The organism is Dyadobacter sp. SG02, assembly GCF_900109045.1.
GTDB lineage: Bacteria > Bacteroidota > Bacteroidia > Cytophagales > Spirosomataceae > Dyadobacter.
Map to the genome: position 1 here is coordinate 1 of NZ_FNYL01000024.1, position 43,939 is coordinate 43,939.

Here is a 43,939-nt window from a genome sequence, read left to right on the forward strand (position 1 = left end):
CGGGCTATCTTCCTGCCCGTGTATATTTTCATGCAATACGCGTATAACAACACTTTCAGCAGCATCCGTGGATGGTAGGCGCTGGTGCCACCACCTTCGTAAAGGTTGACCAGCTCGCTGATGTCCATTCGTTCGACAACCTGGTTGACAACCCGGACCAAATGTGCCTGTGGGATCAGCTCTTCCAGTGAAGGGGGCAACAATAGCAATTGCCCGGGGTCATATTCCTTAAAAACAACAGATTTTTTTATCTTGCCCATGTATTTCTAATGTCGTAATTAAAAATACAAAAAAGCCCTCGCTCTACATAGTAGAAAAAGGGCTTTTTGCTTTTGGGTCAGCCCCAACGGCATTGGGCCATACCGACTTTTCTCCATCCCTTCCTCCCCTAACACCGCACAAAAAAACAAATGGCGGGGAATACCCGCCATTGATCCAAAATACCTCAACTATTTACTAATTCACTATGAGATTTGAAATAACCGATCAGTAACCGGGGTTCTGTTTGAGCATTCCGTTGCTTTTGCGGATCTCTGTATTCGGAATAGGGAAAAGGTAGTAGTGATCTCCTTTCCAGGGTTTCCGTACTTCCGCTTCCGGAATGACGCCATAGGTGTAGCTGAGTTTCCCCAACGCATCGCCGGGTTTGGCGGCCGTCCAGTCCATAGTCACTTTCGTGAGCCCGCGGATGGGTATATCCACATTTCCGGGAGCGGCTTTCCAGCGCATGAGATCGAAGAAGCGCGAATCTTCCAAATGCAGCTCGATAGCCCTTTCGTTGCGGTAATCCCGCAGGAGCGCCGCGCCGGTACTTTTGATATCCGGCATATTCACCGAGCCGCGCTTTCTGACCTTATTGATGTACTCTCTCGCTACCGCTTCGTTACCCAAAGCCATCTGTATTTCGGCATAGTTCAGGTAAAACTCCGTGAGCCTCATAAATACCACCACCTGGTTATAGTCGTTATCGAAGCTCGCGCGCGGGCCTGCGAAGTCGGTGGCCTTTTTAAAGGTGTAACCCGTTTGTACCCGCCAGTGGAAAGGCGTAAGGCCTTTTACCCAATAAGTTTTGGAATCCCGGCCGAAATCGAACAGGTTCTGGCCGTTTTTGGGGTCCACCTTGTTGGGGTTAATGTAAGGCGGCGCATTATCCGGATTCGGGTTCGCATCCTCCCAATATTCGTAAAGGCGCTGGGTGCTTTTCGAACCGTCGATAATGTTCAACGGGCCTGCTCCCGGGTAGATCACCGCATCATAAAACCGTGGGTCCCGGTTTTTCTCCGGCTTCTGCGGATCGTATCCCGAAGCGGCATTCACCGTCACGCCATCCGCCTGGTAGGGGTATTCCCCGTTCGTCATCTGGAACATGTTCACAAAATTCTGCGTGGGCGCGATGCGGTACTGGGCATCGAAGCCGCTGGGCCAGTAGTCGTAGTTGTAACCCCAACCGGGTATCCTCGTGGCGGGCGTGAACGACTTTCCGAAAATCGTTTCGTCGGTTTTCAAGGGTTTTCTGAACAGCTCGGCATATTGCGGGTGTAATGTAAACCCTAGATCGAGTACCGCTTTTGTCGCTGTTTCGGCGGCTTTCCATTTAGCCTGGTCATTGGATGGGTTATTAAGCGGACTTGCGAGGTAGAGCAGTACCCTGGCCTTGAACGCCAGTGCAGCGGATTTGCTGATCTTGCCTGTATTCACCGGTACGCCATCCAGGAAGCCAGAGGCCTTATCCAACTCGCCCAACACAAACTGTGCGCATTCGTCGAAGGTGTTCCGAGGCACATCGAAGCTCTCCGAATTGAGTTGAAAACTATTGGTAATGATAGGTACACCGCCAAATGTTCGCATCAGCTCGAAGTACATCCAGGCGCGCAGGAAATGCACCTCGCCTTTCATTGGATCCAGTTTGTCGGCAGCAATGGTCGAACTCTCGATGTTTTCGAAAAACACATTGGCCTTTCTGATAAAACCATACTCATAATCCCAGAGCGGCGTCGCTGCCGGCAACCCGTTTACGATCGCAGCGAGGTCGTTTACGTTGTCGGCGGTCATGTTTCCCTCGATATAGTTGCGAATACCTACCGAACGCTCGTGGGTTTCGGGCTGGTTCACGGCAATATCGGTCAATGCATCGTAGCCGCCGGTACCGGGTGCCCAGGGGGGCTTGATACCATTGTAAACATTATATACATAGTTCTGAAGAAAAACCGCATCGTTGAACACCGCCTCATCCGATATCGCATCCAGCGGCTTCTTGTCCAGCACGTTACATGAAGTAGCTGCACCCATGATGCCTATCACCGACATCGTGAACGCCCGCTTCAACACGTGATTTTTTATGACTGAATATTTCATAGGTTAGCTGATTAGAAAGTAAGGTTGAGTCCGACGCTCAGGGTCTTCATGTTGGGATACGCTCCGCCGTTTCCGCTCAGGAACTCGGGATCGCCGTTACCAAACTTTTTAAGCGAATTGAATATCATGAATGCATTGTCGCCGGACACGTAAACGCGTAAAGCGGTGATCCGGGCTTTGGAAACCAGAGCTTTGGGAAGCGTGTAGCCCAGCTGCATGTTTTTCATACGCATCCAGTTGGCGGTGTGATAGTAGAAATCACTGTCCGAGTTGGCCAGGCCGGTCGGGGCGATCATCGGAAGTTCCGAATTTACATTTTCGAGCGAATAGCTGTTCAACGCCACGTAGCGCAGCCCGTTACCTCCCGCGCCGGAGTTGAAGCCCGTATTAAGGCGCAGCTTGGCACCACTTTGTCCCTGGAACAACACGGTCAGGTCGAAATCCTTGTAGTTCAGGCCTACGCTCAGACCAAACTGACTTTTGGGAAAAATCGTAGTAACATCCAGCCCGGTAACAGGGTCTCTGGCTGTGTTATTGGTAGTATTGAACATATACCGGTCGTTGCTATCGATGATGCCATCGCTGTTCAAATCTGCGAAAATGAGCCCCCCGAGCGTCGCTCCCGGATACTTCACGCTGTTGTCGAGATCCTGCTGGGTTCTGTAAATGCCGAGGGATTTGTACACCAGCCTGGACCCAAATGGCTGCCCTTCCAGCTTCTGGTAAGGCTCGGCCTGGGGCGTTTCGTCGAAGTAAACGATTTCGTTTTTGTTGTAAGAGATATTTCCGTTCACCCGCAATGTCAGGTCTGAAAAGTTGTGGCGGTAACCTGCCTGGAACTCGATCCCCTGACTATTCATTTTACCAATGTTTTCATCCGGAAGAATCAACCCCGTGTAGCTTGGGATGGACGCTTGTCTCCTGCCAAGGATATTAGAAGTTTTGGTTCTGAAAAGATCCACCTCCACAGTGAGGCGGTTGTTTAAAAATGCTGTTTCAATCCCCAAATCGGTCTTCTCGCTCACTTCCCAGGTAATGTTAGGATTGGGCGTCGATTTAACGGCAATGCCACGGGCATCTACCCCATTCACCACCCAGCCTGCGTCGTATCCGTAGGCTGCGATGTATTGGAAAGGATCTACCCTGTCGTTACCCAGACGTCCCCAGGAAGCCCGTAGTTTTAAATTGCTGATGACATTCTTCGGAATAAACGCCTCATTGCTGATCACCCAGCCAGCCGAAACCTGGGGGAAAAATCCAAAACGGGTTTCTTTCGGGAAAATCGGCGAACCATCATACCGCGCACTGAAACCGAACAGGTATTTTTCTCTAAAATCGTAGCTGACACGCCCGAAGAAGTTCTGACGGGCCGATTCGGTTGCACGACCGTCGGTGTTCCAGTTCAACCGGTTGGTACTTCCCGCGAAAAGCTGGTCGATGAGCGGCGAATCGTAGCCGAGGCGTTGCGCCCAGAAGTTGTTATCGTCATAGCTCATCTGCTCGTAAGCTACAAAAGCGGACACTTTATGGTCTTTCGCAAAAGCTCTTGTGTAGGAAAGCTTCACGTTTCCGGTAGTCCGTAAACTTTGTTTGAAATCCTCTCTCAAACCAATGTCCTCCACCGACCTGGATTGCTTCTGCACGATCGATCCATCCGGAGCGCGTTCGTAATAGGGCCACACGTAGTTGAACTGCTTCGTGTAATCGACCGTTTTCACGATGGAAAGGAAGCCGTCCAGCGCTAATCCGTCTATAAAGGGAATGGAGTATTTCGCCCGGAGCGTTCCGTTGGCAACATCCGATTTATATTTCCTGTAACCGGGGCTGAGCACGCGCGCAGCCGGGTTCAGGTGCGACCATCCTTCGCCCGGATACCGGTAATCGCCGCCAATATACGCTTCCTGCAACGGGCTGGTACTTGCCAGCGAACCGACTTCGCCACCGGCCCCGCCCTGGGGTGTCTGCGTCGATTTTTCACGGATCGAAAGGTCGAGACCTACCTCGAAATCCTTCGTAACCGTTACATCGATATTGCTCCTTACATTATATTGTCTCAGTTTCGACTTGTTATCGCCCCGGAGAATGCCGCCTTGCGACGCCGTTCCCAGCGACACAAAATACCTTACCCGCTCGCTACCACCTCTCATTGTCAGCGAGTAACGGGTTTGGCGCACCGGCGGGCCTATCAGGGCATTCCACCAGTTTTCAGGCCTCCGCTGTCCTGAGCGAAACGCTTCTACCAATGCATCCGGGAAATCCGGGGGCGTTCCTTCGAGCGCCCGCCTGTCGTTGAGCACCTTCATATATTCAAATGCATCGGCTGACTTCACTTTCATCGTCGGCGATTGCCACGATTGCGTGGTAGAGAAATCGAATGCGGGTTTGCCGGTGGTACCTCTTTTGGTGGTTACCAGGATAACCCCGCCCGCCGACTGCGCACCGTAAATAGCCGCAGAAGCGTCTTTCAATACGGAAATGGATTCGATATCATTGGGGTCCAGGCGGTTAAGCCCGTCGGGGTCTGCATTGGCTACGCCGTCGATTACGATCAGCGCCGAGGTATTTCGGTACGTATTGGCGCCCCTTACGAGGATCTGCGCATCGTCAAAACCCGGTGCGGCGCTTCTTTGTGTCACGTACACGCCCGCCATACGTCCCGCGAGCGAGTTGGACAGCGATACCGCGTTCGATTTCTTGATCTCCGCGCCGGTTGTCTGCACGACCGCATTGGTCAGTTCCGACCTTTTCTGCGTGCCGTAACCGACCACCACCACATCATTCAGTTCCTGTGGCGACACGTCCAGTTTCACCTGCACCGTCGACTGTGAGCCGACCGTTACTTCCTTACTCGTGTAGCCGATGTATGAAAAAACCAGCACGCTGCTTCCGTTCTTCACGCGAATGGAGTAATTGCCATCCTGATCGGACACCACGCCGTTGTTGGTCCCCTTTTCGAGAACATTCACACCAGGAATGCCCGCATTGTTTTCATCGGTAACCTTTCCGGAAACAGCCTGTTCGGCACGGTTAATGTGTTTGACATGCTTTACTATGCCCGACGTGACAAGGCCCGGCGTGACGACGCCCGGCGTGACGACGCCCGGAGCACGGCTGAGCGGGCCTGCATTCGCCCACGTTACGGGAGCGAAAAACCCCATCAACACAATCCCCAATGCGGCACACGAAGCACCGTGCCCACTTTCAATCAGTAGTTTTGGTTTCATAGGTTAAGGAATAGATTTGAATATGAAAATCCTTGCCTGCCAGCCGGAAGGCCAGCCGGGTTCTGTTCGTAATACGCCGGGGTTTGCTGATGAATTAGTAACGGTAATAAGTAAACGTTAATCTCGCCTACACCAGTCGATGCCGCAAAAAAGCCGCTATTGCTCAACTCGTGTAAGCCATTCGGGCTTCTGACAGGCATTTTTTAAAATAAAAAGCACACAGTAACCCTCGGAGCAATGCTCGCGTTAGTCAGCAATGGTATTCAGTAATCGCACTTTTAATATGTACAAACATATTAACATATAACCGAACATACAAATATTCATGGAAATAATAATTCATGGATTTTGTATGAATTTTATTAGTAAACGCTGTTTTACAAAAAATTGCCCGAGAAGCCGTATACGCGGAAGAAGGGCGAATGTAATTACAAAGGTCCGGACGTTTGCCCGGGCCTGAGTTTGAATGATTATGTCTGAAATTTTACTCCCTTACGCTTTCGACGGTGTACACGAAGCTGTCGGCCCGATAGTAGCCGATATTGTACTCGATGGGCCGTTCGCCCTGGTCGAATACGAAACGTTTTCTGAAAAGAATGGGACTTCCCGGTTCCACTTCGAGCTTTGCGGCAGTGAATTTGTCGGCAGCGATGGCGCTGACCTCCTCCTTCGACAGGGTAGCGATCACCATATGGTCCTTTTCGAGAATGTCGTACAAAGGCCGTTTGAAATCTTCCTCGCCCGTGAGTCCTACGCGGGGATGGAAATAGGAAATAAAGTAAACGAACGGCCCCTCGGCCTTGCCCCTGAGCCGTTCCAGTTTCAGTACTTTTTTGTCGGTACCGATGTCAAAAAAGTTGGCGATTTTCTCGTCGGGGGTAACCCAGGTCACGTGCAGCTCGAAATTCTTCACAATGATGCCCCGCGCATTCATCTCCTGCGTAAAACTTAGCCAGTTTTTTGATTTTGAGCTAATTACAGGCTCCGTCACCTTCGTCCCGACCCCCTTTTTCCGGATCAACAATCCTTCATACACCAGCTTGTTGAGCGCCTGGCGCAAGGTCGACCGGGAGATGGCCAGCCGCTTCGCCAGTTCAACTTCGTTCGGCAGAAACTTCCCGTCCAGGTGTTCCGGGGAGCTGATCATGTTGCGCAATAAGTTCTCCGCCTGGATGTGCAAAGGAACCGGACTCTTGTGATCGATACTAAATTTCATATTGACGGATTGCAGATAGACAAAAGCAAAAATAGCAAATTTGCCCACGCACCGAAATAATATGCGAGACTAAGCTTATTTCCTCACATAGGCTTTGAGCGTGGCGCATTTTTGGCCCACGCTTTTTCCGAATGGGGTTATCGTGTACGCAGGCACATCCGCAGGCACGATGAAAGTCTCCGCATAATGGATCACATAGGGTTCAAAAAGCCCGTCAGGACTCTCCACAACCACCTCCTCACCCTCCACGAGATTAACCACGTTCAGATTGCCATGGGTACGATGCGTCACTTTTCCATCGAACCAATGCCTTCTGGTTTCGATGAACTGTGTATTAAACAAGCCGGTCGATTCTTCCAGCGAATGTCCGTTCATGGAAATCTGTTCGACATTGTTGAAGAGGTTTTCCTTCACCCAATCCTCGTCCCGGGCCCAGTCGATCACATTTTTGCCGTGTTCGATATTGATAGGCCGCGGTTTTCCGTCGAGTCCCAGCCTTCCCCAATCCCACAATTTGAAGGTAAAAATGTAAGGAGTGGCCGAAATTTCGAGTACTACCGCATTCTTTCCCGAGCAATGGATCGTACCGGCGGGTATCAAAATATGGTCGTGCTTCCTGACAGGCAGTTTATTCACATATTTATCCGCATCGAAATCTTCCAGTCCGCTTTGCGCTTTTTCCAGGTCGGCGATCATTTCGGCCGCGTTCACGTGCCTGCGCGTACCCAGGTATACGCAAGCGTCCTGACCGGCTTCCAGGAAGTAATAGCTTTCGTCCTGGGTGTAATCCATGCCGAAATGTTCCTTGATATATTGCCGCGTGGGATGCACCTGCAAGCTGAGGTTACCGCCGTCCATGGTGTCCAGGAAGTCGAAACGGATCGGAAATTCGGCGCCGAACGAACGGTAGATGTGCTCGCCAAGCAGCTGCTGCGGCCGGGTAAGCACGAGATTGATCGATGGTAACTCGAAAATGCATTCGCCAAACTTGAAAAGCAGGCTGTTTTCCTCCGGCACGCAGTCGAAGCCCCAGGCGTAGTTTACTTCTTCCCGGTCCAGGTCGGCCACTTCTTTCAGCCACTGCCCTCCCCACGGCCCCGGATCGAAAAACGGCACGACCCGGAAAGGTCTTTTCACGGCTTTGTCCAGGCCTTTATGATAAGCCTCGGTGCCCACCATTTTGGGTTCGTCCGGCAGGCTGGCATCCATAAAATAGTCGATTTTATCGAAAAAACGGAGCTTATGCCGGTCGAGCACACGCCAGTCGAGAAAGTAGCCCTGCTTGTATTTCAATGCGAAATTATCATCGGCATTATCCATCCCAAAATTACCGACAATGCCGCGCTTCATTCTTTTCTGGATTTCCCACCGGGCCAGATCGGCGTATATCAGTAAATCGGGCTCGGCAAAAAGGGCAGCGCCCTCTCCATAAATAATGACTATTCCCGAACTGATATTACGGACGCGCTCACGAACCTGAGCCAGCTTACCGGAATCAAAGAAATCAGCTATTTCCAGGTCATTCATTTTCCCAAAAACCTGATCGTCCGTCACGTACGGATACACCATCGCGCTGACCTTCTCCACGCTTTCGAGCACATCCCCGGTATGGATCACCGTGGCGGAACCCATATGGCTAAGTATCGCCTCGCGCACGGGCTCCGCCTCTACGCCATGGTACATATCTATGCAGATCACGCATTTCGACTTGTTTGTCGCCTCGACAAAGTGCGTTATCTCCTCAAAAATCCCATCCCAACCCACAAAGCACATGTCGGATGATTTGCTTACTTCTATGAATGGAAACTTATCGTAATTCGAAGACATTGTTATTTGGATTTGGAGCTTTGGCTGAATCTGACCCGTACAAAACGCGGACGGTAAAGGTTGGGTTGCCTGGGCAAAACTTCCAGAAATTTGAAAGTATTGACATTATATGAAATGAGTAATTCGCCCGGTGCCGATAATGCGGGATGGGCTTTGGCATTATAGGTAAACAAATCCGGGTCCTTGATATCGGTGGACGTCTTGTACAAAACAATTCTCGGCCCGAACGGCCCGTACGGCGTCGGCCCTACCTGCATGCAGATTTCGGGAAAAATACTGCTCAACTGGTAAACCAATGCATATTTACCCGGCGCCAGCATGCTCACACTTAATTCGTTCGAAACCGAATCGCTCAAAGCCGCAACCGTCGCTACATTCTTCGACCAGCCATTTCCGCCCCAGAACTCCCATTGATCGAATACGGTGAGCTTAGCCGGTTTCACTCTTGCCGCAACCAGTTTTTTAGTAGGCCCTTTTGTGCCATAAATGTAAACAAAACCATCCGGTGACACTTCTCCTGCGGCTTTGCTATTGTTGTATACGCCCGCACCGAAAGAAATCGTCTCTCCGCCCGCATTGTAGTCACTGAAAGGCAGCTCGAACTGCCGTTGCTTAGCGTAGGGAAACTGGCTGCCGGCCGGAATACGGATCACCGAATTGCCCGACTCCTTGAACGGGAATGCCGAGTTATCGTGTGTGTTGGTGATTTTGTAGGCGAAAATAAAAAGATCTTTGCCGGCATCGGGGTTCACAAAACCGTCGCCGAGCCAGAAATAGATATCCTTGTCGGGCTTGTCGGCATTCGGGATGAATACCGACCGCTGTGCTTCACGGGTCCCTGCAATCCTGAATGCGGCTTTGTTTGCATCGGGAATTTTTCCTTTCAACAATGCCACGGAATTGTTTACCATTGTGAAGCCGGATTTCAGCGTGTCACCATCAATTTCACCAAGTACCGTATCGCTGAAAAGGAACAGAACACTATCCTGCTTTTCGCCATCGCGGCCAGAAAACGGGATGGCGAAAATACCGTCGCCCCCCAGCCAGCCCGATTTCCGCAGGAACAGCTCCGACCACTCCGGTGCCGGCGACGCCGTGAATTCGTTTACATTAATATCACGGCCCGTACGAGCCTGCCCGAGCGCCCGCCCAATGCATGAAAAAACGAAAATCCCTAAAATCAGAATGGTGTTCTTCATCCCGCTGTTCAATTTTTATATAAATATAGTTCATATGTATATATGTATGTACATTATTTAATTAAGTAGCCTCTTTTCCTTCAATTTCTCCTCTCTCAACACATCCCGCCTGGCAAAGGCATTATCGGAATATTACAAAATCTCTTGGAGTATTTACCGTCTGGACATACGTTTCCAACACGCTACCCTCACAAAAGTGCAGAACTCGGGAAGTAAATGAAAGTTACCTTTTAAAAGCGGCTTTTGCGTTTGTGATCACTTTGGCACAATATTTCTAGCCATATTTGCCAAAACAACCTTGATGTTATGAAAAGGATTTTTGAATTGATTGTGGGCGCCTTGTTTACATTTCTATCATTTTCGTTGTCTGTTTCCGGACAAAATACCGGTCTGAAAATCACCACCACATCGTCCGGAGAATACCAAAAGAATCCCAAAACCTCCCTATATCCGGCATTCGTCGATAACATCATTTACCAGTCATGGACGGAGGCCGGTCCCTCGCCTTTCTTCCAACTGACTGCCGAGGGCGGCACGCCGCCTTACACCTGGGCGCTTGCCGGCGGCCAGTTACCCAAAGGACTTCAAATGGATAAAAGCGGAAAAATCCGCGGAATGGCCAGCAAGGAGGGCAACTATTCGTTCACTGCCCGGGTAACCGACGCAAAAGGCGCCTCCACCACCAAGCCACTCGTTTTCGAAGCCGCCCCATTTCGTTCCAAATGGTTTGCGGACGCTAAATTCGGTTTCTTTATCCAGTGGGGAGTATTCACCCAACCTTCACTCAAAGGCAAGGATGGCATCGCGCAGTTTGAAAAAAGGATTACCAAGTTCAATGCCGACGAATGGGCGCAAACTGTGGTAAACCTGGGAGGCAAGGTACTGACCGTCACGATCAATGCAGGCGACGGTGTGCGGTTATGGCCCTCGGTAACCCCGAGCAAGCTCGAATTGAAAACCAAACGGAACCTCGTGAAGGAGCTAATCGATGCATGCCACAAGAAGGGGATCAAGTTTATAGCCTATTTCGCTCCCGACAAGGCATGGAACAAGGATGTGGTCGATACCGGCCTGGACGGCACGTACGGTACACTCAACCTGGGACTAATCAAAGAACTTGTGCTGATGGGCGTCGACGGCTTGTGGATCGATATGACCGCAGCGACAGAACTTTACTCGTTCGATTACAACTGGTTTCCCTGGAATAAGATGCTCCCGATCATGCGGGCGAATAATCCCAAACTTATTTTTGCCAACAATACGGGCGTGTACAATGGCGGCACCGTACTCCAATATCCGAATACCGACGTGATCATCTACGAGGGTGGCACGTCGGCGCACGAAGCAGCGCTGGAAGTGGCGAAACCGACGCCCGTCAAAAAGAAACTGGCCATCGAGGTCGACAACCTGCTGGATAACACATGGTCGTGGCGGGAAGACCCCAAACTAAGGTCTCCAAAGCCGCTGGATATGATGATCAAAAACATCAAAAAAAACTGGGAAGTGGGCGCAACCTATATTATGGCCTACCCGGTACCGGCCAACGGCGATATTTTTCCGGACATTTATGCGGATGAACTGAAACAGATCGCCGCTTTCGTCAAGAAAAACCAGGGATGGAGCGAAACGCCGCGCGCTTCCCTTTCCGATACGGTCGATTACGATAAGGCACAGAAGCTGACACTAACGGCGTCACCACGTTCAAAAATATATTATACCGTTGACGGGAATCGGCCTACAACTGCGTCCAAACCCTACAAGGCACCTATTTCAATCACCAGGACGAGTCGCGTTCAGGCAATATCGGTTGAGCCCGGGAAACCTGCCAGCAAAGTCTTTGACCAGACATTTACCGTTTTACCCGGTTCCGGTTTGAACAATGCCGGTACGACGGCTGCCGCTGCCCGTTCAGCCGCGCCGGTAGCCCGGCTGGCCGCCACGGAATCTGCCGGGAAAACGGAACCCAAAGGCTTTTACCGCGGAATGCGAATCACGGTAGGCCCCTCGCCGATCCGCCTCACGGAAGTCGGGCGAAAGTATCTGGAAGGGAACAATGGCAGGCATTCGATCATCGTCACGCGCTATACCGACGACCGCCCCATTTTGACTGCCTCCCTGAACGCCAAGGCATTACCCGTTGCGGATGACGGCTACCAATACGCTCCTGTTCCACCACTTACGCTGGAAGCCGGGAAATCGTACATGATCAGCATTCGCGAAAACGAGCATGATAAATTTGTACCGGACGATTTAAAAAATGCCCCCGCCAACGAAGACTATCGGATCATTGAATACAACATACTGAGCCCGCAAGGCACGAAGCGCCCTATTGTCGACGACAAAGTCGGCCAGTTGCTTAGTTTGAAATACGAAAAGGCGGATAACAAGAACGCCAAGGTCAATCTCGCGCTGGGAAAACCGGCATTCCTGCGGGCCAATAACGATGCTGTACTGGGCCCGTCCAGCCAGATTTATTTCGCGGAAAACGGCGTTGACGGCGACCCTGCCACGATGGCGGTGGCCGGCGGCCAATACCCCTGGACGCTGTTGGTAGACCTTACGAAAGTCGAAAGCGGGATCAGGGAGGTGAAAGTAACGTTTTCACAAACCGCTTACTCAACCGAATTCCTCATAATGGCATCCCCGGACAACAAGACCTGGACGACCCTGTTGCATAAAAAGGACAATTCGGATCGTAATATCGACCTGAAATTTAATCCGGTCGACGCGCGCTATTTCAAAATCAGGTCGCTGAAACCGGAAAAACAAGGCGAGCCGGGCGGTGCGATGGGAATAATGGAATTTGAATTATACCGATAAAACCTTAGCGTTCCGGCGCGAACGTACACTGTTCGTTACCGGACAATAATTCTGTTCATACAATTATTCAAATTATTGATTTTTAATTGATTAGCATTTTGGCAGGCTATTTGAGTTAAAAATTCCTGATTTATCAGGAAGAACAACAAGATGCTAAAAAACTATCTCAAAATCGCATTCAGGAACCTGCTCCGAAACAAGGCTTTTTCGGCGATCAATATCCTGGGACTATCCGTAGGCATGGCAAGTGCGCTGCTGATCCTTTTCTGGATGCATAATGAAATCAGCTACGACCGCTTCCATCAACACAAGGATTACATTTATGAAGCCTGGAACCGCGGTAAATTCGACGGCAAGCTGCAATGCTGGAATTCCACGCCGCAGGTACTCGGCCCGACCCTGAAAGCGGAATATCCCGAGGTAAGCGAAATCTCGCGCAACTACTCCCGATGGTTCGTGACGCGTGTGGGCGACACAAAAATTTCCAGCGAGGCCATTATCACCGATCCCGGTTTCCTGAGCATGTTCGACTTCCCGCTTTTGCAGGGAAATGCACAAACCGCGCTCAATTCCGTCAGTTCAATCGTGGTTACCCAGAAAATGGCCATCAAAATGTTCGGTACCGAGGATGTGCTGGGCAAGGTGATTTCGATAGACAAGGATAACTTCACGATCACCGGCGTGATGCAAAACCTTCCGCCCAACACCGAATTTAGGTTTGAATACATTCTTCCGATCGAATACCTGAAAAAAATCGGCTCGGCAGACGATGGCTGGGCATTCAACACCGTACGGACATATGTACAGCTGAAACCGGGCACCAATCCGGAAACTTTTGCTGGAAAAATCAGGGATATCACGATCCGCCATTCCAATAAAACCGAGGAGCACGAAGTATTCCTCCATCCTATTACCCAATGGCATTTGTATTCCAATTTCGAAAATGGCAAGGTCGTAGGCGGGCGGATCGCCATCGTGCGGCTGTTCGGTGTGATCGCGGCATTTATCCTGCTGATCGCCTGCATCAATTTCATGAACCTCAGTACCGCACGCAGCGAAAAACGCGCGAAGGAAGTAGGCATCCGCAAAACGGCCGGCGCGAACAAAGGATTGCTGGTCGGCCAGTTTATCGGGGAATCGATCCTGATCGCGATGATCGCGGGAACCATTGCACTGCTGGCTGTTTACCTCGTGCTGCCCGCATTCAATACGCTGATTAACAAGGAGCTCGAAGTACCGGTAACCAACCCGACGTTCTGGGCCGCAGCGCTTGCCTTTATCCTGTTTACCGGCATCGTTGCCGGGAGCTATCCTGCATTTTACCTGTCGTCGTTCAAACCGATCAGTGTGCTAAAAGGTGCATTTAAAAGGACGCAATCGACATTTAGTCCGCGGAAAGTACTGGTGGTGGTGCAGTTCAGCTTCGCCATCGTGCTGATCATTTCGACGCTGATCGTGGTGGAGCAAATCCGCCATGCACAGAACCGCGACCCAGGCTATGACCGCGGAAAGGTTGTTTATCACTGGATCACCGGTGATTTGGGCAAGCACTATGCGCAGATCAAACGTGAGTTGTTAAGCACAGGCATCGCCACGTCCGTTACCAAAACCGCTTCGCCGCTCAGCAGCGTCTCCTCCGACACCTGGTCCATCGAATGGCCGGGCAAAAACATGGCCGAGAAAATCGATTTCGACTTGTTTACGGAAGATGAAGGGCTTGTCAAAACTGCCGGCCTGCAACTCATTCAGGGCCGCGACATGGACCTTACCCAATTTCCTTCCGACTCTTCGGCAGTATTGCTCAATGAAACTGCCGCTAAAATCATCGGGTTCAAGGACCCTATCGGGCAGACCATCAAAGCCAATGGCACTCCATATCATATTGTGGGCATTGTGAAAGACTTCGTGATGCGTTCGCCTTACGACCGCCAGTCCCCGCTCGTCATCCAGGGAGCACAGAGCTACTTTAATGTGATCCATATGAAACTCAATGCGGAAAAACCGTCGGCCGACCTTATGCCTGCCGTCGAAGCCATTTTCCGCCGCTACAATCCGGAATATCCCTTCGAGTACCATTTTGTGGATGAGGATTATGCCCTGAAATTTGAAGACACCCGTCGCGTAGCCAAACTGACAGGCATTTTCGCAGGTCTGACCATCTTCATATCATGCCTGGGACTGTTCGGTCTCGCCGCCTACATGGCCGAAAACCGGGTAAAGGAGATCGGTGTGCGCAAAGTACTGGGTGCATCAGTGATGAGCATTGCCGCTTTACTTTCGGGGGAATTCATGGCGCTTGTGGTCATTTCCATTGTAATAGCGGTACCCATTGCCTGGTATGTCATGAACCTATGGCTCAATGATTTCGAATACCGGGTAGGCATTCAGTGGTGGATATTTGCAGTCTCGGGCTTCCTGGCCATTGTCGTGTCATTGGCGACTGTGAGCTACCAGGCGATCCGTGCGGCACTGCTCAATCCCGTGAAGAGTCTTCGTAGCGAGTAAAAACATATCCTGAAAACCACTATTCGGAGCTGGTCTTGCCTTTCAGGGCGATGATCAGCTCCTGTTGCGTTTGTATCAGTTGATGCAATACCTGATTATCGCCCTGCTGAGAATCTGTTTTCGAAAACTTCACCTTATGCAGGCTCACCAATGTCTCGATATCCGTTTCGAGCACCACCGCGATCTCTGAAAGCCGGCCCATTGTAATCGAATCCTGTTCTTCATTTTCCAGCTGCCGGTACCGCCGCTTGGAAATCCCGAGCCGCCCGGCTACATACTCCTGGGAATAACCCAGCCGGTTTCTTAGTAAACGTATATTATCTCCGATAGGAACTTTGTGCTCTTTCATAGGGTGCCACTGATATGTTTTCCCATGAATAAGGCCGGTTGTTACCCAATATTCCTTCTCCCATTTTTCAACCGGAACCGATTATTTACTCTGCGTATTCTCTTATTTCTACCCTTTCGCGCAACTAGTTAAAAGTATCCCCAGACTAGTTCTTAACCATTGGAAATTTTGGTGTAATGCCGTGTTTTTTCGGGGTATTTGCAATATGTATTTAGTGCTAAAACTACACGCATTATGAAGGGAAAACTACTACTGCTTTTTTGCTGTATTGCTTTATTGACAGCACCGGTATTCGTAAAAGCACAGCCGCAGATCTACAATGAGAAGAATGTGACGCAGGATGTCCTGACGGAGCATTATTATAATTCAGTTCCGATGCGGGTGATGGAATACTCGACGGACCCGGGAGGCAGCATTCTGGAAAGACGCCTCGAAATCCTGCCCGAAAATGGCTTACCGTCGGTGCGGATAAGAACAATTAATGATCTTTTCGAAGAAATCCCTTACGTCAACCAACCGCCGTTTGACGCTTTTTTTGACAATGGTCTTTTTGGCTTCAAAAATTCTGTCGACGCCGCTACCCTGTTATTCGGAACTGAGGTAGCGCTTAAAGTGATTAAGGACAAATTCGGTTGGATCGGCCTCGATAACCAGGCTGTGAATAGCAAACCCATAATTTGGAACATACTCGGCCAAATTAAACCGTCGTTTGTAGCCTCCGCATATTACAATCCCATAGCTAAGGAATTTCTTCTTAAATCCGATGGCAATGAACCTGAAAAAATAAGTCACATTGACGTTGTAGGCCATGAACTTATACATGGGATTATCGATACAAAGGTTGGCAACATTAACTTGCAAAAAGTAAGCCCTTGCAGCGAAAGACGGGTACTTGAAGAAGCTCTTGCAGACATTATAGGTGTATACATTCTCAACGAATATGAGCAAAACTCACCTGCATTCTATAAATGGACACACGGTAAGGGTTTTATGGTACCGGGAAGGTCGTTTGACGACCCCAATTCCAAACAGCAGCCAGATACCTATTTTGGAAATTATTATGAGAATGTATGTCCGATAGATGGCGATTTCCCAGAACATCAGAATGCGACAGTCATCGATCATTGGTATTACCTACTGGCTGTTGGTACTACGGGAACTGAAACCAACGACCTTGGCTACTCTTACCAATTGAGCGGCATTGGCATCAATAAAGCCATCCAGATCATCTGGAATTGCCTCGACCATCTTAATGCGAAAACCGACTTCAAGGATCTCAAAAAAATAACACTTACAGTAACTGAACAACTCTACGGCCTGCATTCAACCGAATACCTTGCCGTTATGGATGCATGGTGTGCCGTAGGTATTTGTGAAAACAACCTCGGCCCATTTTATATGTCACCGGCTCATGGTGCCAGCGGGGTAGAACCGTGGCCGGGCGTAAATGTAAATGTCACCTGGGAAGGCTTGCCTGTGGATGAATGGGCGTTTCAGATGGCGACTAATACCGCTTTTACCGAAAACGTACAGAATGTTCTGATAAAGAACTTCAACGTGGTTATCAAACCGGGCGGGGGGAGTGCTTACTCGGGCTTCGCGACCGGTTACTACCGTCCGGGCGAACGTGTGTACGCCCGCGCACGCATTACGAAGGCAGGTGCGAACTTTTGCAAAGGATATAATCCGCTTTGTGTGCTCTACCAGCAATACGGGCCGGCTCATGCATTTACACTCGACGACAAGCAAACCAAGTTCTGGCATGCCGTACCTGGCGATCATTGGACAGTCAATCCATGGAATGATCCGTCTATTTCATGGAAATCCGTAGCAAACGCGGAGCAATATGTTTATGAAGTAGCCGAAGACGACACATTTACAAAAATAGTTTTCACTGGAAATGCGCCATTCTCCGGAAATTTTTCAGAATCGGGCGCTATCAATACCCCGCTGCAACCCGATAAGGAATATTACACGAGGGTCCGGGCGAAGCGGTTCAATACGCCAAACTTAACAGATAACAATGGAGCCTGGTCTGAAACGGAGGTGATCAACGTCATCACTCCAAGGACATCGGTCCTTCAAGCTGTGAACCAAAAACCGGGAGACCCTGCTGCTGAGGTCGGCAGTCTTGGCTTTTGGGTGGGTTGGCACCCATTTCCCGGATCGACTCAATACATCATTCAAATCGCTACGGATGAAGCATTTCAGAACATTATCCGTACCAAAACCGTGGCCGGCAATTTGAGCACGGCCCTGATAGAATTACCATCATTACCGGATGGCTCTTACCTGTCCGTCCGTGTGCTTCCGCAAAATGGCCCCGCATTTGGCCTTTGCGATAAGTTCTGGCGTGTAAAGACCAAAGAAGCTACCGCTACCCCGTTGATGAAAAGTCCGGCGAACGGCACTGCCTTCCCCTTTAATGCTTTCCTGGGCGTATTTGAGTGGAAAGCAAATTCACTTAACCTGAACCTGGTACACCATTTCGAAATACATTTCAAGAAAAAGTCCTCCAATCTTACATCTATCTTTCTGACACCGGATAAAACTTTCAGCATGAGTTTGGTAGATGCTTCGTTGTTTGATAGCAAACAGGGCTTTGAAGTCGCTGTATTGGCCGTCGGACCACTCGGGGCCAAGTCTGCATTGTCTCCTCCATTCAACTATAACATTTGCCCCGACCAGCCCGAAGTGGTCTTTCCGGTTGATTTGGTAAGTCAGGTAAATGTAGCTCAGGATTTAGTTGTCAAATGGAAAGATAGCAAATGGTTCGATCCGGGCAGCACTTACCTGGTCACTATCAGCGACGCGACTACCTCCGCCGTAGTACCGGGTTTCAGCAACAAGCCCACCACCGCCACCTCTATGTTAGTCCCGGCCGGCACGCTCACCGCTGGAAAGAAATTTAATGTGACAGTAAAAAACTCTTCCTCGTGCGCAGGCATCTTCGCAGCCGACAACGTCTTCTCGACGGTGGGTTCCGGCGGCTCCAACCAGCCCCAGCCACCCAAGCTCGTCGATTTTACCATTGAGCTAAAAGGTTACCGGAATGATCAGAAAGGGCTTGGCCTGGAAACCTCAGACTTCGTCCTCGGGCTGAAACTGATCGACCCCAACGGCAATGAACTAGCCCTCGTCGATCCAAATATGAACCAGGTTACAGAGCTTCTGGTGGATTCTGAAAACTCAGGCGTGATCATGAAAGCTTTCAGTCAGCCTCAGGGCGAGTACAAGTTGCAGCTAACAATGAAGAATATTTTCTCCCCGCTGCTTTACTTTCCTTTCGATCAGCCCCGGTACTCCGTTTTCCTCAATGGAAATCCAATCGTCAATCCGCACGTCATCACCGCCCATTTTCTTGATCCAGGCTCCATTTTCCATGAGTGGAAAATTAACCATCAATTCGCCGATATTATTCTGGACATCAAATAACTCATAAATCCAAACTATACATCCTATGAAAATCTCCCGATTACTATTGAGCGTAGCCATCCTTTCCATCTGCGCATTAGGCGCACAAGCGCAACAATTCAGGTATGCCGCAAAAGAATTGACCATTAAGCGACAAGGCGATATCCTTACCGCCACCGACGCGGCGGGCAAGCAGCTCGTCCATGTAGATTTGACGAAACCCGCATTAAAAGGAAAGGTGATTGCATTTGCCTATTCCAGCAAAAAGAAAGAAATCGGTGATGAAGTTATCGAGCCGGTCAACAGCCTGATACTTTTTCCGAATCCGGCTTCCAAACAGGTACAACTCGATTTGAAAGGCAAATGGGAATACCCGGTTGACATACAAATATTTGACAAAAACGGGAACAGCGTACAGAGCAAACGTTTCGAAGCGGCCGACCGCTTTCTGGATATTGCACCGCTTCACCAGGGCATTTATATCCTGAAAGCCGAGTCGGGAAATGCAAAAGCGGTTGAAAAACTGGTTGTGCAGTAAACTTAGACCGGGAGCCTGAAAGATTTTCAGGTTCCCGGTAAGGTTTAGAATGCTTTTGAGTGGAATTTCCGAATATTCTTGTTTCACCGCAGCGGCTGAAATGGCTGGATTTAAGGCAAAATTTTGCCTACTTTTAGCCATTACCTATACGCTTCGACCGTCATGAGATACAGCGCTTCACTCGATAGAACGACCAAAATCATTACCACGGCAATCACCGTACTGTTTGCAGGTATTCTTATCTATGAATACCAGACATTTTCCCGGGGTGAGCGGACGGGGCTCTTTATCTCAACCGCCGTTCTTCTGATCACCTATGGCTCGGCGTACATTTTTCGGCCAATCGGTTATAGTGTCACGGAGCATGAGCTCGTTATCCACCGGCCCCTCAACGATGTACGTTATGCGAGGGAAGCGTTGGAATCGGTTCAGGTCATTGTGAAAAAGGACCTGCAATTCACGATCCGTACTTTCGGTGTCGGCGGGTTATGGGGCTATTATGGATACTTTTACAATTCAGTATACGGCAAAATGATCTGGTACATCACCCGCCGCGACCATTTAGTTTTAATTAAAGCCACTAACAAAAAGACGATCCTCCTATCACCGGACGATATCGACTCTTTTACGACCGAATTGAACTCTGTCTCGCCGATAATAGGCTAGTATTAAAATAGTTGCGACTATTTGATCGAAAGGTTTTTAGAGAAGAACGGCAGCATTTTCGACTCTATCCGCTCGCCTATTTTATTAATGTGATCGCCCTGGTACTCTTCATAGGTATGCTCAATCTTGTAATTATCGAGCACTTGATGAAGTATTTTGATATTGGCAGCGATCGGCTGGTCGCGGTCGCCGGCGTCGAAACCGATTCCCTTCATTTGTTTTAGATTGGTAATGTACTGGTCGATGTTCGTCAGCGGCATGTTGGCATTCCACTTGATTTCCGCGGCGGGATTGAGTTTCCCGTTTTCTACGATCGGGTCGGTGTAGAATGGTGGGCGCGAGGGATCAGGCGACCATGCCGCAGCATAAGCCAGAGCAGCTTTGGTCATAAAATCGGCCTTGGCAATATCGTCAGGTGTTTTTACGGCCTCGATTTTGGCAAGCGCCTCTGCCGAACGTATGTTACCCGGTGCCAGACAGCAAGGGCTCAGCAGGTAAATGCTAGAAAAAATCTCAGGATGCCGCTCGCCGATGCGTATCGTGCCATAACCTCCCATCGAATGCCCGGCCAGGCCCCGGCTGGTCGCCTTCGCAATCGTCCGGTAATGCTGATCGACGTAGGAAACGAGCTCTTTGGACACAAAATCCTCCCAGTTACCCGCTGTGATAGAATTAGAGTAATAGCTACCGCCACTGCGCGTGAATGCGTTCGGCGTGACGATGATCATTTCCTGCGCCTGGCCGGACGCAAACACTTTATCGACAATCGTCGGAAGGTTAATCCAATGCTTCACAAACCCGTACCATTGCGCGTCGGTATCGGTGAAGCCGTGTAGCAAATACACGACGGGATAGCGGCGTTTCGACTCCTTTTTATAGCTCGGTGGCAGGTATACCGACACATCCGGATCGGCCGGGTTACCTTCCAGATTGCCTTCCAGCGATTTTCCATGCACTTTAATGCGCTCTACCGATCCTTTCAATGGCGATTGCCCGAATACGAAAACGGGTGCAAACAGGATAACTATTAAAAAGGCGGTCAATCTATCTTTCATACAGGTCAGGTTTGAATGTGGCCCAAATTAAGAAAGATTAACCGCCTGTTAAAGCGCGTGGATCAGTAATTAAAGCGCTGGCCCGCTGTTAGAGTCGATACGTGCCGCATTTTCCCGTGTCGGAAATCACTATACAGCTCCTTGATTTCCTCCTGATGGTCGGAAATGAATGGGCCGTGCGAAACGATCGGGTCATGCTGCGGCTCGCCCGCATATAGCACCACGCGTGCGCCTTCCGCGCCTGCGACGACAATCAGCTCGCTTGTCTCACCCACCGCGCCTTTATTCAACCATCCTATCTGATTGATTTCCAAAGCCTTTTCTTCATCCCCTACCCTCACGCCGCCGGCTATCACGTACAAAAATGCATTGTACGACGCCAACAACGATTCGGAAAGCCTCGCGCCCGGCTGCAACCGGATGTCGGCGACAATGAGCGGTACATAATTTTTGACCGGCGAACGCAGCCCCGCAAACGAACCGCTGTACAACACCGTTTTCACACCCTCTTTTTCCGTAACCGGCGCATTTTTAAATGTAAGGTCCTGCACCCTCGGCGCCGTCCAGCGATCGGCTTTCGGCAGGTTCAGCCACATTTGCAGCAAACGCATCCGCGACCTGCCTTCGATTGTTTCGGTATGCACGATGCCGCTCCCGGCGGTCATCATTTGGAAATCGCCCTGCTTCATGGTGTGCTCTTCATCGCCGATTTCGCCTTCCAAAAGCAACGAAACGGTTTCAAAACCGGCGTGAGGGTGCGGTCCTCCGACCGGTTCATCGTCCTTCTTGTCCAAAAAATCGTCCATTAACAAAATGAACGGGTCGCTATGCTCGAATTCGCCGTAAACCACGGCCCGGGCCGTATGATCGGGGCCGAGAAACCCAGGTTGTGCGGGCGGGGTTTTGATATTGACTATATTTCTGATAATACTTTGATTTTCCATGATCCGTTTTTCCTTTCAAATTGAGGAAGCCATCTGCGGCCTCATCTGGTAAACAAAAACAGCACGACTACCATCCCTGCAACCTCGCTATACATTTGGTTACCGCCATGGCGGATTGCTATGCCCTCAACGTGCGATAAATGGCAAAAAAATTGTCGGTAACGGTGAAAATCCAGCAAATAGCCAAATTCTTTCTGCCAACTTTTTGTTAAAAAAGACACGGGGCTATGAAGCTCGACTGCACAGCCCCCGGCCATGTATCCGATTAAGAATCCCATTTTACACTTCACAATGCAGTTTTATTCAGAACGTTTACGCTACGAAAAATTCACTCCCGACCATTTCGAAGACTATTTCAGGCTCGTATCGCGGCAGGACGTGATGGTACACATCAGCGGCACAGGGCTCGATATCGAAGGTGCCCGCAAAAGATTCGAAAGGTCGCTCCGTGCCGACGGGCAGCATAGCAATATGGGTTTTGTCGCTGTTTACGAACGCATCGGCGATAGGTATGTCGGCTTAGGGAAAATCGTACCTTTCGAGGATGGCTTCACGGAAATCGGTTATGCGCTCCTGCCCGAATTCTGGGGTAAAGGTTACGCGTCCGAAATCACCGGCACGCTTATCGCCTACGCGCGCAGATGCGGTAGCGTGGAATCGCTCGTCGCATTAGTAGCACCTGAAAACCAGGCTTCCATCAATGTCCTTACCAAGCAACAGTTCCGCTTTTTCAGGGAAGTCCCCGAGGGAGATGTGGTGCGGCATGATTACATTCTGGATTTATAGCAAAAGAATGCCCTATTTCCGGATTTTACCCTTCTTTCCGGTGTTCGTATGTACCGTAATGCCGCCCGTATGGTATGTTCCGGGAGGTAGTGTGTTCAAAAAAGCCAGGAAGGACTTCCCCAATCCGAGTCTTGCCTCAATTGCCTTTACAAAATCGTCTATCGCCGCGGCCTCCTTTAACCGGTGCCGCGACGAAGATGGCTCCCAATAGGTTTTGAATGTGTAAGCTGAATAGGTCTTGTATTCAATAAGATAACTCATCCCGTCAGCGCCAAGCGGCCAACCGCGGATAGCCTGCTCATCCGGGATTGACTTAATCGAATCCTTTTTAAAGGCCTGGTATATGGCCAGCGCGTCGGCTCTGCTTATTCTTTTTACCTTAAATAGTAAATCCCTATCGCTGTTTCCACTCTGAGCGGCAACTTCTCGGGTAAAGAAATATTGACGTCCGGAAATAGTTTTGAAATTAATCGACTTAATTTCCACTGACCAGTTTTCGCAAGAAATCCGGAGCAGGAAAGCGTAATTTGAAGCGAGCGGGTCAATCATCTTCATTCTGGCGATCCGTTCGCGCTGCCATTTGTAATGAAGCGTCGTATCGCCGGATTTATAAACAGGAATAGATACCGATTTTGACTGTCCAAACCCCTTGACAGCGAACAGCGACGCGATCAGAACCGGCAACCATTTCAACTTCATACCTATCTGAATGTTTTCTTAACAAATTCTAAAACATCGGTTACAAAAGCAATATCAAGGGCAAATAAACAATGTCCGGCAAAAGACAACCGATCCGATTGGAAACTGCTGCTTCTTTTGACTTGCGTTATTCCAATTGGCATAATTGTTTCTGTAAATCCAATCAATGGCAAGCCAAATCACATTTTACAGCATTGACACCAAATGATTGGACAACAATACATTACACCTCAAACGATCGTAGTCGCCGGGGCAACTGGGCATTTGGGAAAATTGATCATCAAGGAACTCCTCGCGCGGCATGCACACGTGAAGGCACTCGTACGCAGGGACACGCCCCTCTCCAAAACGGCTTCGCTGGAAAAAGCGGGAGCGGTTGTGATCCCGGTCGACTATCAGAATTCCGTTATGCTTACCGAAGCGCTCCGGGACGCACAATGCATCGTTTCGGCATTGTCGGGCCTGCGGGAGGTGATTGTCGAAATGCAATCCGATTTGCTGAGAGCCGCTCTGGATGCAGGGGTGCCGCGGTTCATTCCGTCTGACTATTGTATTGATTATATGAAACTGCCCGACGGCTCCAACCGAAACCTGGACCTACGCCGCGAATTCGCATCGGTCCTCGACCACACGCCGATCCACGCGACGTCGATTCTCAACGGCATGTTTACCGACCTGCTTAAAGACCAGGCGCCATTAATCCTTCCCAAACTGAACCGCGTGATTTACTGGGGCAATGCCGATCAGCCGATGGATTTTACCACCATGGCCAATACAGCCGCATTCACCGCCGCTGCCGCGCTGGACTCGCAAGCACCGCGTTTTCTGCACATTGCGGGTGAGGTGGCTACCATACGGGATTTGCAACGGGCGGCAGGTCAAGCCTTCGGGAAGGAATTCAAGTTATGGAGAATCGGCGGATTGGGATTTCTCTCGACAATGATTCGCATTATGCGCACGATCGCCCCCGGCCGCGACGAGGTATTCCCGCCCTGGCAGGGTATGCAGTATTTGCACAACATGCTCAGCGGGTTACCCAAACTTGAACCGCTGGATAATGCACGCTATCCGGAAATTAAATGGACAAAGATCCGGGAGGTATTAGGCTAATCAGTTTCCTTCCAAAAACTCCTTTACGAGCATTGCGGTAATTTCGGGCTGCCTGCTACCGGCTTTGACGGTACAGATTTCACCCAGCAATGCGCCATGTACACCGGGTAGGATCACCAGTTCGGCCTTCGGAATCAGTTTGGAAATTTCGACGATGTGTTCAGTCCTGATCACGTCCTTGTCGCCCATCATGATCAGCGCGGGCGCCTGTATGCGCGTGAGGTCGCTTTGGGGCCAGTCGGCGAAAGTGCGGCGGCGCTCGCGGTCCTTGTTGAACATCGTTTGCAGGCCTTTCGGGTCGGGATTTACTTTGAGATAATACTCTTTCAAAGGCGCGGGCATATTATCGAGCGAGGCATTATCCATCATTTCAAAAAAGCCGTCGATCATCCCGGCGCGGGTATAATTGGAAGCGACTACGATGATCTTGTTGATCAGTTCGGGATGGTGGCCGGCCAGTTGCATGGTCGTGCAGCCACCATCGCTAAAACCCAGCACATTGGCCTTTTCCACTTTCAAATACCGGAGCAATGCGGCCACATCATCGGCATCCTGTTGAAAAGACTCCGGCGCATCGCGGTCGCTTGTGCGGCCGTGAGCCTGCAATTCGACGGCAATGATCTTGCTGAATGCCGCGAGTTCAGGCAGGATATTGCTGAACGACGTTTCGATCGTAGAGCCGCCGCCGTGAATGAGTACCAGCGGAATACCATCGTTCCCGTAAACCTCATAATACATTTTCAACCCGTTCACGGGTGCATAACCGCTTGTTTTCGACTGTTCCATATGAGTTTGTTGTGCTTGAACCGATAAATTCAACATCGCGCCCAGCAATGCAAAGACCAGCGCCTTCATGACTGCCGGACGGCTTTCCTGGCTTCCAGATATGCCGACATTTTCCCGACATTCTGTTTCAAACCTTCGGCCGCATTGTTCGATTTTACGATCCGGATCATCTGTTCCGCCGATTCGAAAAGCATGTGCCAGCGTAGAAAGGTCTCGTCGCCCTGTGCTTCAAACTCGACCGTGGTCAGGAAGTTGGGTGCAAAGTGTTGATATACAATTTTCTTGAAGGGTATTACTTCCTTGAATATACTCCTGTTCTGGTAATCTTTTCCGTCGGGGCCGTGCATAACGAGCTCCCACGCGCCGCCGGGCACGACGTCCATCGTCGTGATCGTGTTGGTGAAGCCGTCGGGCCCCCACCATTTGGCAATATGCTCCGGCTGGGTCCACACTTCCCACACCAGCTCCACAGGCGCATTCAGCTTTCGGGTAATGATCAGTTCGCGGTCGTGCGTGCTGCTTTTTTCATTTTCCATACCGTTCTTTTTTTAGTTGTTCCAAATAGGTTTCCAATGAGTCCAGTTTCGCCTCCCAATGCTTTTTGTATTGTTCCACCCACGTCGACACCTCGCTCAGGCTGTCGAGCCGGGCTTCGCAAATGTGGTCCCTGCCCTCTTTCCGGATAAAAATCAGCCCGCAATCGGTCAGTATTTTGACGTGTAGGGAAATCGCCTGACGCGTCATATCGAACTGCTCCGCGATCGCATTCACATTCTGGGGCTGCCCGGCCAGCATTCCGATGATCGCCCGGCGGGTCGGGTCTGCAATGGCCTGATATACATCTCTTCGCGCTTTCATAACATGCAAGTGTTTACTTGCAAATATATATGCAAGTATTTACTTGCGCAATATTTATTTGTTAATTTTGAAGTCTCAGAAAAGAATTTCAATTTGTCGCGACCGCCCCCCGTGAATGTCCTTTTTAGGGAGCATGATTGACCGCGCAAGACTATACTTTTGCATTCGTCAACAATCTAAAATCAAGTCCAATCACCTTTTAAAATCTTTTAGCTATGCCTAAAATTAATCCTTACCTCAACTTCGACGGCGACGCCCAGCAGGCTTTCGATTTCTACAAATCCGTTTTCGGTGGAGAATTCACAGCCGTGCACAAAATGGACGGTGCCCCCGGAACCGAAAATTTGCCCGAAAATGAAAAGAACCGGCTCATGCACATCTCTTTGCAGGTGGGCGAAGAGCTACTGATGGCCTCGGACATTATGCCTTCCATGGGCCAGACGCTTTCAGTGGGCAACAACAATTATATTTCCATTTTCACCGACAGCCGCGAGCAAGCCGACGAGTATTTCAATGGCCTTTCCGCAGGCGGTAAAATCGAAATGCCGATGGAAGACCAGTTCTGGGGCGACTATTTCGGTGCTTTCCGCGATAAGTACGGTGTAAACTGGATGATCAACTTCCCTGCGCAGCAAGGCGCATAATGTACAGTTGTAATGCTGAAAGGCCGGTTCCCGAAGATGCGGACCGGCCTTTTTTGCATTAAACAAATACGTACGCCTTAACAGCTATTCCTTGTGCTGTGCGAACATCCATTCCATAATATGCTCTTGCCCTACCTTGTCCCAGATCCCATGCCCGGCGAACTCGTATTCGGTATATTTTGGATGGCCGCCAGCCTTACGGATCGCAGCGATCATATCGCGTGAATGCGACACGGGCGCCAGCTTGTCGCGCGCGCCGTGGAAGGCCCAGATCGGCACATTAACGAGCTTGGGGCCGTACTTCGGATCGCCCCCGCCGCAAATGGGGATCGCCGCGGCGAAAAGTTCAGGGTGCATGCTGATGAAGTGCCACGAGCCATACCCACCGCCGGAAATACCCATGACATATATACGTTTCCGATCGATCGGCAGCTTCCCCAGTAACTGCCGGATCGTCCTGAAAACGAGCGAATCCACACTGGCGTTGCCATATGCGCCGCTGAAACCCAGCCCTTTCGGGCTTTGCGGCATAAATAGGAATGCCGGATATTTGGTCCTGGTGGGCAGTTCCATGAGAAAAGGCGCGGGATCTGCCGATAGCTGCTGCATATTATCCTTCCCGTGCGCGCCCCCATGATGCAGGCACACGATGAGCGGGTATTGTTTGGTCGAGTCGTAGTCGAGCGGTTTCAGCAACCGGTAGTTCAGCGAATCACCGCTTTTATCTACAAAATGATACGCATTCACGGCATTCGAACGGCGCAAGTCGGTAGCCGAGGGTTTGAATGGCATGTTATACCTGATCGCTTCCACCGAAAAGTTGAATCCCAAAAACAGCAATCCAAGAAATGCGGCCAGTTTTATCAATGCGGGCATGGTTTGGGCCGGTGCATTGTCGGTGACCGCCAACCGCTTTTCTTCCAGACGAAAATGGATAATAAGGCAAATCTGCTCGCTCAATGCCAAAAGCGAAACCCACCTGCTGGTCTTGTCGATCAACAGTTTCGTGCTGCCTTCGCCTGTCTGAAAATAGAGCCAGAATATAAGCGCCAATAAAAGTGTGATGCATACCGTCAGGATACCGCAGAGCCGCAGCCATCGTTTCTCCCTGGCTTTTGTAAATACCAGGCTTAGCCCCCAAAGCACGCCCGTACCGAATATCACAGATGCCACGGCATGGTAATGCTGCTGATAGAATACCCGCAATTCGCGGTCCAGGATCAGCGTATACTGACAAAACACGGCCACGCACGAAACCACGCACGCGATCGCCGCCAAATTGTAGCCATTGTGCCAAAAGTATCGGATCAACGCCACATTGGTAACGGCCAGCACTCCGAGGACGAGCCAAATCCACGAATTAAACGATCCCAGGCCCGCCATTTGCGAGCCGATCATCACCAATGCTACCGACTGAATCAGCGATATAATGCACAGGATCGACAAAAAGAAGATCGTGAAGGAATAAAACTCCTTGCTGAGTGGCTTGGCTGTCATGAGAGAAAGCGATTTGTGAAGGATTAACTATAACTATTCCAATAAAGAAAAGTTCCTTCACGTATTCACTTCCTGTTACACAACCGGTTACTTCAAAGTTTGGATGGATAGACTAACCTGAAATTACCTGCTAATCACTTGCCTGCCAGCTTCTTCGCCTGCGCTTCCAGGATCAGTTGCAGGTCCGCACTTGCGTCGGTCACATGCGCGTAGGAGCCCATACCCAGTTCGCTCAGCTTTTTGAGTTTCTGGCCGGTATGCTCATTGCGCCCGAAAGTGAAAACGCTGAGATAAACGTCCTGTCGGGCATTCTGGCGAATCATATCTACGACCTCGTCGCTGACGGGAAATTCGCCGTCGGTAGCGAGTACGATGCGGTTATTGCCGGCACGGATGTATTGTTTGTTGGCTGTTTTGTAAGCCAGTTTAATGCCTTCGTTACCATCGGTATCGCCATCGGATTGCAACAGGTCGATCATCCTTGCAATTTCTGCGGCTTTGGCACCCGAAGTGGGTTTAAGCACCACCCGCGCCTTGCCCGAATAGAGCACGATCGAAATCATATCCTCGGGCCGCACGAGCGTCAGCAGCGATTTAATAGAGCGTTTCAGCAACGGCAATTTGTAAGGCGAGTTCATCGACGACGATACGTCCAGCAGCAGCACCATATTGTTCGGGGCAAAACCATCGAGCGAACGTGTAACATTTTGCAATTGCGCATTCCGGTCGACATACACCGTATCCACGCGTACGCGCTCTACGTACACGGTATCGCGCTTCGCCTGCGCTGCGGGCGCGGGTGCACTCTCGTTCGTGAGCGGGCGCGTATCCCTGCGAGCGGGAGGTTGTTGTGCCGCAGGCACTTCGGCACTGTTCGTTTTAACTTGTGCGATGTCCTCAACCCGCTTTTCTCCCGGCTTTTCAACGGGTTTCTCATTCACCGGCTCGGCATTTTTTGCGGGCGGAGTCACGGATTTTTGTGGCTGAATACGCCTGAATGCGAAGACATCGGGTTGATTGATCGTTTTCAAAAGCCCGGCTTTCGACAGTTCTATGAAGTTGTTGTACTGGTAAACCAGCTCGTTGTTATAGAAATAGTAAAACGACTCATACGGATGTGCCGCAAAACCCGAAGTCTCCGGTTTGTATTGCTGCACTTTTTCCGCAAATCGGCCTGCATTCGCTCCAAGGTCCTCGTAAGGCGTGTACGGACAAAGCCCGTTGCTTCGGCCGTAGCGTTGGAGGCCCTTCATGTTCTTATATTCATCGGCGATCAACTGGCGGCTGTCGGCTTCCAGCATGGCTGTTTCGGGCATTTTCGATGCTTCGCCTTTGAGATAATCGCGCATGCCGAACATCGCGTTGTGGCTGTTGTCCATGGTTTTCAGCATGGCGCTACCCGCGATGTACCACGAGCTGGTCGGCGTTGCGTTCGGATAGCTTTCGTGAATGCGGCGGATATCGTTGTAGAGTTGCTCTTTCTTTTTATCCAGTATATCAAAAAGGACGAGGTAGCGGTCGAGAATGGCGTCGGAGCGTTTCAGCTGGTCTTGCAGGTATTGTTTTTCGGAAGTGTAGCGGATCAGTTCGATACTCAGGCCGTCCATTTCCTGTAAAATATTCATCAAAACCTCGGCCTGGCCGGTTACCGACTTGCGATATGGCTCGGGAATGGCGGTGCTGGCACTCAGAAGCAATGCGTATTCCGAAGAAGGAAGTTTAAACTCCTCGTGCGAATAAGTAAGGTTAGCGCGTTTTTGAGCCTTCGCCGGGTCGCGGTAGTATTCTGCCGAGCCCTGGTAGTTGCGCATGATCATTTGCAGCAAATGCATTTGCCGCAACGACTGGTTGATCCAGTCGACATATTGATTGCATGTTTTAATCAATGTGGCATTGGCAGGCACAGTTGCTTTTTTCACATTCAGCGGCTGAAAAGATTTGTCCTGAAAAGGCGGAGTACCTTTGCCCGCGGCGGCAACGTCTCCCGAACCTTCCGACTTCATGACCGGACTGAAAAAAGGATAAGCCAGCAACAAATGCCCTGGCTTGCTGTACCCGACAAATGCCTTGTAAAATTCCAGCATATCATGGTTAAACTGCTCTACCAGGGACAAATACACCGCATTACCATGCTGCGCCGATTGCTGCGCGGCAAAATTATGGTCATCCAGCGCGCGCCGTTTGATATCCTGCATCGAAGCCAGCGCCGATTTAAATGTACCCACCATATCCGATGCCGGATATTCTAACTGCGATGCTGTATTTCCAATGGTTGCCAACGCCTTCTCATCGTCGAGCATGCTCTGGCGTACCAGTGCTACGGGCCATTCGGCTTTGTTTTCTTCGTTCAGGTAATAAGGCAATGCTTCCAATAATCGTTGCTGGGCGGCGACGATCTCTCCCATCGCCTTTTCCGTTACGATGTAGGGATCGGTTGACGGGCGGTTCTGGACACCGGCGTAAACCTGCTGTATTTGCGTGTACAATGCATTTTTGTCATGAGCATAGCGTTCGAAAAGTGACTGCATTTCCGCGACCAGCCCATCCGACTTTTTCAGATTGTCGCGTTCGTAATCCTTCAATCGCACGTAGGTTTCCAGCGCTTTGCAAGTTTCGTCGAGCTTGTTAAGCACTTTCCAGACATTTTCCAGGCCCGCATTCAACTGCTTCCGCTTACCGGCTTCTACACCCAGACCATGCAATGCCTTTTGATAATAATATGCTTCCAAAGGCCCCGACGACGGTAAACGCAATCCGTAATCCGGTTTTTTACGGTAGCGGCTCACGTCGTCCTGGTAATCGCGAAGCATTTTAAACCGCCGGATCACCAGTTCCGACGACTGGCTCAAAAATTCAATATAATGGTTCAGCGATGTCTGCGGCGCTTCCTGCTGCGCGGCAACCGGGCTGATAATGAATGCAAAAAAGATAATCAGGATGGAGAATCGCCTCATACGTAAACTACTGGAAGTATGTGTGTTATCGAATGCACGAAGGTCGGGATTTTTACCCGGAAATCGGCGGCGCACATACTTCCGTAAAATAAGTCACACGTACAAGCGTTCGCTATTTGCCTTGAACGAAGGTCATTTCGTTGCGCATGTAGGGATATTTACCACTTCCGCCAAGCGCAATTTCCTTGCTGACCAAATGCAAACGTCCGCCTTTGATACTAAGCTGAAATTTCATCGCTCCATCCGTTTCGAGCGCATCGGTATCGGCGATATCCTTGAAATTATCGCTGTAAAGAAACAATCCGGCAGAACCTATTTCCTTCCCGGTTTGAGATTTCACATCCAGTTTCCAGGTACCTTTCGCTGCCGGAAAATTGCCCGTCAGGTCGTAACTGATGAATGTGTTGTCGGGTTTGAATTCGTAAGCAAATACGCCTGGCTTGATCGTCGCCGTTTGCACCCAGTCGCCATCCTTGCTTTTTTTGGTCAAAGAAGCCCCTTCCAAAAGCTTCCAGTAACCCGTCAAGGTGCCGTTATCGACTTCCACGGCATCGACCTCTTTCTCACTGCACCCCGCGCTCACATTCGGCAAGCCGCAAAATATCATTACCACATAAAAAACCAGCTTTTTCATAGCGATTCGCATTTAGACATTTGAAATACACCGGGCATTTACCCGACTGATTCAAAGCTAAATGTGCGAACGGCCGGCTTCAACCAGCAATCGACAAGCGACGTTTTAAATAGACAAGTGAGGCGTTTGCTGCCCGCCGGATTGGAGATAACTGGTCAGTTCCGAAATATCGATTTTCAGCATCCGGCTTTTGAAGAGATCGGCTTTGTATTTGAAAATGAAGTTGCGGAGCGACATGCCCGTCTGGTTGAGCACACAAAGATTAGCGACATCTTCCGAGATATTGAAGCGCATCAGCAGTTCGGGCACGCGAATGCTCTTATTCTGATGCAATTCCTGCCGGAGGTAATCGATAATGGCCCCGGCGAGTCGTTGCCGCGACGTGGCTTCCTCTACTTTTTTGCTCTCAAAATTATTCCGCGCCAAAATGGTGACGATCAGGTCGATACTGCCACGGATCAGCTTGTTATGCGAAGTCGGCTGCTGGGTTACTTCGAAAAGGATCTGGTTGATCAGGTAGGTAATTGTTTGAGCGTCGCGCTCGTTTTGCAGCGGTTTGCCCTGGGTAAGGCGTACGGAGTCGCAGAGGTGCTCGGCTTGTTTATAAATGTCGGCAAAATCGGGGCTGAACTCCTTTTTCTGCAAAAAATCGTCGGAAAGCCAGGTATCGAATGCGATAAGGAAGATCTCTGCGCTGCTGTCTTCCTGGAAAATCGGGTGCTGGCCGGGGCGGAGCAAAATGACGCCCTGCTCGGCGTAGTCGCACAATTTTCCGTCCAGACTGAAATGGCCCTCCCCGCTGCGGATAAATAGGATGCGATAATGCGGGGTCAGATCATTGTGTGTTTCCCAAACGCGGGTTTTACTTTGAAGCACATGGTACTTCTTGTGGGCATTAAATTGAATCACTGACATAACACGAACCTCCTGCTGTTTGGCCCTAATTTGGGCAAGCTGCCCCTGGAATGAAAATACAAATCGCGGAACGCCCGTTTTCGGGGGCTGAAAGGGCAATTTTAAATGCAGAAGTCAACGAGAGGTTATTTACCCAGCCAGTTTTTAAACTCCGTCATACGCTCGGAGCTTACATAAATTTCCTGCGGGGGCGCCGGGTTCAGGTCAATTTTCAGCTTTCCGGCCGACATCGCGTGCATTTCGCGGATCGCGTGGAGGGATAGCAGCATGGTGCGGTTAATGCGGAAAAATTCGGCCGGATCGAGCATTTGCGTCAGCTTTTCGAGGCTGTACTCTACTGCGAAATGACGGCCATCGTACAGCCTCAGGAATGTAGCACGCTCCTCAATCGTGAAATAGGCGATTTCAGAAGTTTTGAATGTAAATATCCGCGAACCGGCAGTTACCAGGAACCGGTCCTTGTATTTTTCGGGCTCCTCCGCCTGCGACCCGCCATTTGTTCTGATTTTCCGGAATTTGTTCAGCGAAGCCTGCAATTCGAGCGGGTTAATGGGTTTGAGTAAATAATCGATGCTGTGCACCTTGAATGCGCGAAGCAGGTAATCGTCGAATGCAGTTGTGAAAATGACCGGAATCATGAGCCCCTGGCTTTCGATGATCTTGAAACCGTTGTCGTCTTCGAGGTGAATATCGAGAAAAATGAGATCGGGTTCCGTATTGTCCTTGTTTTGCAAGTAAGCAATGGTTTCAAAAACCGATGGAATAATGCCGAGCACGCGAATGGTAGGGTCAATATTGCGGATCAGGTTTTGCAAACGTTCCGCACTCAGCTCCTCGTCCTCGACAATCAGTACATTCATGATAGCAATGGTATTTTCACTGTAAAATGGGTGGCGGACTGGTCGATCACCACATCCTTATCCTGCAACAGCTTATAACGGCTGACAATGTTTTTTAAACCAAGACGCGTCGTAGGCTGGTCTTGTTGCCTTAACTGCAAAGGATTGCTGACCACCAGCATATCATCTATAATTTTAATACTGATTACCAATGGATTAACCAATGACATCGTATTATGTTTCACTGCATTTTCTACCAATAATTGTAATGTCAACGGAATAATGGAATACCGCTCCTCGTCCGCAGGCGAAAGCGCCGAGTCGAGCACCACCTTCTCTTTGAAGCGCGTCCGCAACAGGTACATATAGGTATCCAGAAACTTCATTTCCTCCTTCAAACTGATCTTGTCCAGCTCCGATTGTTCCAGAATATAGCGGTACGCCGAGGACAGCTCCTGTATAAACTCCCCCGACTGCTCCGGCCGCGACTCCACCAGCGACGACAGCACACTGAGGTTATTGAATAGAAAATGCGGGCTTACCTGATTTTTCAATGCCAGAAATCGGGCATGCATATTTTCCTTTTCCAGACGCTCGGAATTGACAAGCAGCTTTTTCATCTTTTCCTGCACCTGGTTGCTCACGCAGAGGTAATAGGCGGCAATGAGTGCGAGGATCGTAAGTGCCTGCCCTGCGCGCCAGCGCGTATGCATGAGGTCGCGTGTGCGGAGATCGGCGAGCGTAGGCCTTGGATACGGGTTCCACCACTGGCTCATCAGCCCCCAGGTGCGCGCGAGGATCATATTGAACAGGACGGCCAGCAGCACGGCCGGTATCAACGTAATAAGCTGATCGCGGATACTGAATGCGGGCGATTTATCGGTACCGGTAAGTGAGGCCTGTTTTCGCAGGAATCCGTCCATCAGGTAAATCCAGGCCGTATAAAAAACAGTGCTGATAACGACTTCCAATGCGAATAGCGGCAGGTTGCGTGGTATCGTGTACCAGTATTGCTGAGGGACGTTGATGTACGTTCGGAGCGGAATGTAAACCAGTGCAAGGGCAAAACCCAGCAGCCATTTTTGCCCGAAAAGATAAGGCCGCATATTTAAGAGATCAGTTAGGATGCCCAAAAATAAGGTAATTTCATGAAAATTTATCAGTATTTTGCAGGACCCAAATCAATCGAAAACACTTAAATCTGCCCCTATGACCCGTTTTTTCGTTACCGCAGTCGCCGCGCTGCTTTCCCTGAACACCTATTCGCAAGCGCTTAATACCCTCACCGCGACCGAGAAGAAAGAAGGTTGGAAATTGTTGTTCGACGGCAAAGACCTGAAAGGCTGGCATGCCTACAATGGCAAGACGCCCGGTTCTGCGTGGCTGATCGAGGACGGCGCTGTTAAGCTGAATGTCCCGGAAAGGGCTGGTAACAAAGCCAAAAACGGCGGCGACATCGTGATCGACGAGCTCGTGAATGGTGATTTCGAGTTCAAAGCCGAATGGAAAGTGAGCAAATATGCCAACAGCGGCATTTTCTTTTTTGTACAGGAATCTCCGACCAACAAAAACATGCACGATACCGGACTGGAATTGCAGGTGATCGACGATAAAATCTATGAAGGGGCCAAAGAAAATACACACCGCGCGAGCGACTTTTTCGGCGTCGCGAATGCCCGCCTGCGCGAAGGCAACCCGCAGGGAGAATGGAACAAGATCCATTTTATTGTCAAAAAAGGCAAACTGACCGTGTACCAGAACGAGTTCATTGTGCAGGAACACGACCTGAACGGCGCCGACTGGAAACAACGCATCGCCAACAGCGGGTTGAAAGCCGCACCAATCGCCAAAGGCAATTATAAAGGCCGCATCGGTTTGCAGGATTGGGGCAGCACGGTCTGGTACCGCAATATCAAATTAAGAAAGCTGTAAGAATAGGGCCATGTCGCATTGTCCCCCTTTGATTGTCCTGTTAGCACCCACAGGCATAGTCCTGAGCCGGTTACCTTTGTGAAGTTACACTGATACAACCACCTTAACTTACAAAACACAATGGAAAAGGCCGTATTGCACCCTTACCTGATGTTCGAAGGCGATTGCGCCGAAGCGATGGAATTTTACAAAGGCATTTTCGGCGGCGAGCTGAACTCGATGACTTTCGGGCAAGTCGATGACAGCTGTCCGGCAGCCCAGCGCGACAAGATCATGCACGCGTCGTTAATGGGAGGTGAGGTCGATTTTATGGGTTGCGACAGCCCGCAACCAGGCCCGCTGACAGGCGACAAGATCCAGCTCTCGCTCAGCGGCTTCGACGAGGCTAACCTCCGCAAAAAATTCGAGCAGCTCAGCGAAGGCGGCACCGTTACCGTACCGATGGCGAAACAGGTATGGGGCGACATTTTCGGGGCATTCAAAGACAAGTACGGGATCGACTGGATGATCGACGTGCGGGCCCGGTAGTCATGTGTAAAGCATTTCAAAAGCCGGGGCCGCGCTCCGGCTTTTTGTGTTAATCTCCCTTCGGGAAGCGCTCCTGCAAATACCAGCGCGCGCACGAATCGCCGTCCATTCTGCGGACAAAGCTGAAATACATATCGGAAGGACATCCGTACGCACCTACAAACATGACCCCTATTTTGGGATATTTCCGCACAATGCTGTCCGGCACTACCAACTGGTTCGAAGTCGTGCTCGCGTAATAAGGCACGTACGTTTGCGCGCCCGAAGTATCCTTCAACGGTGCCAGTACCCAATCCAGGGCAATGGCGGAAGGCGTATCGGCCGTCAGCAAAAGCCCGTCGGTACCCTTATAGCAATCCGACGAAACCGCCACCTGCTCCACCGGTACGCAGTCGTCACGTTTATCAACTTTCTTTTCTGAACAGGCCAATGCGATGGCTGCCAGGGCCAGGAATTTTTTCATGGGAACAACAATATCTGAAGTATGACAAAGCATTAATTCTCCATTTTCTCCTCCCAACCACTCAATTTTAAAAACGCCTCGTAATCACGAATGCTAAGCATTTCAGCAACAGCTTTAAATAAATTTTCCATTGGCGGTTTTAACAATATTATCGGAGCTGGGTGTTGCGTTGTTCTCCAAGTATTGTTATTTTTGAAACCCTAATACTGATACCAAAAGTATCAAATAGTTACTCAAAAACGTTCCTTATGGCTCTCCCGCTCCTGAAAAACGGCATGTTTAGCAGGTTGCAAGAAGATATTCTTGCATTGCAGGGGTTTAGTACGCCCGTGGGGGCCAGGAAAGTCGATTTTGGGTTGGGGGTTATGGATGCTTCTTTTCCGAACCACACGTTTCCAACCGGGGCGGTCCATGAATTTATCAGTAATGATCCTGAAAGCGCCGCTGCTACAACCGGCTTTATGGCCGGATTGCTGGGTAGGCTGATGGGAGAGCACGGGATATGCCTGTGGATCGGCATACGCCCTATTGTGTTCGCGGCTGCGCTCAAAGCGTTTGGCGTGGAGCCGCACCGGGTGGTTTTTATTGATCTCAGCAAGGAAAAAGATGTGATCTGGGCTGTGGAGGAGGCATTGAAATGTGAATCTTTGGCGGCGGTGGTAGGAGAAGTGCGTGAAATCAGTTTTACAGAATCGCGGAGGCTTCAACTGGCCGTGGAACAGAGCCGGGTTACCGGGTTCCTGCATCGTAACAATCCTCGCGCTGTGAGTACGCTTGCGTGTGTATCACGCTGGCAGGTAACCCCTATGCCCAGTCAACTCGAAGAAGGTATGCCGGGTGTCGGCCATCCGTGCTGGCATGTGCAGCTGCAAAAAATCCGGAATGGCGAGCCGGGAGAATGGGATATGGAATGGATTTCCGGGCGGTTTGAATACCTCCGGAAAGAAACTACGGATGATACCCATGAAATTCCGGACGATACCTCGGTTTATATCGCCCAAAGAGCATAAGATTAGCAAGTGTATTTTGTTATTTAATTTTATATATAATTTTATTGTATATTTATTAAATCAACAATCAATAACTTGCCATGACCAGTTATTTAACCTTTCCTTTCACATTCGTTTTCCACGCCGCGCTCCTAAACTGCGAAAAACCGGCGTCTGATACTCGCAAAAACAAGATACCAGACACCATTGATACGATCGTTGTCGAAAGTAAAACCTGCAAAGAATTCTACGACAATATGCCCAATGCACTGGAAGGAACAAAAGTCATAATGATACCGAATGATTCCGACTACTGCGAACCTTAGCTTGACCATTTATCAATTTATCACGGCCTTTATCCGGAACGATTCGTATTGTTGTGCCCACAAGTCTTATATTAGGACACATTCGATCGCTAATCCATAATTGCCGTATGAAAGCATCATTACGCCTCTTGCTTCCCGCTTTGCTATTTGTTTTGAGCATCCAATCCTCTCATTGCCAGACGTCTCGCATAACGGCCAAAACCGATTCGCTGTTTAAAGAATGGAACAAGCCCGGAATGCCGGGCGCGGCTGTGGGCGTGGTGCACGGTGGGAAGCTGGTCTACGCCAGGGGATTCGGCGAGGCAGATGTGGAAACGGGTGCCAAAATAGGCCCTGAAACGATCTTCCATGTAGCGTCGGTGTCCAAACAATTTACGGCATACGCCATTGTACTTCTGGCCGAGCAAGGCAAACTTTCCCTCGACGACGATATCCGGAAACATATACCGGAAGTTCCCGATTTTGGTAAAACTATCACTATCAGGCACCTCCTCAACCACACCAGCGGCCTCCGCGACCAATGGAACCTGCTGGTCATGGCAGGCTGGCAGCTTGACGACGTGATCACCAAACAACATGTGATGAACCTCGTTACCCGCCAGAAAGAACTGAATTTCGAACCCGGAAGTGCTTTTGCCTACTGCAATACGGGCTATACATTGTTAGCCGAAATCGCCAGCCGCATCACGAAGCAGCCATTCGCCTACTGGATGGAGCGCAACGTGTTCAAGCCGCTGGGCATGAAAAACACACAGTTTTTTGATAATCAGGAAGGCATTGTAAAAGGACGTGCCTATTCGTTTCACCGCACACCAGGCGCTATCGGGCCGACGATGTTCAGCAAAAGTATATTGAGTTACGGTAATGTCGGCGCTACCAGTCTTTTCACGACGGTCAACGACCTCGCGCTGTGGATCAACAACTTCCGTAACCCGCAAGTGGGCAGCCCGGCGATCATGAAACAGATGCTTGAACGCGGCAGGCTTACCAAAGGCGATACCCTCCCATATGCCTCGGGACTGATTCACGGCAAATACAAGGGCCTCTCTTATTATGGCCACGATGGAGCCGACGCCGGTTTCCGTTCCTCTCTGCTTTATTTTCCAAAAGAGGATTATGGTTTCATCGTCCTCAGCAACCAGGCGGAATTCAACCCACCCAAAAAGAACCTGGAAATGGCCGATTTGTATTTATCCTCCTTTATCAAAGAGGATAAGCCTGCCGCGGCAGCGCCCAAACCAGCCGGCGCCTATGCATTCGACTCGACCCTTTTCCGCGCTTATGCCGGTTCCTATTCATTGAATGAGGCCCCCGGTTTTGTATTAAAATTCTGGCGCGACGGCAACAACTACTACACCCAGGGCACCGGCCAGCCATCGGCAGCCATGTTCCCGTCGTCCGATTCGACGTTTTTCCTCAAAGTAGTGGAAGCATCCGTCATTTTTCACAAAGGAAAAGACGGCAAAGTAAACCGCATTACCTTAAAACAAAACGGCGATCACCCGGGTACGAGAGTGGATGCGCAGGAAACTACCTCTACTGACCTGGCTCAATTTACCGGTCAATATTACAGCCCCGAACTGGAAACCATTTACACCATTATCCAAAAAGATAATGCTTTGAAAATAAAACACATACACCACGGCGAGGCCGATCTGAAAATCGTGGGTAAAGACAAGCTGAATACGCCCTGGTGGTTCGTGCAAAATATAGAAGTTGCTCGTAACCCTTCCGGCGCTGTCACCGGTATCAAAGTATCGAATGGTCGCGTGGCGAATTTGTGGTTCAAAAAACTGCCGGACGACTTTGCATCGGCCGGGAAATAATGAACCAAGGATTATTATTTACCTAGCTGTCTCTTAAAAAACTTCCACGACTCCTCGAACATATCGAAATCAGTGACAAATTCGTGCTTGCCGTTGACGACTTTCAGCAGGGTTACTTCCGGCTTGCCTTTCTTTTGGTAGGTATATTTTTCAACCGTGATATCATTGGAAGTATCGCCGTCCGGCATGATGGACTTCATCGGCTCACCCGAATAGCCATCCAGTTTTGCCCAATATTGGAATGACTGATCTGTCGACCGTACTGTACCCAATGTCACGCCCGGAGTTTTCACTTCCCCGCCATTGTACGGGTTGGTCTGGTCAGCGGTACCGTTGGTGATCATCACCGGAAGAGGCATGTTCATAGGCGCGCAATCCATATTTTCGTCGGTAGGAAGGTTGGCCACGATCGCCGAAACCGCCCGGATCTTGCCCGGCATCGTGAGCGCCAGCTTGTACGACATATGCCCGCCACCCGAAAAGCCGGTGGCAAAAACCTGCTTCTTGTTGATTTTATATTTAGAAGCAAAAAGATCTATCAGCGCTTCGAAAAATGCTTCTTCATTCAGGTTCTGCGTGTTGGCCACCGCCGTGGAAGCCTTGCGGCACTCATTCCAGTATTTTTTATACCCGCCCGGATATACCACCAACACATTATCGGATTCCGAAAGCGATTCCAGCTTTGCGCCCCTGCGGACAATCCCCATCGGCTCCCCACCCGACCCATGCATCACAAATACCAGACTAGCCCCGGGTTTCACCCTGACCGACGGGTTATAGGCATACACACGATAATGGCCTTCGATCAACAACGAATCGAGAACGTGCTGGGCATGGGCAGTGATTGTGAAAAGGAGCAGGAAAGCGGAAAGAAGATTCTTGAACATGGACGGTGAAATTGATTTTGTTCCATGCAAGTTACATAAACGATTTAAATCCTGCTTTCAAACATCCAGATATGCCCGAACGGGTCGGTTACATCACCCTGCCGATAGCCATAATCATAATCCTGGACCGGAGAGGTTATTTTTGCGCCTGCCGCGACCGCTCTTGCCATACAGGCATCTACATTGTCTACGAACAATCCGATCGTCACTGTCGATCCCTGATGACGCAAAGGACTGAACGACGCCGGATTACGCGTTTCTTCATGCAAATGGAAGACGGCCCCATGGATGGAAAGCTCCGAAACATGGATCGTGCCATCGTCATTACTGAAACGCCTAAGTTCCACAGCACCAAGGCCATTGACATAAAAATCGACATCCTTCACGCCATTCGGAATGTACAGCTGCGGAGCAAAAGTGGGAGTAACTGTTTCCATGTTGCTTGTCGGATTTTACTTCTTAATGGTAATATTAGGAACGGGTACCTTGGCTACCTCGGCGATCAGCGCCTTCCGCTCTGTTTTCAGACGGGCCAGAAATGGCTGAATGTCCTTTCCGTAAGCCCGGTTGCTGAGTGCGAACAGCAATATCCCTTTTTGCCCCGATTTCGCCGTAACCGCTTTGAAACGGTACACATCATGTTCATAAATACTCTTGGCATCGTCAGCCGCCGTCTGTCCGAGCAGGCAATCGATGATCTTCTCGCCGGTAGCGGCATTGCCGATCACTTCGTAGTTGACGTCCAGTGTCTTTTTCAATTGTTCCAATTCCCGAAGCTTGGTTTTCACCGCATCGTCGACGCTGGCTGCCGCGATCACAAAATCGATGGTAATCATCGACTTATAATTCGGAAAACCATCGCCCGCCACCAGGTATTCCTGCTTGTAAAGCGAAGCATCGGGGTGCGACGACCAATGTAGCTGGTAACTCTTCTTCTGGAAGACGATCGGCCCCGGAATGCCCATATAATTGACAGCGGGCTTGTTATTCTGCCCGAAACCCTGAATCGACGCCAGCAGCAGCGATGCCGCCACCACCGGGATTAATTGAATGATCATTTTCATGCGTGTACGGATGAATGTGCGAAATAAGAATGCAATGCCCGGCCCACTATCGGAACCGGACCGCAAACTTATCATCTCATTGTCCCAAACACAATGTGCAAAAGGCCGCAACTGCATTACAACTCCACTGAATCACAATATTTTGAGTTAACGGCCAACCCAAATGCATCAGCCCTGTACCTTGGCAAGATAAGTATCCAATTGGCCCCATGTTCCCTCGTAGCCCTGGTTCATGCTTTGGTTCAGGTCTGCGAAAGTTTTCTCCTGTTCCGGCGTCGCATTCACCGGTTCCGCGTGAAGTGTCAGCGTAGTGACGCCGTTGGCTTCGCTTAAAGTAATGCGGTTGTGTACTTCCAACGGGAAATCCATCGGAAAAGGCGACGAGGTAATATTGCCCTCGGGGTCCGTGAAGGAGCTCAGAAATTCGATAGAATCCGGCTGTTGGATTCTCTGGTAGCGAAAAAGCGCCCACATCAGCATGCCGCTGCTGTCGAGTTTGTAATGCGTCCTGCCGCCTTCACGAAAGTCAAAACTCAGGACCGTGAGTGTCGACCCTCTCGGTCCCCACCACTCCGCGAAGGCCTCCCTGGAAGCGAATGCATTGTAAACGAGTGGCCGCGGTGCTTTAAATTGGCGTACGATTTTAAGTTCTGCTTTTTGATTTACCTGGTTTTCCATGTTATTGATCGGATTGATTGTTGTTCTGAATTCGGTTTAGATAATGATCGAGAGAATCGAACTGCGTGTTCCAGAACTGCCGGTACTGATCGATCCAGGTGGACACTTCTTTCAAAGCATCCAGCTTCGCCTCACAATACCGTTCGCGTCCTTCCTGCCGCACCATCACCATTCCGCATTCCATTAAAATCTTAATGTGCTGCGAAACAGCCGGCCTGCTGATCGAAAAATTCTCTGCAATGGCATTCAGGTTCATGGATTGGTAAGCGATCAGATTGATGATCTGCCTGCGCGTAGGATCTGCAATCGCCTGAAAAACATCTCTTCTTGCTTCAACGGACATATATGTAAGTATTTGCTTACACAATATTATATGTAAGCAAATACTTACGCAAGTTTTCGAAGCAAATTTTTTCAAAACTTTTTCTAATCACTGAAAACCAAGCTATTTGAGCCGTTTTTTACCCTTTTCCAATTTCTTATATTTTCTACCATGGGAAGATTTTCGGGCATGGTACCTCCCAGCTCCTGAATAGTCTGCCGCACCTTGGTCCCTACTTCGAAATGCGTTTGATTGGCTTTCTCTTTACCGACAATGTTCTCCCGCCGTAATTTGTCGTCAGTCTGCGTAGCGCGAAAAACATTGGCAGCTAATTCCGAGCTCCCCATGTAATCGGGAAGGTTCTGGCTCTTTTTCAGCCCCTTTTTCTCGCGGATCGCCTTCGCATCGAGGCCACCGTACAATCCCATGTAACCATGATTCTGGAATATCGCATAGTCGATCGGCTCAACTACACCGGCTGTTTTAGCGGCTTCCGCCAGCAGAAGATTGTTCCTGGTTAGCTCACCTCTGAGAAAAAAGCTCTTTTCATCCTCTGTATTCAACTGGTTATACTCCTCCATTTGCCGGATTTCCTGCAAACGCGTTTGTACAGCGAAGTAAGTCTGCCCTAACGCGACTACTTCTTTCGCCGGATCGGCATTTTGGACGATTAAGTAGCACGCGTAGCGGGATAGCTTGGCGCTTTCTAATTCCCGAGTAGCACCTGAACCGATGATGACGGGGCTGACCCAAAAGCAAAAAGCCCTTTTTCTACTATGTAGAGCGAGGGCTTTTTTGTATTTTTAATTACGACATTAGAAATACATGGGCAAGATAAAAAAATCTGTTGTTTTTAAGGAATATGACCCCGGGCAATTGCTATTGTTGCCCCCTTCACTGGAAGAGCTGATCCCACAGGCACATTTGGTACGGGTTGTCAACCAGGTTGTCGACCGAATGGACATCAGCGAGCTGGTCAACCTTTACGAAGGTGGCGGCACCAGCGCCTACCATCCACGGATGCTGCTGAAAGTGTTGTTATACGCGTATTGCATGAAAATATACACGGGCAGGAAGATAGCCCGTGCGC

General features: G+C 50.0%; 39 protein-coding genes. 13 read left to right on the forward strand and 26 right to left on the reverse strand.

Going from position 1 to position 43,939, the window contains the following annotated elements; translation table 11 throughout:
* From BMW93_RS34180 to BMW93_RS34210, 6 genes are all read right to left on the reverse strand, one after another.
* Positions 1-260, reverse strand: a 260-nt coding sequence (locus BMW93_RS34180) for a transposase (RefSeq protein WP_143061786.1), incomplete at its 3' end; no start/stop codon positions are given.
* Positions 261-486: 226 nt separating this feature from the next.
* Complete coding sequence (locus BMW93_RS34185) at positions 487-2,355, reverse strand: RagB/SusD family nutrient uptake outer membrane protein (protein WP_090387184.1); 1,869 nt, start codon at positions 2,353-2,355, stop codon at positions 487-489.
* An 11-nt stretch (positions 2,356-2,366) separates the two neighbouring features.
* Entirely contained in the window at positions 2,367-5,579 is a 3,213-nt protein-coding gene (locus tag BMW93_RS34190) for a TonB-dependent receptor (RefSeq protein ID WP_090387186.1), read from the reverse strand.
* A 484-nt stretch (positions 5,580-6,063) separates the two neighbouring features.
* Positions 6,064-6,795 (reverse strand): GntR family transcriptional regulator, encoded by a 732-nt coding sequence (locus BMW93_RS34200; RefSeq protein WP_090387250.1) that lies wholly within the window; start codon positions 6,793-6,795, stop codon positions 6,064-6,066.
* A 75-nt stretch (positions 6,796-6,870) separates the two neighbouring features.
* Complete coding sequence (locus BMW93_RS34205) at positions 6,871-8,622, reverse strand: class I mannose-6-phosphate isomerase (RefSeq protein ID WP_090387188.1); 1,752 nt, start codon at positions 8,620-8,622, stop codon at positions 6,871-6,873.
* A gap of 2 nt (positions 8,623-8,624) precedes the next feature.
* Positions 8,625-9,821 (reverse strand): DUF4185 domain-containing protein, encoded by a 1,197-nt coding sequence (locus tag BMW93_RS34210; protein ID WP_090387190.1) that lies wholly within the window; start codon positions 9,819-9,821, stop codon positions 8,625-8,627.
* A gap of 306 nt (positions 9,822-10,127) precedes the next feature.
* Here BMW93_RS34210 and BMW93_RS34215 point away from each other — a divergent pair, with 306 nt between their 5' ends.
* Together BMW93_RS34215 and BMW93_RS34220 are read left to right on the forward strand one after the other, a co-directional pair.
* Complete coding sequence (locus tag BMW93_RS34215; protein ID WP_090387192.1) at positions 10,128-12,641, forward strand: alpha-L-fucosidase; 2,514 nt, start codon at positions 10,128-10,130, stop codon at positions 12,639-12,641.
* A 150-nt stretch (positions 12,642-12,791) separates the two neighbouring features.
* The gene (locus BMW93_RS34220) at positions 12,792-15,146 is read left to right on the forward strand and encodes an ABC transporter permease (protein ID WP_090387193.1); all 2,355 of its coding nucleotides are present in this window, start codon (positions 12,792-12,794) and stop codon (positions 15,144-15,146) included.
* Positions 15,147-15,165: 19 nt separating this feature from the next.
* On the opposite strand, the gene BMW93_RS34225 is transcribed toward BMW93_RS34220, so the two are convergent.
* Positions 15,166-15,495: a helix-turn-helix domain-containing protein gene (locus BMW93_RS34225; protein ID WP_090387195.1), complete on the reverse strand. Its 330-nt coding sequence runs from the start codon at positions 15,493-15,495 to the stop codon at positions 15,166-15,168.
* 234 nt (positions 15,496-15,729) lie between these two features.
* On the opposite strand from BMW93_RS34225, the gene BMW93_RS34230 reads away from it, so the two are divergent.
* The 3 genes from BMW93_RS34230 to BMW93_RS34240 all read left to right on the forward strand — a co-directional run bounded on the left by BMW93_RS34230 (position 15,730) and on the right by BMW93_RS34240 (position 20,113).
* The gene (locus tag BMW93_RS34230; protein ID WP_090387197.1) at positions 15,730-18,930 is read left to right on the forward strand and encodes a M4 family metallopeptidase; all 3,201 of its coding nucleotides are present in this window, start codon (positions 15,730-15,732) and stop codon (positions 18,928-18,930) included.
* 25 nt (positions 18,931-18,955) lie between these two features.
* Positions 18,956-19,447 (forward strand): T9SS type A sorting domain-containing protein, encoded by a 492-nt coding sequence (locus BMW93_RS34235; protein WP_090387199.1) that lies wholly within the window; start codon positions 18,956-18,958, stop codon positions 19,445-19,447.
* A gap of 162 nt (positions 19,448-19,609) precedes the next feature.
* Entirely contained in the window at positions 19,610-20,113 is a 504-nt protein-coding gene (locus tag BMW93_RS34240) for a PH domain-containing protein (protein WP_143061787.1), read from the forward strand.
* Between the two features lie 17 nt (positions 20,114-20,130).
* On the opposite strand, the gene BMW93_RS34245 is transcribed toward BMW93_RS34240, so the two are convergent.
* Both BMW93_RS34245 and BMW93_RS34250 read right to left on the reverse strand, forming a co-directional pair.
* A complete protein-coding gene (locus BMW93_RS34245) occupies positions 20,131-21,168 on the reverse strand; it encodes an alpha/beta hydrolase family protein (protein ID WP_090387202.1) in 1,038 nt (345 codons plus the stop codon).
* 62 nt (positions 21,169-21,230) lie between these two features.
* A complete protein-coding gene (locus tag BMW93_RS34250; protein WP_090387204.1) occupies positions 21,231-22,112 on the reverse strand; it encodes a pirin family protein in 882 nt (293 codons plus the stop codon).
* A gap of 291 nt (positions 22,113-22,403) precedes the next feature.
* Between BMW93_RS34250 and BMW93_RS34260 the strand changes: the two genes are divergently transcribed.
* Positions 22,404-22,898 (forward strand): GNAT family N-acetyltransferase, encoded by a 495-nt coding sequence (locus tag BMW93_RS34260; RefSeq protein ID WP_090387252.1) that lies wholly within the window; start codon positions 22,404-22,406, stop codon positions 22,896-22,898.
* Between the two features lie 12 nt (positions 22,899-22,910).
* Here BMW93_RS34260 and BMW93_RS34265 read toward each other — a convergent pair whose 3' ends face one another.
* The gene (locus BMW93_RS34265; RefSeq protein ID WP_090387207.1) at positions 22,911-23,597 is read right to left on the reverse strand and encodes a hypothetical protein; all 687 of its coding nucleotides are present in this window, start codon (positions 23,595-23,597) and stop codon (positions 22,911-22,913) included.
* Between the two features lie 204 nt (positions 23,598-23,801).
* Here BMW93_RS34265 and BMW93_RS34270 point away from each other — a divergent pair, with 204 nt between their 5' ends.
* The gene (locus BMW93_RS34270; RefSeq protein ID WP_090387209.1) at positions 23,802-24,707 is read left to right on the forward strand and encodes an NmrA family NAD(P)-binding protein; all 906 of its coding nucleotides are present in this window, start codon (positions 23,802-23,804) and stop codon (positions 24,705-24,707) included.
* On the opposite strand, the gene BMW93_RS34275 is transcribed toward BMW93_RS34270, so the two are convergent.
* From BMW93_RS34275 to BMW93_RS34285, 3 genes are all read right to left on the reverse strand, one after another.
* The gene (locus BMW93_RS34275; RefSeq protein ID WP_090387254.1) at positions 24,708-25,493 is read right to left on the reverse strand and encodes an alpha/beta fold hydrolase; all 786 of its coding nucleotides are present in this window, start codon (positions 25,491-25,493) and stop codon (positions 24,708-24,710) included.
* Between the two features lie 65 nt (positions 25,494-25,558).
* On the reverse strand, positions 25,559-26,029 hold the full coding sequence (locus tag BMW93_RS34280) for an SRPBCC domain-containing protein (RefSeq protein ID WP_090387211.1): 471 nt from the start codon (positions 26,027-26,029) through the stop codon (positions 25,559-25,561).
* The gene (locus BMW93_RS34285) at positions 26,019-26,351 is read right to left on the reverse strand and encodes a helix-turn-helix transcriptional regulator (RefSeq protein ID WP_090387213.1); all 333 of its coding nucleotides are present in this window, start codon (positions 26,349-26,351) and stop codon (positions 26,019-26,021) included. The genes BMW93_RS34280 and BMW93_RS34285 overlap by 11 nt, the downstream gene beginning before the upstream one ends.
* Positions 26,352-26,566: 215 nt before the next feature.
* On the opposite strand from BMW93_RS34285, the gene BMW93_RS34290 reads away from it, so the two are divergent.
* Positions 26,567-26,995, forward strand: a complete 429-nt coding sequence (locus tag BMW93_RS34290; protein WP_090387216.1) for a VOC family protein — start codon at positions 26,567-26,569, stop codon at positions 26,993-26,995.
* Between the two features lie 84 nt (positions 26,996-27,079).
* Here the strand turns inward: BMW93_RS34290 and BMW93_RS34295 are convergent, their stop codons facing one another.
* From BMW93_RS34295 to BMW93_RS34320, 6 genes are all read right to left on the reverse strand, one after another.
* Positions 27,080-28,492, reverse strand: a complete 1,413-nt coding sequence (locus BMW93_RS34295) for a dienelactone hydrolase family protein (RefSeq protein WP_143061788.1) — start codon at positions 28,490-28,492, stop codon at positions 27,080-27,082.
* 134 nt (positions 28,493-28,626) lie between these two features.
* Positions 28,627-31,446: a VWA domain-containing protein gene (locus tag BMW93_RS34300; protein ID WP_090387220.1), complete on the reverse strand. Its 2,820-nt coding sequence runs from the start codon at positions 31,444-31,446 to the stop codon at positions 28,627-28,629.
* A gap of 112 nt (positions 31,447-31,558) precedes the next feature.
* Complete coding sequence (locus tag BMW93_RS34305) at positions 31,559-32,080, reverse strand: hypothetical protein (protein ID WP_090387222.1); 522 nt, start codon at positions 32,078-32,080, stop codon at positions 31,559-31,561.
* Between the two features lie 105 nt (positions 32,081-32,185).
* Positions 32,186-32,995 carry a hypothetical protein gene (locus BMW93_RS34310; RefSeq protein ID WP_090387256.1) on the reverse strand — a complete coding sequence of 270 codons (810 nt, stop codon included), beginning with the start codon at positions 32,993-32,995 and terminating at the stop codon, positions 32,186-32,188.
* 125 nt (positions 32,996-33,120) lie between these two features.
* Positions 33,121-33,855, reverse strand: coding sequence for a LytTR family DNA-binding domain-containing protein (locus BMW93_RS34315; RefSeq protein WP_090387224.1), 735 nt, complete (start codon positions 33,853-33,855; stop codon positions 33,121-33,123).
* On the reverse strand, positions 33,852-34,940 hold the full coding sequence (locus tag BMW93_RS34320; protein ID WP_090387227.1) for a sensor histidine kinase: 1,089 nt from the start codon (positions 34,938-34,940) through the stop codon (positions 33,852-33,854). The genes BMW93_RS34315 and BMW93_RS34320 overlap by 4 nt, the downstream gene beginning before the upstream one ends.
* A 103-nt stretch (positions 34,941-35,043) precedes the next feature.
* Here BMW93_RS34320 and BMW93_RS34325 point away from each other — a divergent pair, with 103 nt between their 5' ends.
* On the forward strand, positions 35,044-35,766 hold the full coding sequence (locus BMW93_RS34325) for a DUF1080 domain-containing protein (protein WP_090387229.1): 723 nt from the start codon (positions 35,044-35,046) through the stop codon (positions 35,764-35,766).
* Between the two features lie 120 nt (positions 35,767-35,886).
* Entirely contained in the window at positions 35,887-36,294 is a 408-nt protein-coding gene (locus BMW93_RS34330) for a VOC family protein (protein ID WP_090387231.1), read from the forward strand.
* Between the two features lie 49 nt (positions 36,295-36,343).
* On the opposite strand, the gene BMW93_RS34335 is transcribed toward BMW93_RS34330, so the two are convergent.
* Positions 36,344-36,757 carry a hypothetical protein gene (locus tag BMW93_RS34335; RefSeq protein ID WP_090387258.1) on the reverse strand — a complete coding sequence of 138 codons (414 nt, stop codon included), beginning with the start codon at positions 36,755-36,757 and terminating at the stop codon, positions 36,344-36,346.
* A 248-nt stretch (positions 36,758-37,005) separates the two neighbouring features.
* Between BMW93_RS34335 and BMW93_RS34340 the strand changes: the two genes are divergently transcribed.
* Entirely contained in the window at positions 37,006-37,767 is a 762-nt protein-coding gene (locus tag BMW93_RS34340) for an ImuA family protein (RefSeq protein WP_090387233.1), read from the forward strand.
* Positions 37,768-38,179: 412 nt separating this feature from the next.
* Positions 38,180-39,898, forward strand: a complete 1,719-nt coding sequence (locus tag BMW93_RS34350) for a serine hydrolase (RefSeq protein ID WP_090387237.1) — start codon at positions 38,180-38,182, stop codon at positions 39,896-39,898.
* A 14-nt stretch (positions 39,899-39,912) separates the two neighbouring features.
* Here BMW93_RS34350 and BMW93_RS34355 read toward each other — a convergent pair whose 3' ends face one another.
* The 6 genes from BMW93_RS34355 to dinD all read right to left on the reverse strand — a co-directional run bounded on the left by BMW93_RS34355 (position 39,913) and on the right by dinD (position 43,586).
* Complete coding sequence (locus BMW93_RS34355; protein WP_090387240.1) at positions 39,913-40,785, reverse strand: PHB depolymerase family esterase; 873 nt, start codon at positions 40,783-40,785, stop codon at positions 39,913-39,915.
* Between the two features lie 44 nt (positions 40,786-40,829).
* Positions 40,830-41,222: a VOC family protein gene (locus BMW93_RS34360; protein WP_090387242.1), complete on the reverse strand. Its 393-nt coding sequence runs from the start codon at positions 41,220-41,222 to the stop codon at positions 40,830-40,832.
* A gap of 15 nt (positions 41,223-41,237) precedes the next feature.
* Entirely contained in the window at positions 41,238-41,849 is a 612-nt protein-coding gene (locus BMW93_RS34365; RefSeq protein ID WP_229241123.1) for a hypothetical protein, read from the reverse strand.
* A 168-nt stretch (positions 41,850-42,017) separates the two neighbouring features.
* On the reverse strand, positions 42,018-42,527 hold the full coding sequence (locus tag BMW93_RS34370) for an SRPBCC domain-containing protein (RefSeq protein WP_090387244.1): 510 nt from the start codon (positions 42,525-42,527) through the stop codon (positions 42,018-42,020).
* A gap of 1 nt (position 42,528) precedes the next feature.
* Positions 42,529-42,870 carry a helix-turn-helix transcriptional regulator gene (locus BMW93_RS34375; protein WP_090387246.1) on the reverse strand — a complete coding sequence of 114 codons (342 nt, stop codon included), beginning with the start codon at positions 42,868-42,870 and terminating at the stop codon, positions 42,529-42,531.
* An 83-nt stretch (positions 42,871-42,953) separates the two neighbouring features.
* Positions 42,954-43,586 carry a DNA damage-inducible protein D gene (gene dinD / locus BMW93_RS34380; protein WP_090387248.1) on the reverse strand — a complete coding sequence of 211 codons (633 nt, stop codon included), beginning with the start codon at positions 43,584-43,586 and terminating at the stop codon, positions 42,954-42,956.
* Between the two features lie 88 nt (positions 43,587-43,674).
* Between dinD and BMW93_RS34385 the strand changes: the two genes are divergently transcribed.
* Positions 43,675-43,939 (forward strand): transposase (locus BMW93_RS34385; RefSeq protein ID WP_143061789.1); only part of this gene is annotated, 265 nt, incomplete at its 3' end.

Bases quoted from the DNA above. Each gene is read 5' to 3' on its own strand.
- BMW93_RS34185 (WP_090387184.1), bottom strand. From the start codon at position 2,355: ATGAAATATTCAGTCATAAAAAATCACGTGTTGAAGCGGGCGTTCACG.
- BMW93_RS34190 (WP_090387186.1), bottom strand. From the start codon at position 5,579: ATGAAACCAAAACTACTGATTGAAAGTGGGCACGGTGCTTCGTGTGCC.
- BMW93_RS34200 (WP_090387250.1), bottom strand. From the start codon at position 6,795: ATGAAATTTAGTATCGATCACAAGAGTCCGGTTCCTTTGCACATCCAG.
- BMW93_RS34205 (WP_090387188.1), bottom strand. From the start codon at position 8,622: ATGTCTTCGAATTACGATAAGTTTCCATTCATAGAAGTAAGCAAATCA.
- BMW93_RS34210 (WP_090387190.1), bottom strand. From the start codon at position 9,821: ATGAAGAACACCATTCTGATTTTAGGGATTTTCGTTTTTTCATGCATT.
- BMW93_RS34215 (WP_090387192.1), top strand. From the start codon at position 10,128: ATGAAAAGGATTTTTGAATTGATTGTGGGCGCCTTGTTTACATTTCTA.
- BMW93_RS34220 (WP_090387193.1), top strand. From the start codon at position 12,792: ATGCTAAAAAACTATCTCAAAATCGCATTCAGGAACCTGCTCCGAAAC.
- BMW93_RS34225 (WP_090387195.1), bottom strand. From the start codon at position 15,495: ATGAAAGAGCACAAAGTTCCTATCGGAGATAATATACGTTTACTAAGA.
- BMW93_RS34230 (WP_090387197.1), top strand. From the start codon at position 15,730: ATGAAGGGAAAACTACTACTGCTTTTTTGCTGTATTGCTTTATTGACA.
- BMW93_RS34235 (WP_090387199.1), top strand. From the start codon at position 18,956: ATGAAAATCTCCCGATTACTATTGAGCGTAGCCATCCTTTCCATCTGC.
- BMW93_RS34240 (WP_143061787.1), top strand. From the start codon at position 19,610: ATGAGATACAGCGCTTCACTCGATAGAACGACCAAAATCATTACCACG.
- BMW93_RS34245 (WP_090387202.1), bottom strand. From the start codon at position 21,168: ATGAAAGATAGATTGACCGCCTTTTTAATAGTTATCCTGTTTGCACCC.
- BMW93_RS34250 (WP_090387204.1), bottom strand. From the start codon at position 22,112: ATGGAAAATCAAAGTATTATCAGAAATATAGTCAATATCAAAACCCCG.
- BMW93_RS34260 (WP_090387252.1), top strand. From the start codon at position 22,404: ATGCAGTTTTATTCAGAACGTTTACGCTACGAAAAATTCACTCCCGAC.
- BMW93_RS34265 (WP_090387207.1), bottom strand. From the start codon at position 23,597: ATGAAGTTGAAATGGTTGCCGGTTCTGATCGCGTCGCTGTTCGCTGTC.
- BMW93_RS34270 (WP_090387209.1), top strand. From the start codon at position 23,802: ATGATTGGACAACAATACATTACACCTCAAACGATCGTAGTCGCCGGG.
- BMW93_RS34275 (WP_090387254.1), bottom strand. From the start codon at position 25,493: ATGGAACAGTCGAAAACAAGCGGTTATGCACCCGTGAACGGGTTGAAA.
- BMW93_RS34280 (WP_090387211.1), bottom strand. From the start codon at position 26,029: ATGGAAAATGAAAAAAGCAGCACGCACGACCGCGAACTGATCATTACC.
- BMW93_RS34285 (WP_090387213.1), bottom strand. From the start codon at position 26,351: ATGAAAGCGCGAAGAGATGTATATCAGGCCATTGCAGACCCGACCCGC.
- BMW93_RS34290 (WP_090387216.1), top strand. From the start codon at position 26,567: ATGCCTAAAATTAATCCTTACCTCAACTTCGACGGCGACGCCCAGCAG.
- BMW93_RS34295 (WP_143061788.1), bottom strand. From the start codon at position 28,492: ATGACAGCCAAGCCACTCAGCAAGGAGTTTTATTCCTTCACGATCTTC.
- BMW93_RS34300 (WP_090387220.1), bottom strand. From the start codon at position 31,446: ATGAGGCGATTCTCCATCCTGATTATCTTTTTTGCATTCATTATCAGC.
- BMW93_RS34305 (WP_090387222.1), bottom strand. From the start codon at position 32,080: ATGAAAAAGCTGGTTTTTTATGTGGTAATGATATTTTGCGGCTTGCCG.
- BMW93_RS34310 (WP_090387256.1), bottom strand. From the start codon at position 32,995: ATGTCAGTGATTCAATTTAATGCCCACAAGAAGTACCATGTGCTTCAA.
- BMW93_RS34315 (WP_090387224.1), bottom strand. From the start codon at position 33,855: ATGAATGTACTGATTGTCGAGGACGAGGAGCTGAGTGCGGAACGTTTG.
- BMW93_RS34320 (WP_090387227.1), bottom strand. From the start codon at position 34,940: ATGCGGCCTTATCTTTTCGGGCAAAAATGGCTGCTGGGTTTTGCCCTT.
- BMW93_RS34325 (WP_090387229.1), top strand. From the start codon at position 35,044: ATGACCCGTTTTTTCGTTACCGCAGTCGCCGCGCTGCTTTCCCTGAAC.
- BMW93_RS34330 (WP_090387231.1), top strand. From the start codon at position 35,887: ATGGAAAAGGCCGTATTGCACCCTTACCTGATGTTCGAAGGCGATTGC.
- BMW93_RS34335 (WP_090387258.1), bottom strand. From the start codon at position 36,757: ATGAAAAAATTCCTGGCCCTGGCAGCCATCGCATTGGCCTGTTCAGAA.
- BMW93_RS34340 (WP_090387233.1), top strand. From the start codon at position 37,006: ATGGCTCTCCCGCTCCTGAAAAACGGCATGTTTAGCAGGTTGCAAGAA.
- BMW93_RS34350 (WP_090387237.1), top strand. From the start codon at position 38,180: ATGAAAGCATCATTACGCCTCTTGCTTCCCGCTTTGCTATTTGTTTTG.
- BMW93_RS34355 (WP_090387240.1), bottom strand. From the start codon at position 40,785: ATGTTCAAGAATCTTCTTTCCGCTTTCCTGCTCCTTTTCACAATCACT.
- BMW93_RS34360 (WP_090387242.1), bottom strand. From the start codon at position 41,222: ATGGAAACAGTTACTCCCACTTTTGCTCCGCAGCTGTACATTCCGAAT.
- BMW93_RS34365 (WP_229241123.1), bottom strand. From the start codon at position 41,849: ATGAAAATGATCATTCAATTAATCCCGGTGGTGGCGGCATCGCTGCTG.
- BMW93_RS34370 (WP_090387244.1), bottom strand. From the start codon at position 42,527: ATGGAAAACCAGGTAAATCAAAAAGCAGAACTTAAAATCGTACGCCAA.
- BMW93_RS34375 (WP_090387246.1), bottom strand. From the start codon at position 42,870: ATGTCCGTTGAAGCAAGAAGAGATGTTTTTCAGGCGATTGCAGATCCT.